We start from the raw sequence: 56,149 nt of genomic DNA, 5'->3' as shown, positions 1-56,149 counted from the left end.
TGCGTCTCGGGCGACTGCTCCGGAAACGACGGCACCTCCTGCTTTCCGTACACCGTGCCGTGCTGATAGGACACCATCGGCAGGCTGGTCTCGCCGGTCTCGGGCACCGCGAGCAGGCCGCTCGCCGTGATCGGCTTGTTGCCGCGCTCGGGGACGACGGACGCATAGGTGACGCGATAGAGTCGCACGGCGTTGCGGGCCGGGGTGTAGGTCACCGAAACGCCCGCGAATTTCGGCGTGTCGACGGTGAGGATGGTGTTCAGCCGGGCGACGTCCCAGCGGGCCAGATACTCATAGCTGACGTCGGAGGAGACGCGGACCGGACCCTTGTCCTGGGCGCGGCTTGCGGCCGGCCAAGGGGCGCAAACGAGCAGCGCGATGAGAGCGCGATAAACGAACATGGGATCTCCCCGGCCTGCCGCCGTTGGTTGCATTCGGACCCCTGCGATACAGATCGCGCGTAAACAATCGGTGCGGCGCCGGCGGTCGCGCGCCGTCGCCCACGCTTAAGCCTTCTTCAAGCGTCCCCGCCTATGTCTCGATCGGGAGGCGCCCATGCAGGCGCGGGGCGAGGTCCAGATGGCTGACAATCCTGATGCCGCCGCGATCCCATCGCAGCGTCGTGACGTTCCGCTCGGCCTGTTCGCGGCCTGCTTCGCGCTCGCCTGCATCAACGCCTCGTTCTTCCCGGCCGGGCTGTGGTCGGGCACCTGGATCTGGGACCAGGCGGGTCTCGGCATTCCCACCGATTTCGTTAATGTCTGGGCGGCCGGCAAGCTGGCGCTGCAGGGACATCCGGCGCTGGCCTGGGACTGGGACGTGCAGCGCCAGGTCGAGCTCGACCTGCTGCGGCAGGATTTCCCGGGCTACTTTGCCTGGCACTATCCGCCGCCGTTCCTGTTCGTCGCAGCGTTCCTGGCGCAGTTTCCCTACACGCTCGCCTTCGTCGGCTGGGTCTATGCCAGCTTTGTTCCCTATGCGCTCGCGATGCGCGCGATCGTCGGCCGCGGCTTCGGCCTGCTGCTCGCAGCCGGCTTTCCGGCCCTGTTCTCGAACGCGCTGGTCGGGCAGAACGGATGCCTCACCGCCGCGCTCGTCGGCGGCACGCTCTATCTGCTGCCGGTGCGGCCGGTGCTGGCGGGGATCTGTCTCGGGCTCCTGACCTACAAGCCGCAATATGGCCTGCTCTTCCCGATCGTGCTGATCGCCACCCAGCGCTGGACAGCCTTCGTCTCTGCGAGCGTCACCGGCATCGTTCTGGCGCTGCTGTCATGGCTCGCCTTCGGGCCGGAGAGCTGGCAGGCCTTCTTGCATTGGCTGCCGATGTTCTCGCAGGCGTTCCTGACCGAGGGCAAGGCGACCTGGTGGAAGCTGCAGAGCCTGTTTTCGCTCGTGCGCTATTTCGGCGGCTCGGAAGCGCTCGGCTGGACCTTCCAATGGGTGCTGACCGCAGCCGTTGCGGTCGTGCTGGTGACGCTGTGGCGCAGCCCGGTGCGCTACGCGCTGAAGGCGGCGGCGCTGGCCGTCGGGCTGCTGCTGACGACGCCCTATTTGTTCATGTACGACATGATGGTTCAGGCCATCGCGGTGGCATGGCTGGTGCGGATCGGCCTCGCCGACGGCTTTCGCCGCTACGAGCTGCCCGCGCTCGGCGGCATCGCGGCGCTTCAGATCACGTTCATGCTGTCCGGGATTCCGCTCGGGCTTGCGGCCAATCTGATCCTGGCCGGCCTGGTGCTGGCGCGCGCCGGCTCGTGGTGGCGTCGGCAGCCGGCGCCCGCCGCGGCGGCGCTCGCGAGCGCCTGACACACCGGTTGGGGCCGGGCAGGGTCATGATTTCCCTTGTCTTCCTTCGTGAACAGGTGTTCAGTTCTTCCCAGCCATTTGTGAGGTCGATCCTCCAAAAACACTGAACCAGCGTTCGCCGGGTGCCCTGGACGAGCGCGTCCGGGACGAGAAACGCCATGGTCTATCGGCGAACCCATCAGGTCGTGAAGCGGCTGGCGGCCCGCCGCAGCGCGATCCTGGCTGCCGCCCGCGAAACCGCCGCGGAAGGCGGCATGTCTGCCGTCCAGATCGCCCCGGTGGCGATCCGGGCCAATGTCGCAGCCGGCACCGTCTATCGCTACTTTCCCTCCAAGGCGGATCTGATCTCGGAGCTGATCGCGGAAGTCTCGCGCGATGAGCTCGCCGCCGTCCGGCGCGCCGCCGATGCCGCGCCCGGTCCATCCTCGGCGCTGGCTGCCGCGGTGTCCACGGTCGCGGTGCACATCCTGTCGCAGCGCAAGCTCGCCTGGGGCATCCTGGCCGAGCCCGTCGACGTCGACGTGACGGCGTCACGGATCGCGAGCCGCCGCGAGATCGTCGGCGAGATCGCCTCACGGATCGACGCGGCCGTCCGTGCCGGCCACCTTCCGGCGCAGGACACCCAGTTGGCCGCGACCGCGCTGCTCGGCGCGCTGCACGAGGCGCTGGTGGGGCCGCTGGCGACCGAGAATCCCGACGACCCTGCCAAGCTCCGCGACACCGTTCAGGCGGTCACCCTGCTGGCGCTGCGCGCGGTCGGCGTCATGGATGCGCGTGCGCGCGGTCTCGTCGTGCAGGCCGTGCTGCCGGTCAGGAGCCTGGTCGGCGCGTAGTCAGCGCCACCATGCCTTACCCTTCGGACGCAAGGCCGCGCTTAAGCAAGGATTCACCCGTCGCGGCGATGGTGAGGCTGGCGTGCCGCGAGAGCACCGCCTTGCCCCACTCCAGGTGCCTCCTCAGACGATGTCGATTGCACGCAACCCTCTGGCGACGCGCCTCGTCATCGCCGGATCGGCCGCCGCCGGCGCTGTCTATGCATATCTCGCCGGCGAGGACATCAACTGGGACTGGCAGAACTATCACGACTATGCCGGCTTCGCGCTGCTGCATGGCCGCTTCGACATCGACGTCGCGCCTGGCGGCTTTCAGAGCTTCCTCAATCCGCTGATCTACCTGCTGCCTTACGCGGTCCGCCACGGGCTCGATGCGCCGTGGTGGGGCGTCGCGCTGGGCGCGCTGCACGGCCTCAATCTCGCGCTGGTCTATTGGGTTGCGCGCGCGCTGCTCCGGCGCGCGGCTGACGCGTTCACGCTCAGCGCCGCGCTCATCATCGCCGCCCTCAGTCCGATGGCGCTGTCCGAGGTCGGCACCAGCTTCGCCGACATTCTCACGACCATTCCGATCCTCGCCGGCATCGCGCTGATCTTCGGGGAGGACGATGAGCGCGGCCGACGTTTGGTCGCCGCTGGCCTGCTGATCGGCGCGGCCACGGGACTGAAGCTCACCAATGCGACGTTTCTGGTCGGAGCCGGCGTCTCGCTGCTCCTGGTGGCGCGGCCGTGGCGCGCGATCGTCGCATTCGGCGCGGGCAGTTCGGCCGGCGTGATCGTGACCGCGGGGCCGTGGGCATTGAAGATGGCGCGCGACTACGGCAGCCCGCTGTTTCCATTCTACAACACGATCTTCCGCTCGCCCGAAGCGCCGCAGGCCTCGATCGTCGATACGCGCTTCATGCCGCAGGGACTGCTCGATGCGCTCGCCTATCCGTTCTACTGGCTGATCGGCAAGCATCCCTCGTCGGAATGGCCGTTCCGCGATCCGCGTTTCGCCGTCGTGATCGTGCTGCTCATCGCGCTGATCGTCACCGGCCTGTGGCAGCGGCGCGAGGTGCTGCCGCTGCCAGACCGGCGCCTCCTGATCTTCTTCTGGCTCAGCTACGTCCTGTGGATGCTGGCCTTCTCGATCCAGCGCTATCTGATGCCGCTCGAGCTGTTGTCGGCGCCGCTGATCGTGCTGCTGCTCATCCGCCTGGTCGGTGCTTGGCGTGCAGACGCTGGGCCGGTCGCGTCACCATCGCGGCGGATGACGCAGGCCGTCGCGGTGATGGCCGCGCTCGGCATCGCGCTGGCGTCGCAGCCGACCGACTGGATGCGGCGGCCATGGTCCGATCCCTACCGGCCGCAGCTCGCGGCGGACCTGCAACGTCCCGCGACGTTCCTGCTGCTGCAGAAGCCGCTCGGCTACGTCACGTCGTTCCTGCCACAGGGCTCGCGCGTTTATCAGTTGTCGGAGCTCGTGGTGCCGATCGTGTCCGGCGGCGTGCTGGACCGCCGGGTTCGCAACGGCCTGGCCAATCCGCTGCCGGGAGGCGTGTGGGCGCTGCATTTCTCCAAGAGCCCGGCCGACAACCCGCCGCGGCTCGAGGTGCTTGCGGACTATGATCTCCAGATTGATGCGTCGCGTGGCTGCGAGCGCATCCCCGGCGCTGCCGGCATTGCCATCGAGGCCTGTCCGGTGATCGCGCGGGCCAAGCCCCCGTCCACGGACGGACTGGGCGCGATCGATAGGACCCAATAGGTCGTCTCAGATATGGGCGTCGCTCGACGGCCCGACATAGGCGATGCGCACCATGTTCGTGGTGCCGGGTGTGCCGAGCGGCACGCCGGCGACGATGATGACGCGCTGTCCGGCGCGGACGAAGCCGTCGCGGAAGGCAATCGAGCCCGCGCGCTCGACCATGTCGTCCTGGTCGCGCGCGTCCTCGGCCACCACGCAGTGCACGCCCCACACGACCGACAGGCGGCGTCCGGTTGCCAGGTTCGGGGTGATCGCGACCACCGGCGGCTTCGGCCGCTCGCGCGCGACGCGGATCGCGGTGGAGCCGGACGAGGTCCAGCAGATGATCGTAGGAAGATCGAGATTTTCGGCGATCCGCCGTGCGGCTTCGGCGATCGCATCGCCCGCGGTCGATTCCGGCTCGGGACGCTGCGCCGCGATCACCGAGCGATAGACCACGTCGCGCTCGACCTCCTCGCCAATGCGGTTCATGGTCGAGACCGCCTCGACCGGGTATTTGCCGGCGGCCGACTCGGCCGACAGCATGATCGCGTCGGCGCCTTCATAGACCGCAGTGGCGACGTCGGAGACCTCGGCGCGCGTCGGCACCGGCGACTGGATCATCGATTCCAGCATCTGTGTCGCGACCACCACCGGCTTGCCGGCGCGGCGCGCCAGCCGCGTCATCTGCTTCTGCAGGCCGGGCACGCGTTCCAGCGGCAGCTCGACGCCAAGGTCGCCGCGCGCCACCATCAAAGCATCGGAGACGTCGACGATGTCGTTGAGCCGGTCGATCGCCTGCGGCTTCTCGATCTTCGACATCACGGCGGCGCGGCCGCGGATGATCTTCTTGGCTTCCAGCACGTCGTCGGCGCGCTGCACGAAGGACAGCGCGATCCAGTCGATGCCGATGTTCAAGGCTGCATCGAGGTCGGCGCGGTCCTTCGGCGTCATCGCCGAGACCGGCAGGTCGGTGTCCGGCAGGCTCACGCCCTTGCGGTCGGACATCTTGCCGCCGATCACGACCCGGGTGACGGCGCGGGTTGGCGAGGTCTCCTCGGCGATCAGCCGCACCTTGCCGTCATCCAGCAGCAGCGCATGTCCCGGCTGCAGGGCGGCCAGGATTTCCGGATGCGGCAGATGGACCCGCGTCGCATCGCCCGGTGTCTTGTCGGAATCGAGCACGAAGCTCTGGCCGTTGTTGAGCTGAACCGGACCGTCGGCGAAGGTGCCGAGCCTGAGCTTCGGACCCTGGAGATCGACCAGAATGCCGATCGGGCGGCCGTAGCTCGCTTCGACGCTGCGGATCGTCGTCACCAGCTCCCGCAGCTTGTCGTGCGGGGTGTGGCTCATGTTGATCCTGAATATGTCGGCCCCGGCCTCGAACAGCTTGCGAATCATCGCGCTGTCCGAGGAGGCGGGGCCGAGCGTCGCGAGGATCTTGATGCGTCGCAGCCGCCTCATGGCTTGGGTGCTTGCCCTGGCGGCAGGGCCGGTGCGGCTGCCGGCGGCGCACCTTGCGGCCCATTGGGCAGACCTGGAACGTTGCCTCCGGGTCCCAACGTACCGGGAATTCCGGGCACGCGCTGCTGCGCCGGCTGCTCATTGGCCTCGGTGAGCTGCACCGTCCAGGCGCGCTGGTCGCCGGTGTCGACCTCGAAGAAGCCGGTGCGGTCGAAGCCGCGAGCCAGGCAATTGTCGGTGCCCTTGATGGTGAATTCCTTGTCGCGCGAGCACATGAAGGCCTGTCCCGACCATTCACCGCCGCGGTCATAGTCGAGCGCGTAGATGTAATAATAGCGCGCCACCAGCGTGCCCTTGAGAAGGGTCTCGCAGCTGCGTGACGACACGTTCCACCAGCCTTCCGTGGTCCAGCCTTCAGCGTCCTTGTAGCCGAGGGCGATCCCGACCCGGCTGGAGGTGTTGTTGCAGAGCCGGAAATCGGCGGCCGCCGGAGTGGACGACAGACAGAGCGCGGCCAGCCCAAGCAGCGAAAGCAGTCCGTAGCCAGGGCGGAAGGGATTGCGATGCAGGAGAGAGGAGATTTTGGGGATCATTGCGCGACGCTATATCAACCGTTGAACGATGTCGCTGGGCTTGGCTGCGGCTGTCAACGCCATGACGATCTCGTGCGAAGCCGCTGCGATCCAGCGCCTCGCTCCTCCTGACGGCGCTGCGATATGGCCAAATCTGCGACGAAGCCTCATTATATAGCAGACATCCGTCATGGCGCGGAACAGGGAACAAAGAGATGACGATGGACAGCACCACCCGGACCGAACTCGAAGCCGCCGCCTTTCGCCGGCTCGTCGAGCATCTGCGGACCAGAACCGACGTTCAGAACATCGATCTGATGAATCTGGCGGGGTTCTGCCGCAACTGCCTCTCCAACTGGCTGAAGGACGCCGCCGACGCCCAGGGGGCGCCAATGACCAAGGACGAGAGCCGCGAGGCGGTCTATGGCATGCCTTACGAGGAATGGAAGGCGAAGTACCAGCGCGAGGCCAGCGCCGAGCAGCGCGAAGCCTTCAAGAAGGCGCATCCGGGCCACTGATTCCTAAACGAGCGCGCAGGAGACGCGCTTTACTGCCGTTCGCGCGCGAGCCCAGACTTGGCAGGGGCTTCGAAGGCGAATCGGGTCCTGCGCAGGATGGTGACGAAACACAAGTGGCGCGGCCGGCTTGCGTGGGCTTCACGCTGCGCAGGCCAACAAGATGTGGGCCGCTCTGTGGATGAGGGCGATGTCGCCTTGACGCGGGGCACGCCAGATTTGAGGGTCGCGGCGAACATGTAGCGCCCTTTGGCGCCTTCCTTGGACACACGAGTTCCACTCAGGAGTATCAGATGGCCACCTCCGCCGCCGCGAAGGACGACGACTCGCCCGCGACCCGCTTTGCCGTAGACCAGCTCAAGTCGATCATCGAGCGGATCGAGCGTCTCGAAGAGGAGAAGAAGGCGATCTCCGAAGACATCAAGGACGTCTACGCCGAGAGCAAGGGCAATGGCTTCGACGTCAAGGCGCTGCGCACGATCATCCGGCTGCGCAAGCAGGACCCGAACGAGCGCCAGGAAGAGGAAAGCATCCTCGAGACCTATATGCAGGCGCTCGGAATGATCTGAGCAGCCGGCCTCGCTCACCTGGAGCAGACCTCGGCTGCCCCTGACGGGGGATTCGCTTTCTCCCGGTTCGCGCCGGCGGCATGCGGCCATCGACGCTGCACCCCAGCTCGTCAATGCTGAGGAGAACGACGAACCGGCTGCCGCGGCGTCAGCGCAAGGCTGCCGCGCGCATGGCGAAGGATTTGGTTTCGAGCTTGACGATTGCCGGCCCTGTGAACTGATCGTAGCTTAGTCCCGGCGTCGGCTCGGCGGTGAAGCTCATCGCCAGCGCGACCTGCGGCTTGACGAAATAGCTGCGCATCACGGTGAGGTCCACGTCGCCCATTTTCGTCACGGACATCGATGACGACGCGCTCGGCGTCAGCATGATGGCCCGCATCCAGGTCGAATCGGGACCCTTGGCCGCCGAGATTCGCGTCGCCATCGTGATGGCGCCGTCCTGACCTTGGCCGTTCTTCGCGGCCGCCGGGGCGGCCTCAGGCACCGGCGCGACGCTGCGGGGCGCCGGGCGGGAGTTTCGCACCGGGATGGGGGCCGTGGAGGCGACATTGGCGCGATCGACCGGAGAGGAGGCCGGGGGTGCGAAGGCCATGGCCTGCATCAGGCTTGCGGTCTGCTGCTGATCGATCGATGACAGCGCACGGCGCGCCGTGATCGCGGCAACCTGCTCGGGGGTGGCCTGCTTCGGCGTGCCGGGATTGTCACCCCAGAAGCCGCGCGAATTGATGATGTCGGCGACGCTCTGCGGCGCGCCGTCCCTGGATTTGCTGCCGACGGCGCTTGTCGTTTCGGACTTCGTCTCGGGCTTGGTCGCCGCGGGCTGAGCGGCAGATTGCGCATCCGCGGAGGCCAACTGCAGGGCATTGGCGATCTTGCCGCGCGTGGTGGCGGCTTTGCCGTCCACCGATCGCTCGACGGTCCGGCCGTCCTTGTCGGAGCTCTTGTCAGCCGGCTTCGCGGCGAGTGCCGCAGTCTGGACCGGCTTGGCGTCGGCCTTGCTCTCGCTCTCGCCAGACTCCTCGTCATCCTCGCTCGGACGACCGCGGAACAGCCGTGCAAACAGGTTGGGGCGGCTGGACGACGCGTCATCGCCATTGCCACGTTTCTCGATCTCGGCCTTGGCCAGCTCATAGCCCTTGAGCGGAACGCCGTTGCTCGGCACGTGAACGGTCTTGCCGTCCGGGAACACGCGGGCGAGCTGGTCAGCCGTCATCCGCGGCCAGTGCCGGATGTTGCCGGTGTCGAGGTGCACGAAGGGCGAGCCGGAAGTCGGGTAGAAGCCGACGCCGCCGCGCTGCAGGCGCAGGCCGGCGAAGCGGATCTGCTCCAGCGGCACGTTCGGAATGTAGAAATCCATCGCGTGGCCCAGCATGTGCTGGCTGTGCCGCGCCACCCCGGAATGCGCCGAGCGACGGCGCAGCATCGAGTTGGTGGCGGGCGACCGGTACGACGAGATGATCTGGATCGGCTGCTTGGCGTCGACGTCGCGATAGACCTCCCAGAGGATGTCGAACAGGCGGCGGTCCATGACCGTCTCGTCCTGGGTACGCCAGTCGCGGAGGAAGTGATTGAGCTTCTTCAGCGCGTCTTCGTCATAGCGGCCCTCGCGCTTGAAGGTGACCGTCAGGTCCTCGCCGGAATGGGTGTGGTGAAAGGAGAGGGTGTGGGTTTCATTCAGCGCCGCCGCGTCATGCACCGAGCCGGCGCCGATGAGCAGCAGCAGCGCCGCCAGCCCGCATTGGCATCCAGCCTTCCAACCCGCCCTCGTGAGCGAAACAGATTGGCGCGCGAAAACAGACAGCAAGATGCAGCCACCCCGTCGACGAGCGTTTACTCGATGACCCTCTTGCGGCCCGTCCGGCGGAAGAGAGAGGAAACGCTTACCTAAGGCGGGATGGTTAAGGGATACTGACCGACCCGCCCCCCAATTACCCTTAACATATACTCTTGAGTGTGGCGAAAAAGAGCCATCGAATCTTGGTTGATCATTGTGGTTAACCTAAAGCAAAGGCCCCGCCGATCGGCGAGGCCTTTGATCTCAAAATGGAAATTTTGACCGTGATCGGCGGCCTGATCAGCGGGTGAAGACCCGCCGGGCAGGGCGGCCGACCGGCGCCGGCGGCGTCGGCAGGCCACCGCCGCCGAACAGGCGCTCGAAGAAGTTCGGGCCGGAGGAGAAGCTGTTGTCGCTGATGTTGACCGAGTTCGGCAGCGGCCCCTTCGGACGCGCGTAGCTCGGTTGGGCGTGGGCGACGACGTTCTCGAGATCCTTGCCGCGGTTGTTCTTCAGGATCGAGATCATGGTCGCGTCGCGGCCGTAGATGTCCTTGCGGAATTGCAGCTTGCCGGCTTCGTCGACGAAGGCGGTCTGGTAGGTGATGTTGACCGGGATCGGCGTCGGGAATTTCAGGTCGATCTCGCTGCGGCCGTACATGCTGCGGATGCGCTCGGGCGTGTAGCGCTCGTTCGGCATGGTGATGTTGAGCAGGACCGACGCGTACTGATCCGGATACTGCACGCGCATGCAGCCATGGCTGAAGGCGCGCTCGTCACGGGCGAACAGGTTCTTGTCCGGCGTGTCGTGCTGATAGACCAGGAACTTGTTCGGGAAGTTGAAGCGGATGCGGCCGAGCGCGTTGGCCTCGCCCGGCGGCTGCGAGATGTGGATCGAGCCGTCGCGCGCGCGCTCCAGCCGCAGGCCCATGCGGTCGAGCACGGTCGGATCCTGCTGCAACGCCGGCAGATACTCGTTGTAGATGATCGACGGCGGCACGTTCCAGGTCGGATTGACCGTGATGAACTTCATCGTCTCGCTGAGCAACGGCGTCGCATGCTGCCCCGGCTTGCCGGTCACCACGCGGGTGGTCCACACCTGCGCGCCGTGCTGCATCACCTTCAGCGTGTAGTCGGGAATGTTGAGGATCACATAAGCGTCGCCGATCGCGGGCGCTCCGAGGTCGCGCGGCAGCCAGCGCCAGCGCTCCATGTTGACGAGGACCGTATCGATCTGCTTGTCGCGCTTGGGCGTGTTCAGCGCCTTCACGGTGCGGTCGTCGAGCACCCCGGTCGGCTTGAGGTCGACGCTTTCCTGGAACTTGCGGACGGCGGCGGCGACCTTGGCGTCATAGCGGATGTCGTCGGCGTTCTCGGTGATGCCGAGCTTGGCGCGCAGCTTGGGCACGCGCGGGTCGGACATCTGCGCCTCGGCCTCCGGCGCATTCTTGCCGCGGGCAGGGGCGTATTTCAGCGGCTGGCCGTCGTCGATGATAACGGGCGCGCCGTCGCTGACGCCGCGCAGCTCGGCGAGCTTGGCCTTCAGCAGCTTGTAGAGCTTGTGCGGCGGGTTGTAGCTCTCCAGCGCCGCGGAGGCATCCTTTGCGCCGGTGACGTTGGCCAGCACCTCGTTCGGATCGACCGGATGCTCGGGATATTGGATATCCGCTGAGACCTGCGACCAGTGCATGCGGCCGCTCTGCGCCTGGCGCGCGTAGTCCATCATGCTCTCGGTGAGTCTGAGATCCGCCTCCGCCAGCGCGTCCGGTGCGGAGGCTGCGGCTGCGAAATCCGGCACCGGATAGTCGCCGGGATTGAGGCCATCGGCTGCTGCATCCCTGAGACGGGCGATGACGCCCTTCGCGGCGGCTGTCAGATTGCCGCCCTGGGTCCAGATCGGCGCGTAGTCGCGGCCGGTGTAGAATTTCTCGACGGCGGCGCGTTCGGCCTTGCGGTCGAAATACCTTGTCGCCTTGCTCGCCATCAGGTCGCGCAGACGGTCGGCAACGGGCTGGTCGGCGGCGGGAACGGTGCTGGCGGCCTTGACCGGGTCTGGGACCGTCGCGGTCGCAGGGGCCGCTGCCGGCGGCGTGGCGACGGTTTTGGCGGGATCGGCCGCAGGCGCCGCGGCAGAGTCGAGCGGCTTGGTCGTCGTCTCGGGCGACTTGGCCTGGTCGGGCGACACGGTGGCGGTGGTGTCGAGTTTGAAGTCACTGGCGGTCGGCGGCGGCACGTTGGCCGGCTCGGGGAACGGGATCGCCGCATCGATGGCGAGCTCGGCCGCGCTGTTGCGGGGCGGACCGCTCTGGGCGAAAGCAGAGGTCGAGGACACCGCGAGGAAGGTCGCCGCGACAGCCATGAGCACGCGGTCATATCCGCCACGGGTGGTCACACAATCTCGCATCATCAATCCCTCGGATGATCTGTCCCGGCTGGAACAGGGGTAACAAGGTCGATCCGCCAGCTTCGGCGCGGGTACCGCCTGTGAGGATGGTTCACATCTGCACGCAATGATTCACGCCCAAACGATACTCAAGCCCCATTTCTGCGGCCAGCGCCACACGGGACAACTCACGACAAACTGACTCTTGGGAAACCCCGGCCAAACCGATCGTGCGTTTGTGCCACGCGTTATTTCCTTTGTCTGTCACCGCAAGGCAACGGTTCAGATGTTCCAGTGTTGCCAAGACTTGCGGCCTTTTTCGGACGACAGCCAAGCGCAACCATGGTGCGGATCCGAGCGGCTCAGCCGAGCGGCGGGCTTTCCGTCGTGGGGGTCTCGTCATTGGCTTCGTCGAGCTTGCGGTAGAGCGTCGAGCGTCCGATTTTGAGGCGGCGCGCCACCTCCGACATCTGGCCGCGGTAATGGGCGATGGCGAAGCGGATGATCTCATGCTCCATCTCCTCGAGCGGCCGCACCTCGCCGCTTGCGGTGAGCAGCGGCAGGAACCCGTGCGAGGGCAGGGGGGCAATGGGGACTTCACTTCCCGGCACCATCGCAGGCAGCGCCGGAACAGGCCGCTCCACGGTGAGGGCCGGCGCAGGCTCCACCGGCGGTGCGTGGGTGGGAATCAGTGGAAAATCGGCCACGCCGAGCTGGTCACTCTCGCCCATGACGACGGCGCGGTAGACCGCGTTTTCCAACTGGCGGATGTTGCCGGGCCAGTCGAGCTTGGTCAGATAGGCGACGGCCTCACCGGTGATGCCCGAAATGGCGCGGTTCTCCTCGGCCGCGAACCGCGCGAGGAAATGCCGCAACAAATGCGGGATGTCCTCGCGGCGGGTGCGCAGCGGCGGAACGGTGAGCGGCAGCACATGCAGCCGGTAGAACAGATCCTCGCGGAAGTGGCCTTCCTTGACGCGGTCGAGCAGCCTGCGATTGGTCGCCGAGATGATGCGGACGTCGACCTTGACCGGCTTGCGGCCGCCGACGGCTTCCACGGCGCCCTCCTGCAGGGCGCGCAGCAGCTTGACCTGGGCGGTAAGCGGCAGCTCCGAGACCTCATCGAGGAACAGCGTGCCGCCATGGGCTTCGACGAACTTGCCCATGTGACGCTCGGTCGCGCCGGTGAATGCGCCCTTCTCGTGACCGAACAGGATCGATTCCACCAGATTGTCCGGGATCGCGCCGCAATTGACGGCAACGAACGGTTTCGTCTTGCGCTCGCTGGTGCCGTGGATGGCGCGGGCGAACAGCTCCTTGCCGACGCCTGATTCGCCTTCGATCAGCACCGGGATCGACGAGGCCGCGGCCTTCTCGGCGATGCGCAGGATCGGCGCCATCGCCTCCGCGCGGGTGATGATGTCGGCGAAGGTCAGGCGCCCTTCGCGACTGTGCCGGATGCGCTGCAACTCGCCCTTCAAGGCCGAGGTATTGAGCGCATTACGCAACGAGACCTGGAGCCGCTCGATGCCGACCGGCTTGACGACGAAGTCCTGCGCGCCGGCGCGCATTGCGGAGACGACGTTGTCGATGCCGCCATGCGCGGTCTGCACGATCACGGGTATCGAGATCCCCATCTCGCGCATCTTGGAGAGGACACCCATGCCGTCGAGGCCGGGCATCACGAGATCGAGCACGATGGCGTCGATGGGGCCGGCATCAGGATTCGTCAGCTTCTCGACGACGGCATCGCCGGTCTCGACGACGACCGCCTCGTAGCCGCATTTCTGCACCATGTTCTCCACCAGCCGGCGCTGGACCGGATCATCATCGGCAATCAAAATGCTGGCAGCCATGGCTTTCCTTGCACGCTACGACTATCTGTCTCGAATCGGGGCACTCTCGCCGACGCCGATTAACGCAACCTTAAACCTCGCTGATCGGGATACACGTTCGAACAACAGGTTACCCATCCGATGACCTCGCGCGCTTCTTCTGCCCTTCGCAAGCCGACCAAAGCTGCTCCTCCGCCCAAAACCGCGTCAAAGACTGCCAAGGCCAAACCGGCCAAGAAGTCCGTCGTCAAGACTCCGTCGAAGCAGGCAGTCGCCAAGGCCAAGCGTGGCGCGACGGCCAAATCGTCTGCAAAGCCGGCGAAGAAGGTGGTCGCGGCCAAGACGGGGATCGGGACGCTGCCCGAATGGAATCTCGGCGATCTTTATATGGGCATCGACGCGCCGGAGATCGCTCACGATCTCGCGAAGATGGATTCCGAATGCGTCGCGTTTGAGACCGACTACAAGGGCAAGCTCGCCGAGCATGTCGCGCGCGAGGATGGCGGCGAATGGCTCGCAGAAGCCGTGCGGCGCTACGAGGCGATCGACGATCTCGCCGGGCGGCTCGGTTCGTTCGCCGGTCTTGCGCATGCCGGCGACAGCGTCGATCCGGCGATCTCCAAATTCTACGGCGACATCTCGGAGCGGCTGACGGCGGCGTCGACGCATCTGCTGTTCTTCCCGCTCGAGCTCAACCGCATCGACGACGCCGTGATCGAGCGCGCGATGGAGACGCCCGCGCTCGGCCATTACCGGCCGTGGATCGAGGACCTGCGCAAGGACAAGCCGTATCAGCTCGAGGACCGCGTCGAGCAGCTGTTCCACGAAAAGTCGCAGACCGGATACTCGGCCTGGAACAGGTTGTTCGACCAGACCATCGCTGGCCTGCGGTTTCAGGTCGGAGGTAAGGAGCTCGCGATCGAGCCGACGCTGAATTTCCTGCAGGACCGTGACGGCGCCAAGCGCAAGGCGGCCGCCGAGGCGCTGGCAAAAACCTTCAAGGCCAATGAGCGCACCTTCGCGCTGATCACCAACACGCTCGCCAAGGACAAGGACATCTCGGACCGCTGGCGCGGTTTCCAGGATGTCGCCGACTCCCGCCACTTGAACAATCGCGTCGAGCGCGAGGTGGTCGATGCACTGGTGGCCTCGGTGCGCGCGGCCTATCCGAAGCTGTCGCATCGCTACTACCAGCTCAAGGCGCGCTGGTTCAAAAAGAAGAAGCTGGCGCATTGGGACCGCAATGCGCCGCTGCCCTTCGCCGCCAATGCCACCATTGCGTGGCCGGAGGCCAAGAGCATGGTGCTGACGGCCTATCGCGGCTTCTCGCCGGAGATGGCCGACATCGCGCAGCGCTTCTTCGACCAGAGCTGGATCGATGCGCCGGTGCGGCCCGGCAAGGCGCCGGGAGCGTTCTCGCATCCGACCACGCCGTCGGCGCATCCCTATGTGCTGATGAACTATCAGGGCAAGCCGCGTGACGTCATGACGCTCGCGCATGAGCTCGGCCACGGCGTGCACCAGGTGCTGGCGGCGAGGCAAGGCGCGCTGATGGCGCCGACGCCGCTGACCTTGGCGGAGACCGCGAGCGTGTTCGGCGAGATGCTGACGTTCAAGCGGCTGCTATCCGAGACCAAGGACGCCAGGCAGCGTCAGGCGCTGCTCGCCGGCAAGGTCGAGGACATGATCAACACCGTGGTGCGGCAGATCGCGTTCTATTCGTTCGAGCGCGCGGTGCATACCGAGCGCAAGAACGGCGAGCTGACCGCCGAGCGGCTCGGGCAGCTCTGGCTCTCGGTGCAGACCGAGAGTCTCGGCGAGGCGATCGAGATCAAGCCGGGCTACGAAAACTTCTGGATGTACATCCCGCACTTCATCCATTCGCCGTTCTACGTCTACGCCTATGCGTTCGGCGACTGCCTCGTGAACTCGCTCTATGCGGTCTACGAGCACGCCGCCGAGGGGTTTGCCGAGCGCTATCTGGCGATGCTCGCGGCCGGCGGCACCAAACATTATTCCGAACTGCTCAAGCCGTTCGGCCTGGACGCCAAGGACCCCAAATTCTGGGACGGCGGTCTCTCAGTCATCGCCGGCATGATCGACGAGCTGGAGGCGATGGGGTAGGGGCGTAAAACATTTGTTGAACGGATTGAAGAGGCGCGTTATACATTTGTATAACGCGCCTCTTTTTCGGAGCGGCCTGCTATGAAGATCGAAATCAAGAAGATCGGCAATTCCGACGGCCTGCTGTTGCCGCGCGAACTGATGCAGCGGCTCGATCTCAAACGCGGTCAGCAACTGCACATCGTCGAATTGCCCGGCGGCGGCTTCCAGGCGTTGCCCTATGATCCGGATTTCGAGCGGACGATGGAGATCGCGGACGAGATCATGGATGAGTATCGCGACACCCTGGCCGCGCTCGCCAAATGAGCGAGCAGCAGGGGCCGTTTTGGATCACCTACGAGCAGGCCGTCGCGATCCACGCCCGACAGTTGCGCCGCTTCGGCGGCGCGCCCGGGCCGCGCGACGAGGGCATGCTCCGCTCGGCCCTGGAGCGGCCCATTAACAAATGGAGCTATGAGCAGGCGACGCTTCCCGAGCTTGCCGCAGCCTATGCATTCGGACTGGCCAAGAACCACGCTTTCGTAGACGGCAATAGGCGGATCGCCTTCATGGCGATGATGACGTTTCTGCGGAGAAACGAAATCGCGTTCGCGCCCGAGCCGGCTCAGGCCACCGCCATGATCCTCGCCCTCGCTGCCGGCGAGGTCAGCGAGGCCAGCCTGACGCGCTGGATCCGTGACAATTGGCCTCGCCAATAGGGCGATCGGAAAACGCGATAAAACTGCCTTGCATGCCAGCCGTTGCCCTTGCATCGGCTTTGGGGTATGCGACCTTAACAAAGCATATTTCTCTGGGGGACCCCGATGGCAAACCATGGCGAGATCGCCTACTCGACGGCTGACGGCAACGACTATGTGGCGCATGAGGCCACCTACGAGGGCTTCATCAAGCTGGTGAAGTACGGCACGATCAGCGTCGCTCTCATCGTCATCTTGATGGCTATTTTCCTCGCTTAATGTCGCTCTCGGCCCGCCGGCATCCCCGCCGGCGGGCCTTCAGCTGACTGCCGAAGCCAAGTGCTAACTTGGCGTCATGCTGTAGCCCATGGACGTCCCGCCCTCTTAAAGCTCGCGCGCGCATTCGCGCCGGAGGCCTCATGAAGATTGCCGTCGCCAAGGAAATCGACCCGTTGGAGCCGCGGGTTGCCGCCTCTCCCGACACGGTGAAGAAGTTCAAGGCGTTGGGTGCCGAGATCGCGGTCGAGCCCGGCGCCGGCATCAAATCCGGCCTGCCGGACTCGGAATTCACGGCGGCGGGCGCAACCGTGAGCGCGGACGCGCTCAAGGATGCCGACATCATCATCAAGGTGAAGCGGCCGGAAGCCTCCGAACTCGCCAACTACCGGCGCGGCGCCTTGGTGTTCGCGATCATGGATCCTTACGGCAATGACGCGGCGCTCAAGGCCATGGCCGATGCCGGCATTGCCTCCTTCGCGATGGAGCTGATGCCGCGCATCACCCGCGCCCAGGTGATGGACGTGCTGTCGAGCCAGGCCAACCTTGCCGGCTACCGCGCCGTGATCGAGGGCGCCGGGGCCTTCGGCCGCGCCTTCCCGATGATGATGACCGCGGCCGGCACCGTGCCGGCGACCAAGGTGTTCGTGATGGGCGTCGGCGTCGCCGGCCTGCAGGCGATCGCGACCGCGCGCCGGCTCGGCGCCATGGTCTCTGCGACCGACGTGCGGCCGGCCACCAAGGAGCAGGTGGAGAGCCTCGGCGCCAAGTTCCTGGCGGTCGAGGACGAGGAGTTCAAGAACGCCCAGACGGCCGGCGGCTACGCCAAGGAGATGTCCAAGGAGTACCAGGCCAAGCAGGCGGCGCTGACGGCGGAACACATCAAGAAGCAGGACGTCATCATCACCACGGCGCTGATTCCCGGCCGTCCGGCGCCGCGCCTCGTCACCATGGAGATGGTGAAGTCGATGCGCCCGGGCTCGGTGCTGGTCGACCTCGCGGTCGAGCGCGGCGGCAATGTCGAGGGCGTCAAGCTGGGCGAGACCGTCGAGATCGACGGCGTCAAGATCATCGGCTACCCCAATCTCGCCGGCCGGGTCGCAGCTTCCGCCTCCGGTCTGTACGCCCGCAACCTGTTTTCCTTCATCGAGACGATGATCGACAAGAAGGAAAAGACACTGGCGGTCAACTGGGACGACGAACTGGTCAAGGCCACGGCGTTGACAAAGGATGGCGCCATCGTCCACCCGAACTTCCAGCCGAAGCCCTAAGGAGCAGAGCCATGGAACATGTCGTCCAAGCCGTCGACCCCTTCGTCTTCCGGCTGTCGATCTTCGTGCTGGCGGTGTTCGTCGGCTACTTCGTGGTGTGGTCGGTGACGCCGGCCCTGCACACGCCGCTGATGTCGGTGACCAATGCGATCTCCTCGGTGATCGTGGTCGGCGCGCTGCTGGCGGTCGGCGTTCCCATGCTGTCGAGCGGCAGCGGTCTGGCGCGGGCGTTCGGCTTCATCGCGCTGATCTTCGCCTGCGTGAACATCTTCGGCGGCTTCCTCGTCACCCAGCGCATGCTGGCGATGTACAAGAAGAAGTCCAAGTAACAACGCCGCACGACGCGGGATGACAGGCACAACGGGGCATCTGCAATGAACGCCAATCTGTCGGCACTCCTTTATCTCGTGGCAGGTGTGCTGTTCATCCTGTCTCTTCGCGGGCTGTCGAGTCCGGCCTCCAGCCGGCAAGGCAATTTCTTCGGCATGGCCGGCATGGCGATTGCGGTCGCCACCACGCTGGCCGGGCATCCCCCGGCAGATGCGATCGCCTGGATCCTCGTGGTCCTCGGCGTTGCGATCGGCGGCGGCATCGGCGCGGTGATCGCGCGCCGGGTGCCGATGACGTCGATGCCCGAGCTCGTGGCGGCGTTCCACTCGCTGGTCGGCATGGCCGCGGTGCTGGTCGCCGCCGGCGCGTTCTTCGCGCCGGAAGCCTTCGACATCGGCACGCCCGGCAACATCCATCCGCAGAGCCTGGTCGAAATGTCGCTCGGCGTCGCCATCGGCGCGCTGACCTTCACCGGCTCGGTCATCGCCTTCCTGAAGCTCTCGGCACGGATGAGCGGCGCGCCCATCATCCTGCCGGCGCGCCACATCATCAACATTGCGCTCGCCGTTGCGCTCGTCTTCTTCGTGGTCCGTCTGGTGATGACGGGCGGCGGGTTCGACTTCCTGATGGTGACGCTGCTGGCGCTGGCGCTCGGCGTGCTCATGATCATCCCGATCGGCGGCGCCGACATGCCGGTCGTGATCTCGATGCTGAACTCCTATTCGGGCTGGGCCGCGGCGGGTATCGGCTTCACGCTCGGCAATTCGGCCTTGATCATCACCGGCGCGCTGGTCGGCTCGTCCGGTGCGATCCTGTCCTACATCATGTGCCACGCGATGAACCGGTCCTTCATCTCGGTCATCCTCGGCGGCTTCGGCGGCGAGACCGCAGCGGCCGGCGGTGGTACCGGTGAGCAGAAGCCGGCCAAGCTCGGCTCGGCTGACGACGCGGCCTTCATCATGAAGAACGCCTCGAAGGTGATCATCGTGCCCGGCTACGGCATGGCGGTGGCCCAGGCCCAGCACGCGCTGCGCGAGATGGCCGACACGCTGAAGAAGGAAGGCGTCGAGGTGAAGTACGCCATTCATCCGGTCGCGGGCCGGATGCCCGGCCACATGAACGTGCTGCTCGCCGAAGCCAACGTCCCCTATGACGAGGTGTTCGAGCTCGAGGACATCAACTCGGAATTCGCCCAGGCCGACGTCGCCTTCGTGATCGGCGCCAACGACGTCACCAACCCGGCGGCTGAGGAGGACAAGTCCTCGCCGATCTACGGCATGCCGGTGCTGCAGGTCTGGAAGGCCGGCACCGTGATGTTCATCAAGCGCTCGCTCGCCTCGGGCTATGCCGGCATCGACAATCCGCTGTTCTACCGCGACAACACGATGATGCTGCTCGGCGACGCCAAGAAGATGACCGAGAACATCGTCAAGGGCATGTAGCTGGCATTATTGGGAGCCATGGCGGTCCTGAAATGGCTCCTGATTGTCGTGGTGGCGATCTACGCCACCGTGCTTGCTGTGCTGTTCATGCGCCAGCGCGCGATGCTATTTCCGATCCCGCCGGTCGGTCGCACCGCGCCGGACGCGGCCGGATTTCCGCAGGCTGAAGAGCACGTGCTGACCTCGGCCGACGGCGAGAAGGTCATCGCCTGGCATGTGCCGGCGCAGCCCGGCCGCAAGGTCGTGCTGTATTTCCCAGGCAATGGCGACTTCCTCGCCGGCGTGGTCTCGCGCTTCAAGGCGCTGACCTCCGACGGGACCGGCCTCGTCGCGCTGTCCTATCGCGGTTATGCAGGCTCGAGCGGCAACCCCAGTGAGCAGGGGCTGCTTCAGGATGCCGCAGCCGCCTATGCCTTCACGCGCGAGCGCTACGCGGCGGAGCGCATCGTGGCTTGGGGCTTTTCACTGGGCAGCGGCGTGGCCGCCGCGATCGCCGCTGAGCGTCCCATCGCCAGGCTGATCCTGGAGGCGCCCTATACGTCCACGGTCGACGTCGCCTCCGACATGCTCAAAGTGGTTCCCGTCAGCCTGCTGATGCGCGACCGCTTCCAATCCGATCAGCGCATCGCCAAGGTGCATGTGCCGCTGCTGATCATGCATGGCGCCAAAGATCCGGGGATTCCGATCCGCTTCGGGGAACGATTGTTCGCGCTTGCGCATGACCCCAAGCGCTTCGTACGGTTTCCCGACGGCGGACATAATGATCTGGATTTCTATGGTGCGACAGGTACGGCCAAGAGTTTCATCGACAGCCCGTAATGTCCTCGGTCGGTGGCCAGCTCTGCTTGTAGTCGCGATCGTCGCAGGTCTGCCGATCCCCGCGTATGCCGCCGCCGGCCTCGATGGCGCTGCGATGACCTGGCCGTTCGCGCTGCCGTTTGCGGGATTGCTGCTATCGATCGCGCTCGGCCCGCTGCTGTTTGCCCGCCTCTGGCATCACCATTACGGCAAGATCGCCTTGGCATGGGCCGTGGTGACGCTGGCGGCGCTGACCTGGCAGGCGGGACTGGCGGTCTCGCTCGCGTCCTTCATCCACGCGCTGCTCGCGGAGTATCTCAGCTTCATCGTGCTGCTGTTTGCGCTCTACACCGTCGCCGGCGGCATCCTGGTGACCGGCGACATCAGAGGTACGCCGGCGACCAATACGGCCATCCTGGCTCTCGGCACGATCATCGCGAGCGTGGTCGGCACGACGGGCGCCGCGATGATCCTGGTGCGTCCGCTGATCCGCGCCAATCTGACGCGGCCGCACAACGTGCACGTGCTGGTCTTCTTCATCATCCTGGCTGCCAATGTCGGTGGCGCGCTCAGCCCTCTGGGCGATCCGCCGCTGTTCGTCGGCTTTCTGCGCGGCGTCGATTTCTTCTGGACGACGCAACACCTCTGGCTGCAGACCGCGATCGTCGCCGGATTGCTGCTCATCGTCTTTGCCGCTATCGACTGGTGGCGCTTCCGAGCGGAGAAGCTTGCGTCGCAAGCGTTCGTAGCGAAGGAGCCGGTGCGCATTCGCGGCCTCATCAATATCGTTCTGATCGCCGCGATCGTTGCCAATACGCTGCTCTCGGCGACCTGGAAGCCAGGCATCTCCTTCGACGTCTTCGGCACGCATGTCGAGCTTCAGAACCTCGTGCGCGATGCCATCCTCGTGGCGATCGCCGGCCTGTCGCTCTGGCTCACGCCGGACGAGCACCGCGAGGCGAACGGGTTCAACTGGGAGCCGATCCGAGAGGTCGCCAAGCTGTTCGCGGCGATCTTCACCGCGATCGTCCCGGTCATCGCCATGCTGAACGCGGGGCGCAGTGGCTCGTTCGGCTGGCTCTTGGATGCCGTGACGACACCCGCCGGCGCGCCGAGAGAGGTCGCCTATTTCTGGTTCACGGGGCTGATGTCGGCCTTCCTCGACAATGCCCCGACCTATCTCTTGTTCTTCGAATTGGCGGGCGGCGATCCCAAGGTGCTGATGGGCGAACTCTCGGGCACGCTGGCGGCGATCTCGATGGGCGCCGTCTACATGGGTGCGCTGACCTACATTGGAAACGCGCCGAACTTCATGGTCGCAGCGATCGCCAATGAGCGCGGCATCAAGATGCCGAGTTTCTTCGGCTACATGCTGCGGGCAGGTGCCGTCCTCATTCCGCTGTTCGTGCTGCTGACCGTGCTTCCGATCCATCCGCTGCTCAGCCCGCATTGACCTGATCGACGGCACTTTCAGAGACCGCCCTGGTTGACCCTGTCACGGCCGGACCGCGTGACGATCGCCTCGCTGTCGCGCATAGTCGGACAGAACGGATCGAAGGACGCGAATCATGAGCGTGAAGGGCGCAACGCCCGCATCATCGGTGATCTTTCCCGGCCTGGCGGTCGCGCTCGTCGCGATCGTCACGGCGACGCATTATGACTTCACGCCTTCGGCCGCCGGCGTGGTCTTCGCCGCGGTGCTGCTGGTGATCCTGTTCGGCACGGTGTTCGCGGCCGTGCACCATGCCGAGGTGATCGCGCATGAGATCGGCGAGCCGTTCGGCACGCTGCTCCTGACCCTGGCGGTGACGGTGATCGAGGTGGCGCTGATCGCCACCATCATGCTCGGCGACAAGGCTGCGCCCGCGCTGGCCCGCGACACCGTGTTCGCGGTCGTCATGATCGTGTGCAACGGCCTGGCCGGCATCTGCATCTTCATCGGCGGCCTGCGCTATCGCGAGCAGGACGTGCTGGTCTCCGGTGCCAATCTGTATCTCAGCGTACTGTTCACGATGGCAACCATCACACTGGTGCTGCCGAATTATACCTTGACGTCGCCTGGTCCGGTGTATTCTGCCGTGCAGATCGCCTTCGTCAGCGTCGTGACGATCCTGCTCTACGCGGTGTTCCTGTATACGCAGACCACCCGCCATCGGGATTATTTCGTCGGCGGCTCGGCTGGGTTCGCCGATGACGATGTCCGGCTGCCGCGTGCGAAGCTGTTGCTCAGTGTCGGGCTGCTGCTGGTCGCACTGCTCGCTGTGGTCCTGCTTGCCAAGAAGTTCTCGCTGGTGGTCGACGCCGGCGTTGCCGCAACGGGTGCGCCGCAGGCGGTCGCAGGCGTGCTCGTGGCGCTGTTGATCCTGCTGCCGGAGAGTATCGCCGCCCTCTCGGCCGCCCGCGCCAACGACCTTCAGAAGAGCATCAATCTCGCGCTTGGCTCCTCGCTCGCCACCATAGGGCTGACCATCCCGGCAGTGGCGGTCGCCGCCCATGTGCTCGACAAGCAGCTCGTCCTCGGGCTGGACCCGCAGGGAATAGTGCTGCTGGTCCTGACCTTCGTCCTAAGCATGCTGACCTTCGGCACGGGACGGACGAACATCCTGTTCGGGCTGGTGCACATGGTGGTGTTCGCGATATTCCTGTTCCTGCTCTTCGTCCCCTGATTCAAGAGATCTCCCATGCTCAGCGCCCAGTCCGACCTCCAGGTCGATACGCCCGAAGTCCGCGTCACGGAGTGGCGGCTATTGCCCGGCAGTGCGACGGGGCGCCATATCCATGAGATGGATTATGTCATCGTGCCGGTCACCGCGGGCGAGATGACGATCGTGGCGCCGTCCGGCGAGCGCTCGAAGGCGCAGCTCGCGGTCGGCAAATCCTATTTCCGCAAAGCCGGTGTCGAACACGATGTGCTGAACGAGACCGGTTCCGAGATCGTTTTCCTCGAGGTTGAATTGAAGCCGTAACCATTTGTTTACCGGGATGCCGCTGATTGTGGTATCTTGAGCCGGCGATCCGGAAGCAGTTGGCAGCGCCCATACGATCTTGGATTGCAGCACGGCTTCGGTCTCAAAGGGCTTCAGGAGAACGACTTTTCGGCGGTTGCGCCTGCAGGGATCGCAGGTTGCGGGCTCCGGAAGGTACTGGGATGGTCCCTTAATTGTGCCTCAAAGTTCCCGCAAATACCGCGCGGGAGTGGTCAGCATGCTGAAATATCTCACAAAGTTCGCCATGGAGATCGTCCCGTCGGTGGTTGCCACCATCATCGGGGCCTACATCGTCAACCACTACATCAATACCAAGCCCGACTCGCCGCCATCGACCGTGGCGGCGGTGGCGTCGGCTGCCTACGCCAAGCTCACCGGCTCAAAGAGCGACGCTCCGAAATCCACGGGCAAGGGGACCGACCCCGCCAAGCTGGAAGCGAAGGCCGATCCCAAGTCCGACGCCAAGCCGGCGGAAACGTCGACGGAGGTCTCCAGCATTCCCGCTCCTGGCATCAAGGCCAAGGGGGTCTCGGAGAAGTCGCTCGCCGACAAGGCTGCGGAGAAGGCCGTCGAAGTGAAGCCGACCGAAACAGCGAGCCTCCCGACCGATGTGCAGGCCGCGCGCCATCCCGGGTCGCCGCGGGAAAAGCTGATTGCGCGCGGTACTCCGGCCGAGGCCCCGGCGGCCCAGCAGGACGATCGCCGGGATGCTGCTGATCTCGCCCGCGCGGCGATCGAGCGGTTGCGCGCGAGCGAAGGTGCCGGCAAGACGGCTGCCGAGAAGCCGTCGAGCGATGCAGCCCGGGGCGCTGGCGAGACCCCGCGCATCGCGACCGTCGCGCCACAGGTGTCGCCGGTCCGTCCGCTGCCGCCTCCCGTGACGGTCTCTGCGCCACCGGCCGAGCAGGGCTTTGCCTTGCCGTCGGCCTCGAGCCCGACCTACACGGGATCATTGCAGCCGGACGGGCGCCCGACCCCGCCGGCGGAGATCCCTGTCCAGCAGTTGCGTCCGCTCGACCTGCGCGCCGACAAGACTGATCCATCGATCAAGGACCAGATGTCCAGCGTGGCGCAGGACATGATGTCGGCGGCGAAATCGGTGTTCCACTCAGTGCTGCCGAAATAGCCGGTCGAATCGTTCGCGGACGTGATCGAGGCGGTGGGCTTGGCCGGTCTGCCGCTTTTTCTTTGGAGTGGCGAGCTCTGCAGCGATGCGAGGGGCGGGCGCAGCAACCCGGATTCAATCCGGTCGCCGGATGGCCAGAGGCGCAAAATCAAAAAGGAGCGCCCAAAACAAAAACGCGAGCCAAAGGCCCGCGCTTCAGACGACGTCAGATTGAAGTGGCCAGATCAGCGCGGCGCGCCGGGACGGGCACCTGCGCCCGGACCACGACCAGCACCACGGTCACCGCCGGGGCCAGCGCCGAACACCGGCTTCGGCTTCATCGGCAGCAGGCCTTCACGCTGCAACTTCTTGCGGGCCAGCTTGCGCGCACGGCGCACGGCTTCGGCCTTCTCGCGGGCTTTCTTCTCGGACGGCTTCTCGTAATGGCCGCGAAGCTTCATCTCGCGGAAAATGCCCTCACGCTGCATCTTCTTCTTGAGCGCCTTGAGGGCTTGATCGACATTGTTATCGCGAACGAGAACCTGCACGCGGCATCCTCTTTCTCAGTCTATCGGTTTGAAATCTGGTGAAGCCAGGGCTGGCAAATGCCCGCGCCCTTAACCTTGAGCGCGCCCGTGTATCAGAGGACACCGTCGCTGTCCACCCGCTGACGGGCTCTTGACCGCAAGTTTAACCTCGCCGGAGAGGTTTATTTCAGCCCTGCCTCGGCGGCAGTGGCGAGACCTGGGTCACATGCCCCATTTTGCGGCCCGGACGAGCGGCGCCCTTGCCGTAGAGGTGCACGGTCGCGCCGGGAACCGTGAGCCACTGCTCGTAGCTGTCGATCTCGTTCCCGATCAGGTTCGTCATCGTGACGTGGCCGTGGCGCAGCGGCTTGCCGAGCGGCCAACCGGCGATCGCCCGAATGTGCTGTTCGAACTGGGAAATCGAGGCGCCATCGAGGGTCCAGTGGCCGGAATTATGCACCCGCGGGGCAATCTCGTTGACCAGGACGCTTGGAGTGGGACCATCCGATACCACGAACATCTCCACGGCCAGCACCCCGACGTAATCGAGGGCGGTGGCGATCCGGCTCGCAATGTCCCTGGCCTCGTCGGCGAGCGCATCCGGGATGCGCGCCGGCGCCCGCGACACCTTCAGGATGTGATCGCGATGCTCGTTCTCGGTGACGTCGAAGCACTCGACCTGTCCATCGGCCGCTCGGGCCGCCACGACCGAGATCTCGCGCTCGAACGGAACGAACGCCTCAAGGATCGCCGACTTGGTGCCGAGTTCGGCCCAGATCCGCTCGAGATCGTCACCCGGCCGGATCTTGATCTGGCCCTTGCCGTCATAGCCGAACCGACGCGTCTTCAGCACGGCCGGCAAGCCGATCCGGAACGCGGCTTCGCGCAAGGTGGCGACCGAGGACACGTCGGCATAGGTCGCGGTGCTGATGCCCAGCGAGGTGACGAAATCCTTCTCGGTGAGGCGATCCTGGGTCGTCTCGAGCGCCGAGCGGCGCGGCAGCACCGGGCGCCTCGCCGCCAGCACCATGGCCGCGGCCGAGGGGACGTTTTCGAACTCGTAGGTGACGACGTCGACGTCATTGGCGAACAGTTCGAGCGCCTCGACGTCGGCATATTCGGCGCAGGTTGCGTTCAGCACCACGTCGAAGGCGGGGGAGTCCGGGTCCGGCGAGAACACCTGGCAGCGCAGCCCGAGCCGCGCCGCAGCAAGCGCCAGCATGCGGCCGAGCTGGCCGCCGCCGAGAATACCGATGGTGTCGCCGGGCTTGAGCTTCACCCGATTGGAGTCGGTCACGCCGTGCCCTCCGGACGTTCGGCGATCGCATTGGTCTGCGCCTGGCGCCAGGCCGACAGACGGCCGGCGAGTGCGGGATCGGAGAGAGCGAGCACGCTCGCCGCCAGCAGCGCTGCGTTAATGGCGCCGGATTTGCCGATGGCGAGCGTTCCCACCGGAATTCCGGCCGGCATCTGGACGATGGAATACAGCGAATCGACCCCCGACAGCGCCTTCGACTCGACGGGAACGCCGAACACGGGCAGCTCTGTCAGCGAGGCCGTCATGCCCGGCAGATGGGCGGCGCCGCCTGCGCCGGCGATGACGACCTTGTAGCCGGCCGCCTTGGCGCCCTTGGCAAAGGCATACAGTCGGTCCGGGGTGCGGTGCGCCGAGATGATACGGGCGTCGTAGCTCACGCCCAACGCTCCGAGTGTGTCGGCGGCATGGCGCATGGTATCCCAGTCCGTCTGGCTTCCCATGATAATGGCGATCGGGGCGGTCATAACCTCAAATCTTCTCGGGAATCCATCAGCATGGGCCGGAGTATAGGATCGGTCCCGACAGCGGCAAGCCATGGCATGGAGGCCCGAATGGACTATCCTGTCTTGGTTAAGCCCGGCAAGCCCAAACGACGGCGCGGCAGGTGTCCGATGAAAAAGAAGCGCATGGCGGCCGCGTGGCGGGCCGGGAAGCGAAGAACCCGGTACCGTCATAGGGTTCTTCGGGGCGCGCGCTCACCTGAACCTGGTTCCGCATCGGCGGGCACGCGGCAGACGATCCGACGCCTGAAGGCCGAGCTGAGGGCAGCGCAGGCGCGGATCGCCGAGCTCACGGCCTCCGCCGAGCGCGATTTCCTGCTCGACATCTTCAATCGTCGCGGCTTCGCCCGCGAGCTCCATCGCTCCATCGCGTTCATCAAGCGCTACGATGCGACCGGTGCCCTGGTCGTGCTCGACGTCGATCGGTTGAAACCCATCAATGACACCTTCGGCCATGCGGCCGGTGACGAGGTCCTGAAGGCGGTTGCGCGTGTCCTCGGCGAGCGGGTCCGATCCTCCGACGTGATCGGTCGGCTCGGCGGCGACGAGTTCGGCGTGCTGCTCTGGCACCTCAGCGCGACGGAGGCGCATGCCAAGGCGGCGGAGCTGGAGCAGGCCATCGACAGCCTGACCTTCACCTTCGGCGATCAGACCGTGCGTGCCGGCGCGTCGGCCGGGGTTGCCCTTCTCGACAAGCGCGTCAACCCAGTACGTGCGCTAGAGGAAGCCGACCGCGCGATGTACATGCGCAAGGCCCAGCGAAGGTACGAGAGCCCCGCGTAACGAACGACCCTGCCGGGCGACAAGCGGTGACGCTCACCGGCCATCCGCGCCGATGACCGAGCTGGCGGAACACGGCGCTCACAGCTCGCCGAGATCGTCAGGCAACTCGCCGAACTTGTGCAGCAGCCGGGCGTCGCTGAATTCCCCCTTCAATGGATCGCCGCTGCGGCTGAAGGCAATGGCGCCGATATTGTCTGATAAGCGCGACATGGCCTCCGCGCGACGCAGCGCGGCCGACGAGCTCTGGCATTCCTCAGCCGTTCCCGCGACCAGCATGCCACCCTCGTCCCGCCTGAACGGCATCGCGACGTAGTAGGTGATATCGGGCATTGCACGCTCCTCCTGACCTCTCGCCGAAGCTCCGAGCGAGTGCATGGGTCATCGCCTGGAGAGCCTCAAAGGCCGTCGGGCTCAGGCCGCATCGCTCTGCGCGGCGTCCGAGGCGGTGTTGGGCATGCAGCCGCAGGAGATCGCGGCCCGCAGCTCCTGCAGCTCCAGCTCGAGATACTCGTTCGCCATGATCAGCGCCTTGATCGTGGAGCGCAGATTGCCGTCGCACATCGCGATGGCTTGGTCACATGCCTGTTCGTAGAGGCGATCCTGTGGGGAGAAGGAGGCGGGCATCACAACCATCCTTGTTGTTGTCCGGGGACTACGAGGGATGGCCTAATTGTTCCCTTTTTGTTCCTTTTGTCAAGGCGCTTCGGCAAATCCTGCATCGCTGTCTTGCCTGGGTGCATACGGTCAGCCGTGCTGACGCTTCGCCTCAGGCGATGATGTCGGGCGTGATCTGGTCTTCGATGAAGGCGATCCGATCGCGTAGCAGAAGCTTCCGCTTCTTCAGTCGTTGCAGCCGCAACAAATCGGGGGCGGGCGATTGATGCAAAGCGTCGATCGCCGCGTCGAGGTCGCGGTGCTCCTGCTGCAGGCGCGCGAGTTCGGCCTGCAGTTCGCGCTCGTCTTGGTCAGCCATGATCTATGATAGCAAAAAAGCGGAAGGAAGTGGAAAGCCTTGCGAAGGCGGGCGCAAATATTGCGCCTGCGAAGCTGATAAGCAAGTCGCACCCCTCAAGATCCGTGCAGCTGTCCCGTGAATTTCAGGTTGGCGCCGGCGTTAGATTCGCCCGGATCAGCTCACGCTTCGTTACACACGGCGCTCAAATTTGCATGTGCGGTCTTTTGGCCCCATCGACAGGTCAAGCGACTAGTGTACACTCATTAGCCCTGGTCGAATCTCAGGTTCACCTACCGAGGAGGTTTCGAATGGCTATTCAGGCGCATCTCGTTGAACTGGAGCGTAAGCATAAAGTTCTTGAAAACGAATTGCATCAAGCTCTCCTGCATCCATCGACGGACGACCTGCGAATTGCCGAACTGAAGCGACGCAAACTGATGGTGAAGGATGAGATCGAGCGCTTGAGACAGGTAACCAGCGAAACACTTCACTGACATGTGACCATCATCCGCCGTATCATCTGATCGCAAGACCGTGCGCCTGGGATGGCGACGAGTCCATCCCAGACGCAACTTCAATCGAATTAGTTGCGATACACGACTTAGTTTCGATACGCGACGACGCAGAACGCATCTGCCTGCGTTGTCTCCCAGCGTGTCTATCGCGACAGGCTGTTCATCGCGATATCGAGGGTCTTCAGCTCGAGGCGAGATCGCCGACGTGAGCCGCGATCGCGAGCGATGACGTCAATCCAGGCGATTCGATTCCGAACAGATTGATGAGTCCGGGCACGCCGTGATCGCGCGGGCCCTGAATGACGAAATCCTGCGACGCCACGGCCGGCGGTACGATCTTCGGCCTGATGCCGGAATAGCTCGGCATCAGCGCCCCATCCGGCAGCGACGGCCAGTATTTGCGGATCGCCGGGTAGAAGCGCTCGGCGCGCGCCGGATCGACCGTGTAGTCGATGCGGTCGATCCACTCGACGTCGGGGCCGAATCTGGCCTGGCCTGCCATGTCGAGCGTGAGGTGAACGCCGAGCCCGCCCGGTTCCGGCACCGGGTAGATGAGCCGGCTGAACGGTGCCCGGGCGCTGCAGCTGAAATAGTTGCCCTTGGCGAGATAGGTCGTCGGCACCAGCGGCGACGGCATGCCGTCGATCCGCCGGGCCACCGCGGGCGCGTCGAGGCCGGCAGCGTTCACCAGCAGCCGGCAGGTCAGCGTCATCGGCTGCGCGCCGCCCGCGTCGACCTCGATCGATTCTCCGGCTGCCTTGGCCCGCAGCAGCGGCGTGTGGAAGGCGAAGGCGCCGCCGGCGTCCTCGATCTCGCCGCGCAGCGACAGCATGAAGGCATGACTGTCGAGGATGCCGGTCGACGGCGACAGCAGGGCCGCCTCGCAGGCCAGGGCCGGCTCCAGCGCCAGCGCTTCGGATCCAGACAGCAGCCGCATTCCTTCGACGCCGTTGGCTTCGGCGTGCGCGCGGATGCCCTGCAGCTTCTCGGTCTCGGCCGGATTGGTTGCAACGATCAGTTTGCCGCAATTGCGGTAGGGCACGCCATGCTCGTCGCAATAGCGGTAAAGCATGCGCTTGCCGGCCACGCAGAAGCGGGCCATCAGGCTCCCGGCCTTGTAGTAGATGCCGGCGTGGATCACTTCGCTGTTGCGAGACGAAGTGACGGTGCCGATGCCCTCGGCCGCCTCGAGAACGATGACCTCGCGTCCGGCGCGGGCCAGCTGTTGTGCGACGGCAAGTCCGACGACGCCGGCGCCCACGACGACGCAATCCACTCTATCCATGCACGGTCCTGAGACGATTCGGGGAAGTCATGGTTTGCTGCAACCCCTGATGGGTGGAGCCTCGGTCCCGAGTGCGCACGCCGTTAGCAAACCGTTCATCATAGGGAGGCCATTGACCAAATTTGCTTCGTCTTTTTCGAAGTTTGCCGAACCCGTTTACCCGATCCCAATAGGTGAAGCCAGATACTGTCGCCGAATACCGCGGGTGATTGATGGCTGGCAAGAATTGGCAGGCGAGCGACCGAAACGCGTTTTCTGCGTGCGTCGTTGCGGCCTCGATGGCCGCCATGGCAGCGTGGGCGGCTGCGCCGACGCGCGCCTGGGCTGCGTCGTCCGATTTCTCGCCCTCCGGCTACCTGGGCACCATCGAGCCGGACGTGCTCTGGGAAGTGTTGATCGCCGGGGTCGTCGTCTGCGCCTTCCTCGCCTCGGTCGTGATCTGGATCCATTCGGCCTTGCGGCGCGCCAAGCGGGCACAACTGCGGCGTAATGTTTTCATCAGCTCCGCGCTCAACAATCTGAGCCAGGGATTGATGCTGACGGACGCCGCCAACCGCGTCGTCTTCTACAACCATCGCTTCCTCGAAATCTACGGCATGAGCCGGGCCGACATTCCGCCCGGTTGCACCGGCCGGGATCTGGTCGAGTTGCGGCGGCAGCGCGGCCTGCTCAATCTGACGGTCGAAGACTATGCGCGCCAGGCGCGGGAGCCGGACGGGTGCCTGACCGAGCTGCCCGGCGGACGTGTGGTGCGAGCCCAGATATTCCGTCTTCCGACCGGCGGATCGATCGGCATCCACGAAGACTGCACGGTGCAGCGCCGGCTGGAGCGCGAGCTCGCCTCGACCAAGCAGTTCCTGGAATCGGTGGTCGATCAGGTTCCCGTCTGCGTCGCCGCCAAGAACATCGACGACGGCCGCTACATCTTCGCCAACCGAGCATTCGAGCAGTTCTCTCGGATGCCGCGGGATCAGATCATCGGACGGCGCCCGAGCGATCTCTTCGGCGACGCGACCGCGGCCGACATCGCGGCTGCCGACCGCGAAGCGATGCTGGCGCCCGGCACCACCTATTGCAGCGAGCTGGTCGTTCAACGCGGCAACGACAAGCGCATCCTCGAAGCCCATCGGGTCGTTGCACGCAACGACAAGAACGAGCCGCAGTTCCTCATCGCGCTGTTCGACGATGCCACGGAGCGGCGATCGCTGAGCCGCGAGCTGGAGAACAGCAAGAAGTTCCTGGAGCTGGTCGTCGACAACATTCCGGTCTCGCTCATCGTCGAGAGCGTCAGCGACGGCCGCTATCTGCTCGCCAACCGCAGCGCCGAGATCATCCTCAACCGCAAGCGCGAGGATGCCACGGGCCTGACCGCCGCCGACATTTTCAATCCGCGCGAGGCCAGACTGATCATGGCGCGCGACGAAGCCGCTATCAAGAAGCGCAGCCTTCTGACCGAGGAACATCCGATCTCGACCAAAGACGGTCTGCGGCTGTTCCTGACCCGACGGGCAACCGTGCTGGGCGAGACCGGCGAGCCGCAATATCTGATCAAGACCTATGAGGACGTCACCGACCGGCGCCAGACCGAATCGCGGATGGCGCACATGGCCTATCACGACGGCCTGACCGATCTGCCTAACCGCGCCGCGTTCCTGCAGGCCTTGAGCCAGATGATCGAGGCCTGCGCGGACACGGATGAGGAGTTCGCGGTCCTGAACGTCGATCTCAAGGGCCTGAAGGACGTCAACGACGTCTTCGGCCACGCCATCGGCGACAAGCTGTTGATCGAGGTCGCCCGCCGCGTCCATGCCGTTGCCCGGGGCGGGGTGGTCGCGCGTCTCTCCGGCGATGAGTTCGGGCTGATCATCGACGGCAAGCAACCGGAGATGGGCAGGGCGCTGGCCGAGCAGTTGGCGGCGGCGATCGCGGTGGACTTCCAGATCGACGGCAAGTCGATTCGCACAGCGCTGACCACGGGCATCTCGGTGTTCCCGCACAATGGTTCGGATCCGGCGTCGCTGCTCGCCAATGCGGGTGCCGCTCTGTTCCGCGCCAAGGCCAAATCGCGCGGCAGCATCACCTTCTACGAGCCTGAAATGGATCAGCAGATCCGCGACCGCCGCGTTCTGCATCAGGAGCTGTCTGTCGCGATCAAGCATGGCGAACTTTCGCTGTACTTCCAGCCGCAGGCCGCCTCCGGCCGCACGGTCGACGCCAGCGAGATCATCGGCTTCGAGGCGCTGGCGCGCTGGCAGCACCCGGTCCGCGGCTTCGTGCCGCCGAGCGACTTTATTCCGCTCGCGGAAGAGAGCGGCCTCATCGTCGAGATGGGCGAGTGGATCCTGCGCGAGGCCTGCCGCGAGGCGGCGTCGTGGCCGAAGCCGCTGCAGGTCGCGGTCAACCTGTCTCCGGCCCAGTTCGTTCATGGCGACCTTGTCGCACTGGTCCATTCGATCCTGCTCGAGACGGGGCTCGCGCCCGGCAGGCTCGAGCTCGAAATCACCGAGGGTGTGCTGATCGAGGATTTCGATCGTGGTGTCGCGCTGCTGCGCCGGCTGAAGGCGCTCGGCGTTCGCGTCTCGATGGACGATTTCGGCAGCGGCTACTCGTCGCTGAGCTACCTGCAGGCCTTCCCGTTCGACAAGATCAAGATCGACCGCGCCTTCGTCATGAATATCGGCCGCAACCCGCAATCGGCGGCGATCATTCGTGCGGTCATCGGTCTGGGTCACGGCATGAACATGTCGATCGTGGCGGAAGGCGTCGAGACGCCCGAGCAGCTCGGCTTCCTCGCCGAGCAGGGCTGCGACTCGGTTCAGGGCTATCTGCTCGGCAAGCCCCTGCCGATCGACAAATACGACGGCATCGTCGGTCGCGCTCACGACGACGACGACGCGTCCGTTCGCAAGACCGGCTGACCGGGCACTCGTGGTCAGAGGCCGTTGCGCAACAGCGCGAATTTATCCGCGCGCATGACAGCTAAGCCGCTACGAGAATCATCTCCGCCGGTCTACGATCGTTCGTCCTGGCACGCTCGAAGACCTTGCGTATGGCGGACTACGATCTTGCGATCATCGGCGGAGGTCTGAACGGCGTCAGCCTGGCGCGTGATGCGGCTGGCCGCGGTCTGCGCGTGCTCCTTGTCGAGCAGGGCGATCTCGGCGGCGGCGCCTCGTCGGCCACGTCGCGGCTGGTGCATGGGGATCTCGCAGCGCTGGAGCGCCGCAGCTTTCTGCGCGTGCGCCGCGCGCTCGCCGAGCGCGACGTCTGGCTCACGGTCGCGCCGCATCTGGTCCGACCGATCCGCTTTGCTATTCCAGCTCACGCCAATGAGCGGCCGCCATGGCAACTGCGCGCAGGACTCTGGCTCTACGACCGCCTCGCTGCGCGCAACCGGCTGCCGGCAGCGTCGGCGCTCGACGTCACGCATCATCCGATCGGAGATGCCCTGAAGCGTCCGATCGGGACGGCATTCGACTATTCCGATTGCGTGGTCGACGATTCCCGCCTGGTGGTCCTGACCGCGATGGATGCTGCCGAGCGCGGCGCGTCGATCCGCACCGGCGCCCGCTGCGTGCGGGCCGACCGCGACCATATATGGCGTCTCGCCATCATCGACCGCGGCCATCGCCGCATCGTCACCTCCCGCGCGCTCGCCAACGCCACCGGCGCGTGGAGCGTCTCGACGGCGGAGACCGTGCTGCGTCAGCCGCCGCCGCGGGTCACCGCGCGGCAGGTCAGCCAGATCATCGTGCCGCGGCTGTTCGATGTCGAAGCGGTCTACGTGTTTCAGAATTCGGATGGACGGCTGATCTTTGCCCAGCCCTACGAGCAGGATTTCACCCTGATCGGCACGGTGGTCCACGGCTTCAAGGGCGACCCAGCCGTGGTGGCGGTGCCGGCGGCAGACGTGGCCTATCTCTGCAAGGCGGCGAATCGCTATTTCCGCTCGGACATCCAGCCTGCGGACGTGGTCCGGAGCGTGGCCGGCGCCAACATGATGGTGCTGCGCGCCGCCGACAGCGGGCGGCTGGAAACGGTCGTGAGCCTCGATGCTGGCCGCGCCAAGGCGCCGCTCCTGACCATGTGCGGCGGCGACGTCACGACAGCCCGGCACCGGGCCGAGCAGGCGGTCTCCCGCCTCGCGCGCTTTTATCCAATGTCGCCACGCTGGACTGCGAGAGCGCCGCTTCCGGGTGGCGATTTCGCGTGGGACCGTTTCGAGGATCTCGTCGATGACGCACGGGAGCGCTGGCGCTTTCTCAGCGAAGCCGAGGCCCGGCGGCTGCTCGGCGCCTACGGCACCCGGCTGGCGGACATTCTTGGCGAGGCGAGATGCCGGGCCGATCTCGGGCAGGCGTTCGGGCCGCAGCTGACCGAGGCGGAGGTCCGCTACCTCATGGCGCGCGAATGGGCGCGGTTTCCCGACGACGTGCTGTGGCGGCGGACCAAGCTGGGTCTGACGCTTCCCGCTGCCGAACGCGATGCGCTCGCTGCGTTCATGACCACTGCGGCCTGTGGCCGGGGCACGCCGCTGGCCGTTGACGCGAGCGGGGATAGTCCGGCCCGCGCGGTTGAGCTGCAATCCGTGGGCGGCTAGCTTGCCGACCGGTCGGCCGTTGTGGCCGGGCAGGGTGATTTGATCGGGACATGGCTGACGACATCGCAAACCCAGCGCCTGCCGGAGAGCCGGCAGCATCACCAGCGCCGGAACCGCGTCCCGATGCTCAGCCGCCGATCCTGCGGATCGAGAACCTCGTCAAGACCTTCGGCAGCTTCCGCGCCGTCGACGGCGTCTCGCTCGACATCCGCGCCGGCGAGTTCTTCGCGCTGCTCGGCCCCAGCGGCTGCGGCAAGACGACCTTGCTGCGCATGCTGGCCGGCTTCGAGACGCCGGATGAAGGGCGCATCCTGCTTTCGGGCGAGGACATCGCGCAGGTGCTGCCGCATCAGCGGCCCGTCAACATGATGTTCCAGAACTACGCGCTGTTCCCGCATTTGAACGTGCGCGACAACATCGCCTTCGGCCTGAAGCGCGCCGGCATGCCGCGCGCCGAGATCGCCACGCGCGTTGCCGAGATGGTGGCGCTGGTGCGGCTCGAAGGGCTGGAGAAGCGCAAGCCGGATCAGCTCTCGGGCGGGCAGAAGCAGCGCGTCGCCCTGGCGCGCTCACTGGCGCGCCGGCCGCAGGTGCTGCTGCTCGACGAGCCGATGGCTGCGCTCGACAAGAAGCTGCGCGAGAGCACGCAGGTCGAGCTGATGGAGCTGCAGCGCAAGCTCGGCATGACCTTCATCATCGTCACCCACGACCAGGAGGAGGCGATGACGGTGGCGAGCCGGATCGGGGTGATGAACGCGGGAAGGCTCGAGCAGGTCGCGGTCCCCCGACGTCTGTATGAGGAGCCCGCGTCGCGGTGGGTCGCGGAGTTCGTCGGCGACATCAATCTGTTCGAGGGCGAGGTGACCGCGCGGGAGCCGCTCCGGCTCAGGGTCGTGACCCACACTGCGGGTGAGCTGGTCGTGGCGCAGCCGATGGCTCCGATCAGCCAGAGCAAGGTCGCGGTCGCGATCCGTCCGGAGAAGATCCGCCTCGCGCTCCGTCGACCGGCCGGCGATGCTGCTGCGATCAATTGTGTCGAGGGCGCCATCACCGATGCGAGCTATCTCGGTGGCAGGACCGTCTACAAGATCAAGCTCGACGGCGGCGCCGTGCTTCACGCTGCGCAGGCCAACACCGCCCGGCTCGATGCCGACGGCTATGGCCTGAACCAGCGCGTGGTCGCCTGGTTCACGCCCGACGATTGCCTGGTGCTGGAGCGATGAGCGCGCGCCGCATCTTCTCGCGCCCGGCCCGCTTTGCGGCGATCGCGCCTTACATCTGGATGGTGCTGTTCTTCCTGGTGCCGTTCGCCTTCGTCGCCAAGATCAGCCTGTCGCAGACTGCGATCGCGCAGCCCCCCTATACGCCGGTGTTCTCGCTGGCTGATGGTTTGTCGTCGCTCCGCGACGCCTTTGCGGCGTTGTCGCTCGACAATTTCCGTCTGCTGCTGTCTGACGATCTGTATCTTTCATCCTATCTGCGCAGCGTCGTCGTCGCGGCGACGTCGACGGCGATCCTGCTCTTGATCGGCTACCCCATCGCCTATGGCATGGCGCGGCTCCCCAGGCGCTGGCAGGGCATCGCGATGATGCTGGTGATCGTGCCGTTCTGGACCTCGTTCCTGATCCGCATCTACGCCTGGGTCAACATCCTGCAGCATGACGGCCTCCTGAACCAGATCCTGCTCGCGCTGCATCTGGTGTCCACGCCGGTGGTGTGGCTGTCGACCGACAGCGCGATGTATGTCGGCATCGTCTATTCCTATCTGCCGTTCATGATCCTGCCGCTGTTCGCGACGCTGACCAAGCTGGAGCCGGCCTTGGAAGAAGCCGCCGCCGATCTCGGCGCCTCGCCGCGCGAGATCTTCTGGCTGGTGACGTTTCCGCTGTCGCTGCCCGGCGTCGGCGCGGGCGCGCTGCTGTGCTTCATCCCGGTGGTCGGCGAGTTCGTCATTCCCGATCTGCTCGCCGGGTCGAAATCGCTGATGATCGGCCAGACGCTCTGGCTCGAATTCTTCACCAACAAGGATTGGCCGGTGGCCTCCAGCATCGCCGTGGTCCTCTTGGTCGTGCTGCTGCTGCCGCTTCTGCTCTACGACCGGCTGCAGCGCCGGCAGTTGGAGGAGAGCAGGTGATGGATGGCGCACAGCAAGGCACGCTCTCTCGCTCCCCTCCCCCTTGCGGAGAGGGGTTGGGGGTGGGGGTCCGCATTGGCGGTCTTTGCTGGGTGCCCCCCTCCCTGACCCTCCCCCACAAGGGGGGAGGGAACGGAGAGGGTTTCACTGGGATTGAGGGAGGAGGAGATCGTGCCTAATCCCTCCCGCCTGTCGCGCTTCAACGTCGCGTCGCTGACGCTTGGGCTCGCCTTTCTTTACCTCCCGATCCTGATCCTGGTGATCTACTCGTTCAACGCCTCGCGCCTGGTCACTGTGTGGGGCGGCTGGTCGCTGCGCTGGTATCACGAGTTCTTCAGCGATCGCGCCATGATCGATGCGGCCTGGATGAGCCTGCGCGTCGGCGCCACCGCGGCCACCGCGGCGACGGTGCTCGGCACGCTGGCCGCGGTGGCGCTGTCGCGTGGCCAGGGATTTCGCGGCCGCATGCTGTTCTCCGGCATGTTGTATGCGCCGCTGGTGATGCCCGAGGTGATCACCGGCCTGTCGCTGCTGCTGCTGTTCGTGGCGCTGGACGCCGAGCGCGGCTTCTGGACGGTGACGGTCGCCCACACCACCCTCACGATGTGCTTCGTCGCGGTGGTCGTGCAGTCGCGGCTGGTCTCGCTCGACCGCAGCCTGGAGGAAGCCGCGATGGATCTCGGCTGCGATCCGCTGCACGCGTTCGTGATGGTGACATTGCCGCTGATCGCGCCGGCGGTGGTCGCGGGCTGGATGTTGGCCTTCACGCTGTCGCTCGACGATCTCGTGATCGCGAGCTTTACCACCGGCCCCGGTTCGGCGACGCTGCCGATTCGGATCTATTCCGAGGTTCGGCTCGGGGTGAAGCCGGAGATCAATGCGATCTGCACGCTGGTGATCGGGCTGATTGCCGTGGTGATCATCATCGCGTCGCTGGCCTCGAAGCTGTCGAGTGATCGCGGCGAGAGCGCAGCTCCGCTATAATGACGGAGAATGCTGAGACAGCATTGATCAACGCGAGAACAGACGCAAGGCGGCGGTGACGACCGCGCGATGGATCGTGCCGCGGTCGACCGATGCCGGGTCGACGCAGCAAGCCGGATCGCTCTGTCTGCCGAGCTCGGTACTCTCCGGCAGGAAGACGTAGTGCCCGGCGTCGTCGGCGACGATCTCGAATGCGCTGCCGCTCAGTCGCTCATGCAGCCAGCGTGAGGCCGGCAGCAGCGCATCGGCGCCGCCGACCATGATGCGCGTCGGGACGTTGATCGCGGCGATGCTGTCCTCGGAGAAGCCCTGCACCGAGCGCCCCGGCGCCAGTAGCAGCGCCGCCTTGATGCGGGGATCGCGATGGGATGTGGACATGCGCGCCCAGGAGTCGCGGAAGATTGGGCTCTTCTCCATCAGCCGCGGCAGATGATCGACGAGATCGGGAAACTCGCGAGGGCCGCGGCCGTGATTGGCGCCTGGCTCGAACGGCGAGCGGATCATGATTGCGCCGATCAGGGCGGTGGCCGTGACGCCGCCGAGCGAATAGCCGACGGCGTAGATGCGGTCGAGGTTGATGCGGCCTTCGAAATCGGGATGAGCCACGATGTGGTCGATCAGCAAGGACACGTCGCGTGGGCGTTCCCATGAGCAGAGGAAGCCCGCTGCTCGGTACGGCTCGGCATTGCTGTTGCCATGATGATTGACGGCGACCGCGACAAAGCCGCGGCTTGCCAGCTCGCGCGCCAGCCATTCGGACTGCAGGCCGTTGCAGCCGGTGCCGTGAGAGTACACGACGAGAGGACAGGCGCCCGCGCTTGCAGCGAGCGGCGCATTCAAAGCCGCTGGTCCCGCTTTGAACCAGCCCTGCGGCCATGGTGCGATAGCGAGCGCCGTTTCCACGGCGCCGTTGGCGGCTGGATACCAAGCGAACCAGTCGATCGGGCGCGGCCCGTCGCCATCCCAGTTCGGCCGCGAAGCGTCCTCGAACCGTCCCTGACGAAATCCGACCCTCATCGCTCCGTCACGACTTCACGGCGCCGGCGGTGAGGCCGCCCACCATGTAGCGCTTGAAGGCGTAATAGACCGCCGCGGGCGGCAACGCGTAGATGAAGCCGGTGGTCATCAGGAGCTCCCACGGCGAATCGTCGGCGGCCAGGAAGTTGCCGAGCGCCACGGGCAGCGTGATATCCTTGTCGTTCGAAAGCAGCAGGAACGCGTAGAGGTATTCGTTCCAGGCCAGCAGCACCGCATACGTTCCGATCGCGACCAGCGACGGCATCATCAGCGGTACATAGACGAGGCGGAAGATCTGCAGCGGGCTGGCGCCGTCCATGACGGCAGCCTCGTCCAGCTCGACCGGCAGCTTGTCGGAGGCCTGCTTCAGCACCCAGATCGCGTAGGGCGAGGCAATCGTCACCATCGCCAGGATCAGCGACCAGTCGTTGTTGAGCAGGCCGTATTTGCCCATGGTGCGATACATCGGTACCGCGAGGAACGCAGCGGGGATGAAATAGGTGAACAGCGCGAGGTTCATCACCACCCGGCTGCCAGGCACGCGCAGGCGCGAGATGGCATAGGCCGCACAGGTCGCAATGATCAGTGTCAGCGCGCCCACGGCCATGGCGATCACGACCGAGTTGCCGAACTGGACCCAGAAATCGCGCAGGAAGTAATGCTGCTGGTGGAACACGATCGAGAAATTGTGCAGCGTCGGATGGTCCGGCCACAGCTTGCCCGAGAACGCGTCCTCCTTCGGCGAGATCGCGAACAGGAACATGTGGTAGATCGGGATCATCGTCCAGATGAAGACGGGAATGCCGATCAGCAGCAGCCGGGCCTCGGTGCCGACTTCGCGGAGGGTGGGGAGCTTCATCGCGACAACCGCTTCATCATGAAATAGACCAGGGGCAGCACCAGCGGCATCGCGCAGACGATCGAGGCCATGGCGAGGCTGAGCTGATCGAGCCGGAGATAGCGGATGCCGAGCGTCGCCAGCACGTGGGTGAGATCGGCCGGACCGCCGCCGGTCAGGAGATAGACGCTGTTGAAGTCTCCGAGCGTCCAGATCATCGAGAGCAGCGTGCAGGTGATGTAGAGCGTCTGCATCGACGGCCAGGTGATGTAGCGGAACTTCTGCCACCAGGTGGCGCCGTCGACCTCGGCCGCCTCGAACAAATCGTGCGAAATCGCCAGCCGCCCGGTCATCAGGATCAAGGTCCAGAACGGCAGCGACTTCCAGATGTGCATGCCGATCGCCATCGACAGCGCGACCGTCGGGTCGTTCAGCCAGTTCGGGCCATCTTCGCCGGTGAACTTGAAGATCAGCTGGTTCACCACGCCCCATTCGGGATTGAGCATGAAGCGCACCGACAGGATGGTCGGGATCGAAGGCACCGCCCAGGGCAGGATGAAGATGACCGACAGCCATTTGATCCAGCCGCGCTGCTGCACGAAGAAGCCGGACAGGAACAGCGCGATCACCATCTTCAGATTGATGCCGACCAGGAGGAAGATCAGCGTGTTGACGGCGGCCCGCGCGAAGATGGGGTCGTTGTACAGCGCGACGTAGCTGGCCGGCTCGCGGGCGAGCCACAGGCCGTAGCCGACGGGATAGACGACGAAGGCAAGGAAGACGAGCAAGTAGGGGGCAAGCATGACGATGCCCCATACCTGTGACGGTGTCAGCAGCACCGGGCGCGGCGCTTCCGCGAGCGCGGAATCGGAAGCTGAGAGCGTGATCGCCATGGTCGTCTGTTCCAAGCCTATTGCCGAACCGGCCGCAGACACTGCGGCCGGCACTTGTTGTCGTTTTCAGGATCTCAAGCTAGTGTCTCGCGAGGCGAGAGACTAGCCGGCGACCTCCTTCAGCCGCGCGATCAGCTCGTCGACGGCCTTTTCGACCGGCACCTTCTCGCTGACCACGCGGTTCATCGCCTTGGCCCAGACGTTCTCATTGTTGAGGATCGTGAACTTGTAGTTCTTGGTGAAGTCGAACGGCGTGGTGCCGCCGGTGAACTGGGTGTACACGGCCTTGCGATGGCGGTCGGCCTGCCAGAACGGGCTCTTCTGGCCTGCGGTCGTCACCGGGAACCAGCGGCCCAGCGCGCCCTCGATGTAGGGGCCGAGGTTCTCCTCCTGCATCAGGAACTTGATGAATTCCTTGGCCTGCGCCTTGTGAGGAGCATTGGCGAAGATCAGGCCGGTCTTGACGTCGGAGCGATACTTGATCGGCGTGCCATCGGGCTTGTTGGGGAAGGACGCGGTGATGATGTCCTCCTCATAGGCCTTCTTGCCCGCGGCGCGCTGCTCGGGCGTCAGCGCGGGGTTGGTTGAGTCCTCGAACCACTTCGCCGCGATCGAGATCGTGAAATTGTGGGTCATCACGATCGTCTTGTTGTGGAACGCGACGTTGTTGTCCGGATCCTTCCAGGTCGTGGACGAGGGCGGCGTGCAGCCCTTGATGTAGGTGTCGGTATAATCCTTCATCGCCTTGACGAGGCCGTCGCGCACCTTGGGGTCGTCGACCAGCAGCTTGCCGTCGTCGTCGACCAGCTTGACGTTGTAGGCGTCCATGAAGGTGTAGAACGACTGGAACGAGTCGGTGGATTCCACGCCCATCGGCTGACCGACGCCATACATGCGCTGGCCGGTGGCCTTGCGGACCGCCGGCTGCACCTTGTCGCACCAGAACGTCCAGTAGTCTTCCCACTTGGTGGGGATGTCGCTCTGCTTGAAGCCGGCCTTGCTCAGCAGGTCGCCCCAGATCTGGACGTGCATGCTCTGCTGCTTCAGCGGGAAGCCGTAATAGGCCTTCTTCTTGGTGACGTTGTTGTAGAGGTAGGCGGTCTCGAGCGTGTTCGGAGCGAACGCCGACTTCATCGGCTCCAGGATGTCGGTGAGATCCTCGAGCTTGCCTTCGTAGGCCCACTTGCCCTGGGCCTGAACGTCGTAGGTGTCGGCGTAGGCCACGTCGGGCACGGTGCCCGAATCGAGCGCGGCGACCGTCTTCGGAATCATGTCCTGGATCGCGTATTGCGACAGCTCGACCTTGATGCCGGTCTTGGCCTCGAACTTCTTGACGACGTTGAGCAGCGCATCGTCCTCGGACTTGTAGAAGCCCTTGCTCCACCAGATCGTGATGGTGTCCTGAGCGATGGCTGGTGCTGCAGCGCAAAAAAGCCCGGCGGCTGCGACTGCGATTGAAAGCGCACCCATTCCCCTGGATTTCACGTGTCTCTCCCTGATCCGCCGATCTTGCTTGATCGGTTGTGGCGGGACACTAGCCCAGGGACCCGACGTGATCCAGAAGTAATATATCAGACATAGGTCGTGGCGGCGGCCGTGTATCGGCACGCGAAGCAAGCCGCGTTGGTCAGTTCTGCTTGGTGGGAGTGTCGCCTGTCGGAGCGTCAGCCTGCGGCACGTTGTCCGGCTGGGCCGGGCGCAATCCGCCGCCGGTGAATCGTTCCAGCACCGAGCGCACCGCATCCCTCGTCTTGCGGTCCTTGACCGCATCGAGTAGCGGGGCGGCGGCCGGGGCGCGGCGGATCAGGCTTTCCGGATCGGGAAAGATCAGCGGATCTTCCCAGGGGCCCTGGACGACGAAAGGCAGCTCGAAGCCGTTGCTGCCATTGCCTGACGACAGCAGGCTCGCGACGCCCTTGAAATCGTATTCCCGCGTCGGCACCGAGGCCGTGCCGGTCATGGTGATGCGCGCGGTCGGGCTCTCGACGCGGATGTCCTCGGCGGTCGCGATGCCCTCGGAGAATTTGACCGCGATCGTCAGCGAGTCGTAAGGCGTCGAACCGGAGCGGAAATTGCCGCCGCGCGACAGCGGGCTGCGCTCGAGGCGCCTCAGGAGCTGCTCGACGTTGAAGCCGGAGATCGCGCCATCGCGGCCCTGCAGGTTGGCGCTGCCATCGAGCGACTGGGCGAGCCCAAACGGGCTCGAGCCCGAAGCCGTCAGCGAGACGTTGAGATTGCCGCGTCCCGACAGCGACGACACGCCGAACATCTCGTTGGCGCAGGCCTGCAGATCGACGTCGTTGAATTGCAGCTCGGCCTTCACGTCGGCCACGGTGTCGGCACGGGCGATCCCAAACGAGCCGCGCACGATGCCGCCATACATCTGCGCCTCGCCGACCGAGAGGGCGAGCACGCCGTTGCGCAGGTTGGCGCCGAACGCCGTGCGTCCGATTTTCGAGGAGCCGACCGTGACCTTTGCGGCCGATAGCCGCATGTCGAGGTCGGTGGTGGACAAGGCCTTGAGGTCGAAGAGCTGCCGATTCCAGTCGCGGGCCCCATTGGCCAGCAGCCGGATCGTCGAAATGTAGGGGGTGAAGTCGAGCGCGTCGGCCGCCAGCGTCGCCTGCAGCGTCTGCCGGCCGTTATTGGCGTAGGTCATGACGCCCTCGGCGGTGTTGCCGTCGAGCTCGACATTGACATTGGTGAGTGCGATCGAGGCGCCGACCACGTTGGCGCGCGCACGCAAGGCGAAGCGCCCGAAGCCGCCGCCGCCGAGCGGCGTCTGCCCCGTCCAGCGCAGCGCGTCGCGGAGCGACGGGCTGTCCACCGTCAGCGTACCTTCCATCAGCGCGCTGGTGCGATTCGCGACCGTGCCGTCAAAGGCGACCTTCAGCGGCGGGCTGGCGAGCCGCATCTTCAAGCCGGACCGGTCTCCCGACAGCGCAGCCAGGAAGTCGCTGACGCTGATGGATCCCTCGATGCGCTGACCGCGCCAATCGAACTGTCCGGTCGCCGCGAACGAGCGCGAGATCGACGGCCAGGCGAGCGACAGGTCGATATCGTCGAGCCGCTCGGAAGCATGATGGCCGGTGTCCTCGTAGACCAGGATGCCGTCCTGGATGCGGATCTCGGAGAACGACATCTGGCTGTCGGGCCCCGGGCGCATCGTGCGCGCGATGGTCTCGATGAAGGGTGTCCAGTTGCTGTTGCCATCGGCCTCGCGGGTGACGTTGATCTGCGGCCGCAGCATCATGACGTCGGCGATTTCGAACCGCTGCAACAGCAGCGGCAGCAATTGCAGATTGGCGGTCAGCACGTCGACGCGCAGGGCCGGATCCTCGGTACCGCTGCCCTTCAGACCGACATCGTGGAACGAGACATAGCTGCCCGGAAACAAGGAGACGTCGATATGTCCCTTGACAACGAGCTCGAGCCCGGTCACGGCGCGGATCTGGCTCTCCACCGCCTGCCGCAATGCCTCGCGATTGACCAGCCAGGAGCTCGCCAGCAGGCCCACGAACGCGATGCCCAGCAGCACCGCGATCGGTGTGCCGAGGCGCCTCATTCCTTGGGCCATGGTCACGGACATGTCCTGGGATCGTCGGATCGCTGGTTACTCGGGATGGGCAGGGTGCGCCGAAAACCCCTGCCAACATCAACAACTTGATGCGCTTTCTTGACGCTTTCAAGGCCATGCCGCCGGTGTGGCCGGATTGCGGCGGAGCCCTGATATCCCGGACTCCGGATCGCCTCGGAGGCGCAGGCTGGTGCGACAGCTAAAGCAGGATGTGCGCGTTGGGAAGGCATCATTGACGCATTGCGAAGATTTCGCCTAATAATCCGGTCGATATCCGCGCGATCGCCGCTCTGCAGCAGGTCATTCCCGTATGAACAAGGTCTATCCGGACGCCAAATCCGCCCTTGCTGGCCTCCTCAAGGACGGTATGACCATCATGTCGGGTGGGTTTGGTCTTTGTGGCATCGCAGAAACCCTGTCCGACGCCATTCGCGAGTCCGGGGTGAAGGACCTCACCGTCATCTCCAACAATGCCGGGGTCGACGGCATCGGCCTCAGCCGGCTGCTGGAGACGCGGCAGATCAAGAAGATGATCTCGTCCTATGTCGGCGAGAATAAGCTGTTTGCCCAGCAATATCTGGCCGGCGAGCTGGAGCTCGAATTCTGCCCGCAGGGCACCCTGGCCGAGCGCATCCGCGCCGGCGGCGCCGGCATCCCGGCCTTCTTCACCAAGACCGGCGTCGGCACGCTGGTCGCGGAGGGCAAGGAGGTGCGGGAGTTCGACGGCGAGAAATATCTGATGGAGCGCGGCCTGTTTGCCGATCTGGCGATCGTGCACGCCTGGAAGGGCGACACCGCCGGCAACCTCGTCTACCGCAAGACTGCGCGCAACTTCAATCCGATGATGGCAACTGCGGCCAAGGTGACGGTCGCGGAGGTCGAGCACCTGCTGCCGGCCGGCCAGATCGATCCCGACCACATCCATACGCCCGGCATCTTCGTCAAACGCATCATCCAGGTCGGAACCGAACTGAAGCGCATCGAGCAGCGCACCGTGCGCAAACGTGAAGCCGCCGCTGCAGCCGGGGAGGAAGTCTGATGGCCTGGACGCGAGAGCAGATGGCGGCGCGCGCCGCCAAGGAGCTGCGGGACGGCTACTACGTCAATCTCGGCATCGGCATTCCGACGCTCGTCTCGAACTACATCCCGCCGGGCGTCGACGTGGCGCTGCAGAGCGAGAACGGCATGCTCGGCATGGGTCCGTTCCCCTATGAGGGCGAGGAGGATCCCGACCTCATCAATGCCGGCAAGCAGACCGTCACCGAGCTGCCGATCACCAGCTATTTCTCGTCAGCCGATTCCTTCGCCATGGTCCGCGGCGGCCACATCGACCTGTCGATCCTCGGCGCCATGCAAGTCGCCCAGAACGGTGACCTCGCCAACTGGATGATCCCTGGCAAGATGGTCAAGGGCATGGGCGGCGCGATGGATCTCGTCGCCGGCGTCAAGCGCGTCGTCGTGGTCATGGAGCATAGCGCCAAGGACGGTCCGAAGCTGCTCAAGCAGTGCACGCTGCCGCTGACCGGCGAGCGCGTCGTGGACATGGTGGTGACCGATCTGGCGGTGTTCACGATCGACAAGCACGGCAATGACGGCATGGCCCTGATCGAGCTCGCCGATGGCGTGACGCTCGACGAGGTCAAGGCCAAGACCGAAGCCGAGTTCCGGGTCGCGCTGAAGAATGCCTGAGGGCGCGACTACCAGCGCCGGCAGAGCATCTCCGCGACCTTGACGGCGAGCCGGCATGCCGCATGCTGCGCCCGGCTCGCAGCAGCGGGCGGCGCCGTCTCCGCCAACCCCTGAATGATCAGGCACGGCACACTGCGGCTGAGGCAGATCAGTCCCATCGCATAGGCCGTGTCATCCGTCGCAAGCGCGCCTGGAAACGCCGCCGAGATTTCGGCGTCGGTGCCGTCGCCATCGCAAGTCACTGTCATTCCTTCGAAGAACACGTCGATGTCGTCCAGCATGCCATTTGCGGCCTCGTGCGCGAGGCGGCAAAGCTCGGGATCGGCCGGAATGATCATTCCGCTGTCATCGATCGAGGGCGGCTCGGCCATGCTGAGCGCGTCGCGCAGCTTGATCTGAATCCGGAATGGCGCGACCGAGGTGGCGATGACGAGATCGCCGGGGCCGGCGCTGACGAATCGCGGGCCGCGGGCCACTTGCGGGAGATTCGCTCCCAGGGCGTCGGCCCGTCCCGGCATGATCAGCCACTGCGCCCCATGCTCTTCGATCGCCACTGCGGTCGCGCTCGCCACCTCGGCGATCGATCGCCCGAGGCACACGACTGCATGGAAGCAGGAATGCCTGATGATGGCGCGCGCCGCGTTGCGCTGTTCGATCAGCGTGCCCGGGCCCATCGCCTGGACCAGGGCTTCGATATCCTCCGGCGTTTCGACCACGAAACCGATCGTGTTGGCTTTGGCATGGAGAAATCGCAGCGCGTCGAGCATCGCGTTGATGCTGGCCTTCTCACGACCGTCGAGCTGCTGCCACAGCGCTTCGAGCACGTCCAGGGAGGCCTCGATGTCGGCGCCGATCACGCCCTGGCCGAGCGGGCGGCCGGGTGTCTCGCAGCGATAGAGCTCTTCGAAGGCCTGCAGGACCGTCCTGCGGTCCTTCACCGCGCAGGCGCCTTGCAGGATGCGCGCGAGAACCTGGGCGCGCTTGCTGAGTTCGAGGGGAACGGCGAGCCAGGCAAAATCAGCCAGCTCGGCCGCCTGCTCGCTTGCGGCGCGCTGGAATTCGCCGACGACCTGACCGTAGTGCCAGCTCAATTGCCACGGCGTCACCTGCCGTCCGCGATACCTGCCGCGCTCGATGCGTTCGAGCGATTGCGCCTGCAACTCGTTGCGCAGGTCGGGATCTATTCCCGATGCGCGGGAATCCAGCAGACGATAGGCGCGTGTTGCGATCGCCGGTCCGAACCATTCGTGCTCGAGGTCGCCGACCGAGAGACCGCTCGGTATGCGGATGTGGACGGTCCTGCGAAACTGGTCGAGCTCGCGTCTTGCGACCTGGGCCGCGGTCACCGAAACCTGCTGTACCTCGCACAGACCGTCGACCACACTAGCCCAGTCCCAGAAGTCGTCGCCATAGAACGGAATGCGATATTGGCGGCTCGCGACGATCCGTGCGCAAACCCGTTCGATGGCGGGAGCCACGCGATCGAGAATATCGTTGCGCGCTAGCGCGCCGTCCGTGAGACATTGATGCACGAGACGCGCCGCGCCCGCATTCACCACGTGCCAGTCCTTGGCAGCGAATTTAGGCGACGTCCGCAGATATTCGAGCGCGTCGATGAGGCAGCGTCCAGCCAGTGCGCTCGGCGAATCGTCGTCGAACCAGCTGGTGTTGCCGATCCCGTAACCATGCAGGTCGGACGTGAAGAAGACCGGCGGATGTCGAGAAATCACACTCGCCTCCTGGTCCGCTCATCGCGTCGCTCAACGGCAATTGTCTAACGTTTGCAACTCAGATGTCGCAACCGAAAGTTGTTTTGCGTGACTGTCATTTGTGCCAGTGTCAGGGCACCGTCGATCCAGCGCCGGCGTAGGTTGCAGGCAAGCGTGCTTCGAGCGCACTTTTCGAGCGGACTTATGGAGGCCGAGCATGTCAGGCGCGGATGGCGCCGAGTAGCCGGCCGAGGCGCCGCGTCATGCTGCGGCTCCATGAGGGTTGATCGCGGACAAGCCGGAAACCGAGATTGGCAGGTGGCGTGCCGGAGGCGCAGCCGCCGGCGCGCGCATCGCGGATGAAGTCGGTCACGTAGGCTCGATGCGCGCCTTCGGCCAGACGGACGCCGCAATTGCTGACGGTCTTGATGACGCGACCGGCACTATCCTGCAGCTTGCGTGTGAAGCAGGTCGAGGTCCATTCCCAGACATTGCCCGCGAGGTCGGCAATGCCGTGCTCGTTGATGCCGAAGCCGCCAAAGCCGCGCGTCTTGGGATCGTCTTGCAGGGCGGCTTCCCGTTCGTAGCGGGCGATCCAGCGCCGCGAGGGATCGGCGTCGTCGATCGAGATGCCATCGTCCTTGAATCGGCTCCCGGCCGCATAGGCCCACTCGGTATCGGTCGGCAGCCGATAGCTATCGCCGGTCTTGTGCGAGAGCCACTCGGCGTAGGCAACGGCGTCGTGCCAGCTCACCTGCACCGCCGGACGATCGATGGCGATGGGGACGTCGCGATCGAGCGCGCGGCATGCATGGGCTTCGACGCAGGCGTGGTAGTCGGCGGCACTGACCTGGTTCGTCATCATGGTCAGCGGATGATCAAAGCGGACCGTCGTGATGGGAGCTTCGGCTTGGCGGCCGTTGCGGAGATGGTCGCCGGAGTCGCGGTAGCTGATCGTCCCAGGTGCGATCTCGGTGAGGGCGGGGCCGTCGAGACCGGCGGCGCGGTCTGGCAGCCCTGCAAGAATCGGGGCCATTGTGGTCGGACCAGCCAATCCGACGACGCAGGCGAGGGTGAGCTTGATCTTGAAAGCGAGCAGCATGGCAGCACACTGAGAAGAGTGGGGGGCCGGACATGCCGGCCCCCTGGGCCGATCAGTTCGTCGTGCCGGTCGGAATGTCGGCCGGGGCCTTCACCTGCATCATCAGGTCGTCATTCCACTTGCCTTCGACCTTGAAATGGGCCGTTGCGCCGAGATTGGCCGCCTCGATCAGGTTGTGGGTGACGTAGGCGTAGATGCCGGGCTGCAGGAATTTGTAGAGCGCGGCACCGGCGGAGCCGCCGCGGATGAACCAGGTCTCGAGCCCGGTCTCCGGCGCGTTGGAGAACTTGCCGGTCTCCCAGACATAATCGCCGTGGCCGCCGATCAGATGCGGACGACTGTCGCGGTTCGCCTGCGAGTGCACGATCAGCACGTTCTCGCCGACATTGGCCGTGAGCGCATTCTTTCCGGTGAGCGCGCCGGCCTTGCCGTTGAACACCACATGGGTCGGCGTGAGCTTGCGCATGACCTCCTCGGTGTCGCTATAGGCCTCGCCGGGCGAGTCATAGGATTTGAAGTTGCCCTTGTCGTCGCGCGGGACGTAGAGGTCCTGCTCGCCGATGTAGTAGACGCGATCGTAGCGCAACGCGTGTCCGCGGCCGTCATTGAGACCGTCGCGCGGCAGCACCATCACGGCGCCGTTCATGCCCGAGACGACATGCCAGGGGATCATCGGTCCGCCTGGGGCGCAATGATAGACGAACACGCCGGTCCGCGTCGCCTTCCAGCGCAGCACGACCTGCTCGCCGGGATTGACCAGGGTCAGCGCGCCGCCACCCAGCGCTCCGGTAGCGGAGTGGAAATCGATGTTATGCGGCATGCTGTTGGTCGCGGGATTGACGAGGGTCACCTCGACATAGTCACCCTCATGGACCACCATCAGCGGGCCCGGCATCGAGCCGTTGAACGTCATGGCCTGGAAGGTGGTGCCCTTCTCGTCGATCACCATCTTCTTCTCCTGGACCACGAGCTTGAACTCCATGATCTTGGGCCCCTGCTTCGTCGCCTGCTCGTGCGCATGCACGAACGGCGGAGCCACCAGATCGACCTTCTGGCGCGGCAGCTTGAGGTCCTCGGCCATCGCGGGAGCCGCAAGCAACATCGCGGCGATGGCTGCACTGAACATGGCGGTGCGGCGGGTCAACATGGATCGCTCCTTCATTGGATCTGTTGTAGTGCCGCAATCATCATGCTCCCGTTGGAACCCGGCTTGTTTGTGCTGCAACAAGCAACTTCGCATTTGCGGAATGCGGTGGCGGGTTCGGAGCGAAATTGGCGCGGCTGCGCCAGCGCAGCGCGCGAATGAGTTGCATCGGCGAGTAGTTCTTGGGGAGTCCGGACGGGGCGCGGAGCAAAAGGGGGCTGGACTGTCCTCGCGCAACTACGCGCCGAGAAATGATCCATCCGTTTGCCGAGACCGCAGGACAGTCACGAGCACCAGGATGCGAGGTTCAAGGCATTGCACCGATCGACGATGGGCTACCGAACTCGTCAGCTCAGCCAGCGCACCGCCAGCAACGCGGCGAAGGCCCCTGCCGCCGCGAGGCAAAACATCGTGGTCATGAACATGGCGATATTGCCGAGCAGGCCTGTCGGCCCCGACTCGTCGCGGAACGATTCGAATCCGTCGGACTGGGGGATATGGCCGCGGATGCCGGCGAGGAGAGCAAATGAACGGATCAGCAGTTGCAGAGCTTCCATTGCGGTTTTCCTCGAATCGTCAATAAATCAATGATGATGTGAAATGAGCCGGCCACTTTGAGGAAGCGCAAAGTCCGAGGCGATAACCGGCGTTCTACTCGTTATCTAACGGGGCATCTGCCGGCCGCGCCTTGAGAAAGCTCAAGGCCGCCCCTCTTGCCTTATGTCAAGGACCTCCGAACCCCAGGTCGACACGCTCAGGTGACAGGCAGGACATGAGACCAGATCTTGCGGCATGCTACGGACAGGAGCGCCTTCCGCGCTACACCAGCTATCCCACGGCGCCTCATTTCTCCGCCGCGGTCGGCCCGTCCACCTACGCAGAATGGCTGCGCGCGATACCGGCGAGCGCGACGGCATCACTTTACCTGCATGTGCCCTTCTGCCGCTCGATGTGCTGGTATTGCGGCTGCAACACCATGGTCGCCAAGCGCGACGAGCCGATTGCGGTCTACGAATCGGCACTGCGCTGCGAGATCGACATGGTGGCGCGCCAGATTGGCCGGCGGCTGCAGGTCGGGCACATTCATTTCGGCGGCGGCACGCCCACCATCATGGCGCCGGAGTCCTTTGTGGATCTCGTCGGATCGCTGCGTCATTCATTTTTCGTGCTGCCATCGGCGGAGATCGCCATCGAGATAGATCCCCGCACGCTGACGCCGGAGATGATCGCCGCGCTGGGGGTGAGCGGGGTCAATCGCGCCAGCCTGGGCGTGCAGAGCTTCGATCCGCGGGTGCAGCAGGCCATCAACCGGGTACAGAGCTTCGAGCAGACCGCGGCGGCCACGAATGGATTGCGCCAGGCCGGCGTTGCCGGCATCAATTTCGACCTGATCTACGGGCTGCCGCATCAGAGCGTGGCGTCCTGTCTCGACACCGTCCGGCGCGCCATCGACCTGCGCCCCGACCGGCTCTCCGTGTTCGGCTACGCTCATGTGCCATCGTTCAAGACGCACCAACGCAAGATTCAGGACTCGGCGCTGCCGGACAGTCTGGAACGCTACGATCAGGCCTGTGCGATCGCTGATGCGCTGAAGAACGCAGGCTACGTCCAGATCGGGCTCGATCATTTCGCCTTGCCCACCGACCCGATGACCATCGCGTTCCGCGAAGGCCGGCTGCATCGCAATTTCCAGGGCTACACGACCGATGCCAACGATCTGCTGCTCGGGTTCGGCGCCTCGGCGATCGGGCAACTGCCGCAAGGTTATGTCCAGAACGCGCCGCAGGTCCGGGCCTATGAGCAGAAGATCGCGTCCGGCAGCCTCGCGACCGTGAAAGGCTATGGACTGACGGATGACGACCGCCTACGGGCCGACATCATCGAGCGCATCATGTGCGACTACGGCGTGGACCTCGACGTCATCTGCACCCGCCATGGCACGGACACCGACGACATGCTGAGATCGGCGCCGCGGCTGCAATCGCTGATCTCCGACGGTGTGGTCGAGCTCAACGGCGGTGCGCTCGCGGTGACCGAGCATTCCCGGTTCCTGGTGCGCAGCGTCGCTGCGGCGTTCGATGCGCATCTCGACGCGTCGAAGCAGCTGCACAGCCGGGCGGTCTGACCGGCCAGCTGCCGCGGTGCTTGTGCCGCGACAAAGACTGCCAAGGGTATGCCCGCTACCATTCGCGCTGGAATGGAGGCGCGCATGCCAATCTCCTTCGATGAACTGGTCGACGACGTCATGCGGCGAAGGCCGGAGACGATCCGCGTCTTTCTTGCTTTCCAGATGCGTTGCGTCGGTTGCCCGATCGCCTGTTTTCACAACGTCGCGGATGCCTGCCACGAGCATGGCGTCGATCCCGACGCGTTCCTCGCGGCCCTGTGTGCCTGCGCGTGATCAGGTCCGCGACGCGGCCGCGTCACCGGCGTTCTGCTGCGCCAGGAGGACGATCTTGTGCGGCTCGCGCAGCACGATCTTCTGACGTCCGCTTTCGACGAGGCCGAGCTGCTCCCAGCCCGAGAGGATGCGGCTTACCGTATGCAGGGTCGTTCCGGTCATCTGGGCGATATCCTGCCGGCTGATCGGGAAGTCGATCTGAACGCCGTGATCGAGCTTGCGGCCGGCCTGGTTGGCGAGCCGGAGTAGGGCATGCGCGATGCGCTGCTCCACCTGCTGCGTCGACATTTCGATCACGCGCGCATGGGTTTCCTGCAGCCGCTGGCCGACCGTCTGCAGCGTGTTCGCCGCCAGCGACGGGAACTTCGCGACCAGCCGCGGCCATGAGGCGGACGGCCAGGCCAGCACGATGCTGTCGTCGACGGCGGTCGCTGTCGCCGGATAATGTTGGAGACCGATGGCCGGGGCGACGCCGAACGTGTCCCCTGGCACCACATAGCGCACCACGATCTGGTCGCCGGTGGGCGTCGTCTTGCTGGCGCGGACATGACCGTGGAGCAGCAGGAAGAACGAGGTCGCATCGGCGCCCTGCTCGAACACTGCGCCGTTGCGGGGGACGCGAAGGGAGCGGGCTTCCCGCAGCACGTCCGTGAGATCCTCCGCGGACAGCCCCGCAAACAGCGGCAGATGCGCGACCAGCGAACGGTCGATGGAAGCCATGGTGTTCTCCGGGGCCGGCTCGGCTCAATTTTGCGGCGCTCAATAGCACGTTTTTGCGATCCGTCGGAAGTTTGTGCTGGCGCAAGTCATAGTGGGCGACGCGCAACTACATGTTAAGCACAACGCCGCGATCGGTGCGGTTCCCGTCCTTCATCGAGCGAGCATGCACATGGCCATTCCACGCAACTATCAGGGCTGGACCGTTCTCGCCAACGGTTTCAGGCCGTTCTTTCTGCTGGGCGCGCTCCAGGCCGCGCTGGCGATCCTGATCTGGGTCCCGGCTTTCTACGGCGAGCTGAAGCTGAGCTCCGGCTTCGCTCCCCGCGACTGGCATGTGCACGAAATGCTCTACGGCTATTTGCCGGCCGTCGTCACTGGCTTCCTGTTCACGGCGATCCCCAACTGGACCGGACGTCTGCCGATCCGGGGCCTGCCGCTGCTCACCCTCGTGATCGTGTGGACGGCCGGACGACTGGCCGTCACGATGTCCGCGCTGGGCCCCTGGTGGGCCGCGCTGCTGATCGATGCGAGCTTCCTTGTGCTCGTCGTTCTGGCCGCCGCGCGCGAGATCGTCGCCGGGCGCAATTGGCGGAATTTGCCGGTGGTCGCAATCGTCGCGGTGCTGTGCGCCGGCAACATCGCGTTCCATGTCGAGGCTCATCTGCGCGGCTCGGCCGACTACGCCATTCGCGTCGGTGTTGCCGTGATCGTGCTGCTGCTCGCACTGATCGGCGGCCGCATCACGCCGAGCTTCACCCGCAACTGGCTGGTCAAGCACAATCCCGGCCGGCTGCCGGCGCCGTTCGGCCGCTTCGACATCGCCGTCGTGCTGTTCAGTGCGCTGAGCCTGCTCGGCTGGATTCTGGTTCCTGAGAGCGCGCCGACCGCGCTTGCGCTCACGGCGGCCGGATTGTTGCATGTGGTGAGGCTTGCGCGCTGGGCCGGCGATCGCACCTTGCGCGAACGGCTGCTGGTCATCCTGCATGTCGGCTACGTGTTCGTCCCGCTCGGCTTCCTGCTCACGGCGGCCGCTAGCCTCGGATGGATTCTGCCAAGCGCCGGGCTGCACGCCTGGATGGTCGGGGCCGCCGGCATCACGACGCTTGCAGTGATGACGCGGGCCACGCTCGGCCACACCGGCCAGGCGCTGACGGCCGCGCCCGCGACCCAGGTGATCTATCTGGCGATCATCGTCGCAGCGGTCACGCGGGTCTGCGCCGTGTTGGCGCCGGCGCATACCGAGGTGCTGCTACACGTCGCGGCGCTTGCCTGGGTGGTCGCATTCGCCGGCTTCGTTCTGGCGTTCGGTCCGCTGCTGCTCGGTCTCAAGCGGCGTGCGCTGGCCGTACGCCGGGCAGGATCGGTTCAGCCGGTGCTCTGATTGCGCGCCATGGCGCGCGAGAACACCACCTCGATCAGCGTGCCGGATTTCGGCGCGGCCTTGATATGGAACTGCGCCCGGTTGGCTTCGACAAGCGCCTTGGTGAGCGACAGGCTGAGACCGGCGCCATCGGAGCCTTGCTCGGAAGCCGAGGGCGCACGGAACGGTTCGAGCGCCGCAGCCACCTCCTGATCGTTCAGGCCATGACCGGTGTCGCGGACGCGCAGCGCGACCTCGCCGAAATCGGTCTGCGCGGTCGAGACGATGACCTGGCCGCCGGGATTGGCCAGCGAGATCGAGGCCGAGATCACGTTCATCGCGATCTGGCGCAGCGCCCTGGCGTCGGCGATGACCGGCGGCAGCAGTTGCGACAGCGAGGTGCGGATGATGATGCGGGCGCGGTTGGCCTGCGGCTGCATCGCTGCGACGCAGCTCTCCACCAGTTCGTTGAGATTCTGGCTGGTGAAAGCGAGCTCGAGCTTGCCGGTCTCGATGCGCGACAGCTCCAGCAGATCGTCGATCAGGGAGACGACGCGCTCGCCCGAGGCGCGGATGTCCTTCATGTATTCGGCGTAGCGGGTGTTGCCGATCGTGCCGAACCGTTCGCCGATCATCACCTCGGCAAAGCCGATGATCGCGTTCAGCGGCGCGCGTACTTCGTGGCTGATCCGGGCCAGCATGTCGGCCTTGGCGTTGGCGGCCCGATCGGCCACGCGACGAGCCTGCAGCAACTCGCTTTCGCCGCGGTGGAGCTGCGACAGATCGCGGAACACGGCAAAGAAGTTCGGACCGTCGGGCCTGGTCCGGCCAATTGCCATCGACAACGGAATGAGGCCGCCCTGAGCGATCTTCCCGAGCACCTCGCGGCCCTGATCGAACCCGCTCGACGCGCCGGCCTGCTGCACGCTGTCGAGGTAATCGAGCACCAGGCGGGCGCTTTCCGGCGCGAACAGCTCGATCAGGTTACGGCGCACCAGCGCCGCGCCATCGTGACCGAACAGCACCTCGGCGCTGCGGTTGCAGGCGTGGATGTTGCCGCCGGCGTCGAACATCAGGATGCCCTCGGCTGTGACGTCGAGGATCGCCGCAAGGTCTTCGGCTTCGGCGTGGCCGGCGGCCGGAGGCGGGGCCACGACCAGGGGGGCTGGTGCAGCCGAGGCCGGCACCGGCATCGGTGTAGCGTCGGTCGCCGTCGGAACCGCGGCCGCGGTTCCGGGCACCGGAGCGAAGATCAGGGCATGGGCGGTATCGCCGTCCCAGGTGATCGTGAACAGGCGGGCTTCCGCCTTCACCTCCTCGCTGGAGGAGCCGTCGGCGGCCGAGATCGTGACGGGGGTGCCGGCCTCGGATTTGTTCGACGCTGACGACACGCCCGGCTCGACATAGAGCGCATCGAGCCCGCCCGCCTGCTCCAGGGCCGCAAGGTCGGCGTAGCCCATCTGCCTGAAGAAGGCCGGATTGCCATAGAGCAGGCGATCGAGCCGGTAGATCAGCATGCCCGTTGGCAGCAGGTCGAGCAGGATGCGGTCGCGCTGGCTGTCGCCCTGGGCCGGCGGCTCCTCGGGGATGAGCCATTCGGTCTGCAGCCCCGCGC

At 65.3% G+C, this 56,149-nt stretch carries 53 protein-coding genes (2 of these 53 only partly in view); 29 read left to right on the top strand and 24 right to left on the bottom strand.

Going from position 1 to position 56,149, the window contains the following annotated elements; translation table 11 throughout:
* Nucleotides 1–401: the beginning of an alpha/beta hydrolase family protein gene (locus QX132_RS08375; RefSeq protein ID WP_316160715.1), read on the bottom strand. The gene continues 805 nt to the left of window position 1, outside the view; 401 of the gene's 1,206 nt are visible here — the first part of the coding sequence; the start codon lies at nt 399–401; the stop codon falls past the left edge of the window.
* A gap of 178 nt (nt 402–579) precedes the next feature.
* Here QX132_RS08375 and QX132_RS08370 point away from each other — a divergent pair, with 178 nt between their 5' ends.
* The 3 genes from QX132_RS08370 to QX132_RS08360 all read left to right on the top strand — a co-directional run bounded on the left by QX132_RS08370 (nt 580) and on the right by QX132_RS08360 (nt 4,383).
* Nucleotides 580–1,806 (top strand): glycosyltransferase family 87 protein, encoded by a 1,227-nt coding sequence (locus QX132_RS08370; protein ID WP_315777756.1) that lies wholly within the window; start codon nt 580–582, stop codon nt 1,804–1,806.
* Between the two features lie 158 nt (nt 1,807–1,964).
* Nucleotides 1,965–2,639: a helix-turn-helix domain-containing protein gene (locus QX132_RS08365; RefSeq protein WP_315717573.1), complete on the top strand. Its 675-nt coding sequence runs from the start codon at nt 1,965–1,967 to the stop codon at nt 2,637–2,639.
* Nucleotides 2,640–2,769: 130 nt separating this feature from the next.
* Nucleotides 2,770–4,383: a glycosyltransferase family 87 protein gene (locus tag QX132_RS08360; protein ID WP_316160714.1), complete on the top strand. Its 1,614-nt coding sequence runs from the start codon at nt 2,770–2,772 to the stop codon at nt 4,381–4,383.
* Between the two features lie 6 nt (nt 4,384–4,389).
* Here the strand turns inward: QX132_RS08360 and pyk are convergent, their stop codons facing one another.
* Together pyk and QX132_RS08350 are read right to left on the bottom strand one after the other, a co-directional pair.
* Nucleotides 4,390–5,826, bottom strand: coding sequence for a pyruvate kinase (gene pyk, locus QX132_RS08355; protein ID WP_315736327.1), 1,437 nt, complete (start codon nt 5,824–5,826; stop codon nt 4,390–4,392).
* Nucleotides 5,823–6,419: a DUF1036 domain-containing protein gene (locus QX132_RS08350; protein WP_315736328.1), complete on the bottom strand. Its 597-nt coding sequence runs from the start codon at nt 6,417–6,419 to the stop codon at nt 5,823–5,825. Before QX132_RS08350 ends, pyk begins: the two co-directional genes overlap by 4 nt.
* A 200-nt stretch (nt 6,420–6,619) precedes the next feature.
* Between QX132_RS08350 and QX132_RS08345 the strand changes: the two genes are divergently transcribed.
* Complete coding sequence (locus QX132_RS08345) at nt 6,620–6,916, top strand: DUF1244 domain-containing protein (RefSeq protein WP_315736329.1); 297 nt, start codon at nt 6,620–6,622, stop codon at nt 6,914–6,916.
* Nucleotides 6,917–7,206: 290 nt separating this feature from the next.
* The gene (locus QX132_RS08340) at nt 7,207–7,482 is read left to right on the top strand and encodes a DUF2312 domain-containing protein (protein ID WP_008961835.1); all 276 of its coding nucleotides are present in this window, start codon (nt 7,207–7,209) and stop codon (nt 7,480–7,482) included.
* Between the two features lie 148 nt (nt 7,483–7,630).
* Here the strand turns inward: QX132_RS08340 and QX132_RS08335 are convergent, their stop codons facing one another.
* From QX132_RS08335 to QX132_RS08325, 3 genes are all read right to left on the bottom strand, one after another.
* Nucleotides 7,631–9,286 carry a DUF882 domain-containing protein gene (locus QX132_RS08335; protein ID WP_316160713.1) on the bottom strand — a complete coding sequence of 552 codons (1,656 nt, stop codon included), beginning with the start codon at nt 9,284–9,286 and terminating at the stop codon, nt 7,631–7,633.
* A gap of 270 nt (nt 9,287–9,556) precedes the next feature.
* Nucleotides 9,557–11,614: a murein L,D-transpeptidase gene (locus QX132_RS08330; protein WP_316160789.1), complete on the bottom strand. Its 2,058-nt coding sequence runs from the start codon at nt 11,612–11,614 to the stop codon at nt 9,557–9,559.
* A gap of 386 nt (nt 11,615–12,000) precedes the next feature.
* The gene (locus QX132_RS08325; RefSeq protein WP_316160711.1) at nt 12,001–13,494 is read right to left on the bottom strand and encodes a sigma-54 dependent transcriptional regulator; all 1,494 of its coding nucleotides are present in this window, start codon (nt 13,492–13,494) and stop codon (nt 12,001–12,003) included.
* Between the two features lie 120 nt (nt 13,495–13,614).
* Here QX132_RS08325 and QX132_RS08320 point away from each other — a divergent pair, with 120 nt between their 5' ends.
* The 12 genes from QX132_RS08320 (at nt 13,615) to QX132_RS08265 (ending at nt 24,504) form a co-directional block, all read left to right on the top strand.
* Nucleotides 13,615–15,597 (top strand): M3 family oligoendopeptidase, encoded by a 1,983-nt coding sequence (locus QX132_RS08320; protein WP_316160710.1) that lies wholly within the window; start codon nt 13,615–13,617, stop codon nt 15,595–15,597.
* Between the two features lie 81 nt (nt 15,598–15,678).
* Complete coding sequence (locus QX132_RS08315; RefSeq protein WP_015664446.1) at nt 15,679–15,903, top strand: MazE family transcriptional regulator; 225 nt, start codon at nt 15,679–15,681, stop codon at nt 15,901–15,903.
* Nucleotides 15,900–16,295, top strand: a complete 396-nt coding sequence (locus QX132_RS08310; RefSeq protein ID WP_316160707.1) for a type II toxin-antitoxin system death-on-curing family toxin — start codon at nt 15,900–15,902, stop codon at nt 16,293–16,295. The genes QX132_RS08315 and QX132_RS08310 overlap by 4 nt, the downstream gene beginning before the upstream one ends.
* A 105-nt stretch (nt 16,296–16,400) precedes the next feature.
* Nucleotides 16,401–16,553, top strand: a complete 153-nt coding sequence (locus QX132_RS08305; RefSeq protein WP_315736334.1) for an aa3-type cytochrome c oxidase subunit IV — start codon at nt 16,401–16,403, stop codon at nt 16,551–16,553.
* A gap of 140 nt (nt 16,554–16,693) precedes the next feature.
* On the top strand, nt 16,694–17,821 hold the full coding sequence (locus tag QX132_RS08300; RefSeq protein WP_315795778.1) for a Re/Si-specific NAD(P)(+) transhydrogenase subunit alpha: 1,128 nt from the start codon (nt 16,694–16,696) through the stop codon (nt 17,819–17,821).
* A gap of 11 nt (nt 17,822–17,832) precedes the next feature.
* Nucleotides 17,833–18,150, top strand: coding sequence for a proton-translocating transhydrogenase family protein (locus QX132_RS08295; protein WP_284420324.1), 318 nt, complete (start codon nt 17,833–17,835; stop codon nt 18,148–18,150).
* Between the two features lie 45 nt (nt 18,151–18,195).
* Nucleotides 18,196–19,593, top strand: coding sequence for an NAD(P)(+) transhydrogenase (Re/Si-specific) subunit beta (locus QX132_RS08290; protein WP_315777751.1), 1,398 nt, complete (start codon nt 18,196–18,198; stop codon nt 19,591–19,593).
* Nucleotides 19,594–19,611: 18 nt separating this feature from the next.
* Nucleotides 19,612–20,412, top strand: coding sequence for an alpha/beta hydrolase (locus tag QX132_RS08285; RefSeq protein WP_315736337.1), 801 nt, complete (start codon nt 19,612–19,614; stop codon nt 20,410–20,412).
* Nucleotides 20,413–20,506: 94 nt separating this feature from the next.
* Nucleotides 20,507–21,844 (top strand): sodium:proton antiporter, encoded by a 1,338-nt coding sequence (locus QX132_RS08280; RefSeq protein ID WP_316160704.1) that lies wholly within the window; start codon nt 20,507–20,509, stop codon nt 21,842–21,844.
* 115 nt (nt 21,845–21,959) lie between these two features.
* Complete coding sequence (locus QX132_RS08275) at nt 21,960–23,057, top strand: ionic transporter y4hA (protein WP_315756068.1); 1,098 nt, start codon at nt 21,960–21,962, stop codon at nt 23,055–23,057.
* A 15-nt stretch (nt 23,058–23,072) separates the two neighbouring features.
* Complete coding sequence (locus QX132_RS08270) at nt 23,073–23,357, top strand: cupin domain-containing protein (RefSeq protein ID WP_316160702.1); 285 nt, start codon at nt 23,073–23,075, stop codon at nt 23,355–23,357.
* 238 nt (nt 23,358–23,595) lie between these two features.
* Entirely contained in the window at nt 23,596–24,504 is a 909-nt protein-coding gene (locus QX132_RS08265) for a hypothetical protein (RefSeq protein WP_315736340.1), read from the top strand.
* Nucleotides 24,505–24,728: 224 nt separating this feature from the next.
* Here QX132_RS08265 and rpsU read toward each other — a convergent pair whose 3' ends face one another.
* The 3 genes from rpsU to purE all read right to left on the bottom strand — a co-directional run bounded on the left by rpsU (nt 24,729) and on the right by purE (nt 26,792).
* The gene (rpsU, locus tag QX132_RS08260) at nt 24,729–25,031 is read right to left on the bottom strand and encodes a 30S ribosomal protein S21 (protein ID WP_011924350.1); all 303 of its coding nucleotides are present in this window, start codon (nt 25,029–25,031) and stop codon (nt 24,729–24,731) included.
* 166 nt (nt 25,032–25,197) lie between these two features.
* Nucleotides 25,198–26,307 carry a 5-(carboxyamino)imidazole ribonucleotide synthase gene (locus QX132_RS08255; protein ID WP_316160700.1) on the bottom strand — a complete coding sequence of 370 codons (1,110 nt, stop codon included), beginning with the start codon at nt 26,305–26,307 and terminating at the stop codon, nt 25,198–25,200.
* On the bottom strand, nt 26,304–26,792 hold the full coding sequence (purE, locus tag QX132_RS08250; RefSeq protein ID WP_316160698.1) for a 5-(carboxyamino)imidazole ribonucleotide mutase: 489 nt from the start codon (nt 26,790–26,792) through the stop codon (nt 26,304–26,306). The genes QX132_RS08255 and purE overlap by 4 nt, the downstream gene beginning before the upstream one ends.
* Before the next feature lie 87 nt (nt 26,793–26,879).
* Between purE and QX132_RS08245 the strand changes: the two genes are divergently transcribed.
* Nucleotides 26,880–27,611: a GGDEF domain-containing protein gene (locus tag QX132_RS08245; protein WP_315756072.1), complete on the top strand. Its 732-nt coding sequence runs from the start codon at nt 26,880–26,882 to the stop codon at nt 27,609–27,611.
* A gap of 78 nt (nt 27,612–27,689) precedes the next feature.
* On the opposite strand, the gene QX132_RS08240 is transcribed toward QX132_RS08245, so the two are convergent.
* The 3 genes from QX132_RS08240 to QX132_RS08230 form a co-directional block, all read right to left on the bottom strand.
* Entirely contained in the window at nt 27,690–27,941 is a 252-nt protein-coding gene (locus tag QX132_RS08240) for a hypothetical protein (RefSeq protein WP_315736344.1), read from the bottom strand.
* 81 nt (nt 27,942–28,022) lie between these two features.
* On the bottom strand, nt 28,023–28,235 hold the full coding sequence (locus QX132_RS08235; protein WP_315736345.1) for a hypothetical protein: 213 nt from the start codon (nt 28,233–28,235) through the stop codon (nt 28,023–28,025).
* Nucleotides 28,236–28,377: 142 nt separating this feature from the next.
* Nucleotides 28,378–28,584, bottom strand: coding sequence for a YdcH family protein (locus QX132_RS08230; protein ID WP_009028242.1), 207 nt, complete (start codon nt 28,582–28,584; stop codon nt 28,378–28,380).
* 290 nt (nt 28,585–28,874) lie between these two features.
* Between QX132_RS08230 and QX132_RS08225 the strand changes: the two genes are divergently transcribed.
* A complete protein-coding gene (locus tag QX132_RS08225; RefSeq protein WP_315736346.1) occupies nt 28,875–29,060 on the top strand; it encodes a YdcH family protein in 186 nt (61 codons plus the stop codon).
* A gap of 202 nt (nt 29,061–29,262) precedes the next feature.
* On the opposite strand, the gene QX132_RS08220 is transcribed toward QX132_RS08225, so the two are convergent.
* Entirely contained in the window at nt 29,263–30,366 is a 1,104-nt protein-coding gene (locus tag QX132_RS08220; protein ID WP_316160696.1) for an NAD(P)/FAD-dependent oxidoreductase, read from the bottom strand.
* Nucleotides 30,367–30,578: 212 nt separating this feature from the next.
* Between QX132_RS08220 and QX132_RS08215 the strand changes: the two genes are divergently transcribed.
* The 5 genes from QX132_RS08215 to QX132_RS08195 all read left to right on the top strand — a co-directional run bounded on the left by QX132_RS08215 (nt 30,579) and on the right by QX132_RS08195 (nt 38,084).
* Nucleotides 30,579–33,284: an EAL domain-containing protein gene (locus tag QX132_RS08215; protein ID WP_315779289.1), complete on the top strand. Its 2,706-nt coding sequence runs from the start codon at nt 30,579–30,581 to the stop codon at nt 33,282–33,284.
* A gap of 131 nt (nt 33,285–33,415) precedes the next feature.
* Complete coding sequence (locus tag QX132_RS08210; protein ID WP_316160694.1) at nt 33,416–34,966, top strand: glycerol-3-phosphate dehydrogenase; 1,551 nt, start codon at nt 33,416–33,418, stop codon at nt 34,964–34,966.
* A 50-nt stretch (nt 34,967–35,016) separates the two neighbouring features.
* On the top strand, nt 35,017–36,189 hold the full coding sequence (locus QX132_RS08205; protein ID WP_316160692.1) for an ABC transporter ATP-binding protein: 1,173 nt from the start codon (nt 35,017–35,019) through the stop codon (nt 36,187–36,189).
* Nucleotides 36,186–37,100, top strand: a complete 915-nt coding sequence (locus QX132_RS08200) for an ABC transporter permease (RefSeq protein ID WP_315736351.1) — start codon at nt 36,186–36,188, stop codon at nt 37,098–37,100. The genes QX132_RS08205 and QX132_RS08200 overlap by 4 nt, the downstream gene beginning before the upstream one ends.
* A 171-nt stretch (nt 37,101–37,271) precedes the next feature.
* Nucleotides 37,272–38,084, top strand: a complete 813-nt coding sequence (locus QX132_RS08195; protein WP_316160689.1) for an ABC transporter permease — start codon at nt 37,272–37,274, stop codon at nt 38,082–38,084.
* A 27-nt stretch (nt 38,085–38,111) separates the two neighbouring features.
* On the opposite strand, the gene QX132_RS08190 is transcribed toward QX132_RS08195, so the two are convergent.
* The 5 genes from QX132_RS08190 to QX132_RS08170 all read right to left on the bottom strand — a co-directional run bounded on the left by QX132_RS08190 (nt 38,112) and on the right by QX132_RS08170 (nt 44,409).
* The gene (locus QX132_RS08190; RefSeq protein WP_315795798.1) at nt 38,112–39,101 is read right to left on the bottom strand and encodes an alpha/beta hydrolase family protein; all 990 of its coding nucleotides are present in this window, start codon (nt 39,099–39,101) and stop codon (nt 38,112–38,114) included.
* Nucleotides 39,102–39,108: 7 nt separating this feature from the next.
* Nucleotides 39,109–39,960, bottom strand: a complete 852-nt coding sequence (locus tag QX132_RS08185; RefSeq protein WP_172109925.1) for a carbohydrate ABC transporter permease — start codon at nt 39,958–39,960, stop codon at nt 39,109–39,111.
* The gene (locus QX132_RS08180) at nt 39,957–40,832 is read right to left on the bottom strand and encodes a sugar ABC transporter permease (protein WP_315736354.1); all 876 of its coding nucleotides are present in this window, start codon (nt 40,830–40,832) and stop codon (nt 39,957–39,959) included. Before QX132_RS08180 ends, QX132_RS08185 begins: the two co-directional genes overlap by 4 nt.
* A gap of 102 nt (nt 40,833–40,934) precedes the next feature.
* A complete protein-coding gene (locus tag QX132_RS08175; RefSeq protein WP_315717541.1) occupies nt 40,935–42,317 on the bottom strand; it encodes an ABC transporter substrate-binding protein in 1,383 nt (460 codons plus the stop codon).
* A gap of 142 nt (nt 42,318–42,459) precedes the next feature.
* Nucleotides 42,460–44,409, bottom strand: coding sequence for an AsmA family protein (locus tag QX132_RS08170; RefSeq protein WP_316160787.1), 1,950 nt, complete (start codon nt 44,407–44,409; stop codon nt 42,460–42,462).
* 310 nt (nt 44,410–44,719) lie between these two features.
* On the opposite strand from QX132_RS08170, the gene QX132_RS08165 reads away from it, so the two are divergent.
* Together QX132_RS08165 and QX132_RS08160 are read left to right on the top strand one after the other, a co-directional pair.
* Nucleotides 44,720–45,448, top strand: a complete 729-nt coding sequence (locus tag QX132_RS08165) for a CoA transferase subunit A (protein ID WP_315736355.1) — start codon at nt 44,720–44,722, stop codon at nt 45,446–45,448.
* Nucleotides 45,448–46,098 carry a CoA transferase subunit B gene (locus QX132_RS08160; protein WP_315736356.1) on the top strand — a complete coding sequence of 217 codons (651 nt, stop codon included), beginning with the start codon at nt 45,448–45,450 and terminating at the stop codon, nt 46,096–46,098. The genes QX132_RS08165 and QX132_RS08160 overlap by 1 nt, the downstream gene beginning before the upstream one ends.
* An 8-nt stretch (nt 46,099–46,106) precedes the next feature.
* Here QX132_RS08160 and QX132_RS08155 read toward each other — a convergent pair whose 3' ends face one another.
* The 4 genes from QX132_RS08155 to QX132_RS08140 form a co-directional block, all read right to left on the bottom strand.
* Entirely contained in the window at nt 46,107–47,828 is a 1,722-nt protein-coding gene (locus QX132_RS08155) for a hypothetical protein (RefSeq protein WP_316160688.1), read from the bottom strand.
* Nucleotides 47,829–48,027: 199 nt separating this feature from the next.
* The gene (locus QX132_RS08150; RefSeq protein WP_316160686.1) at nt 48,028–48,909 is read right to left on the bottom strand and encodes a formylglycine-generating enzyme family protein; all 882 of its coding nucleotides are present in this window, start codon (nt 48,907–48,909) and stop codon (nt 48,028–48,030) included.
* A 52-nt stretch (nt 48,910–48,961) separates the two neighbouring features.
* Nucleotides 48,962–50,056: a copper-containing nitrite reductase gene (nirK, locus tag QX132_RS08145; RefSeq protein WP_316160684.1), complete on the bottom strand. Its 1,095-nt coding sequence runs from the start codon at nt 50,054–50,056 to the stop codon at nt 48,962–48,964.
* A gap of 344 nt (nt 50,057–50,400) precedes the next feature.
* A complete protein-coding gene (locus tag QX132_RS08140) occupies nt 50,401–50,610 on the bottom strand; it encodes a hypothetical protein (protein ID WP_315777734.1) in 210 nt (69 codons plus the stop codon).
* 215 nt (nt 50,611–50,825) lie between these two features.
* Here QX132_RS08140 and hemN point away from each other — a divergent pair, with 215 nt between their 5' ends.
* Entirely contained in the window at nt 50,826–52,178 is a 1,353-nt protein-coding gene (hemN, locus tag QX132_RS08135; RefSeq protein WP_315736361.1) for an oxygen-independent coproporphyrinogen III oxidase, read from the top strand.
* Between the two features lie 72 nt (nt 52,179–52,250).
* Nucleotides 52,251–52,454: a DUF1858 domain-containing protein gene (locus QX132_RS08130; RefSeq protein WP_409997646.1), complete on the top strand. Its 204-nt coding sequence runs from the start codon at nt 52,251–52,253 to the stop codon at nt 52,452–52,454.
* Here the strand turns inward: QX132_RS08130 and QX132_RS08125 are convergent, their stop codons facing one another.
* Nucleotides 52,455–53,174 carry a Crp/Fnr family transcriptional regulator gene (locus QX132_RS08125; protein WP_315756082.1) on the bottom strand — a complete coding sequence of 240 codons (720 nt, stop codon included), beginning with the start codon at nt 53,172–53,174 and terminating at the stop codon, nt 52,455–52,457.
* Between the two features lie 169 nt (nt 53,175–53,343).
* On the opposite strand from QX132_RS08125, the gene QX132_RS08120 reads away from it, so the two are divergent.
* Nucleotides 53,344–54,555 carry an NnrS family protein gene (locus tag QX132_RS08120; RefSeq protein ID WP_315779272.1) on the top strand — a complete coding sequence of 404 codons (1,212 nt, stop codon included), beginning with the start codon at nt 53,344–53,346 and terminating at the stop codon, nt 54,553–54,555.
* On the opposite strand, the gene QX132_RS08115 is transcribed toward QX132_RS08120, so the two are convergent.
* On the bottom strand, nt 54,540–56,149 hold the 3' portion of the coding sequence (locus QX132_RS08115; protein ID WP_316160681.1) for a PAS domain-containing sensor histidine kinase. The gene runs 1,738 nt beyond the window's last position; the window shows 1,610 of its 3,348 coding nt (coding positions 1,739–3,348); its start codon lies off the right edge, out of view; the stop codon is at nt 54,540–54,542. The two genes, QX132_RS08120 and QX132_RS08115, sit on opposite strands and share 16 nt — an antisense overlap.

Source organism: Bradyrhizobium sp. SZCCHNRI20481, from assembly GCF_032485055.1.
Taxonomy (GTDB): Bacteria; Pseudomonadota; Alphaproteobacteria; order Rhizobiales; family Xanthobacteraceae; genus Bradyrhizobium.
The sequence above is the reverse complement of the archived record's forward strand: the minus strand, read 5'-3'. Positions and strand labels throughout refer to the sequence as shown.

Excerpts from the sequence above, each read along its gene's own strand:
- QX132_RS08265 (WP_315736340.1), top strand. The coding sequence starts at position 23,596 with ATGCTGAAATATCTCACAAAGTTCGCCATGGAGATCGTCCCGTCGGTG.
- QX132_RS08150 (WP_316160686.1), bottom strand. The coding sequence starts at position 48,909 with ATGCTGCTCGCTTTCAAGATCAAGCTCACCCTCGCCTGCGTCGTCGGA.
- QX132_RS08350 (WP_315736328.1), bottom strand. The coding sequence starts at position 6,419 with ATGATCCCCAAAATCTCCTCTCTCCTGCATCGCAATCCCTTCCGCCCT.
- QX132_RS08130 (WP_409997646.1), top strand. The coding sequence starts at position 52,251 with ATGGAGGCGCGCATGCCAATCTCCTTCGATGAACTGGTCGACGACGTC.
- QX132_RS08310 (WP_316160707.1), top strand. The coding sequence starts at position 15,900 with ATGAGCGAGCAGCAGGGGCCGTTTTGGATCACCTACGAGCAGGCCGTC.
- hemN (WP_315736361.1), top strand. The coding sequence starts at position 50,826 with ATGAGACCAGATCTTGCGGCATGCTACGGACAGGAGCGCCTTCCGCGC.
- QX132_RS08125 (WP_315756082.1), bottom strand. The coding sequence starts at position 53,174 with ATGGCTTCCATCGACCGTTCGCTGGTCGCGCATCTGCCGCTGTTTGCG.
- QX132_RS08190 (WP_315795798.1), bottom strand. The coding sequence starts at position 39,101 with ATGAGGGTCGGATTTCGTCAGGGACGGTTCGAGGACGCTTCGCGGCCG.
- QX132_RS08325 (WP_316160711.1), bottom strand. The coding sequence starts at position 13,494 with ATGGCTGCCAGCATTTTGATTGCCGATGATGATCCGGTCCAGCGCCGG.
- QX132_RS08245 (WP_315756072.1), top strand. The coding sequence starts at position 26,880 with ATGGACTATCCTGTCTTGGTTAAGCCCGGCAAGCCCAAACGACGGCGC.
- QX132_RS08330 (WP_316160789.1), bottom strand. The coding sequence starts at position 11,614 with ATGGCTGTCGCGGCGACCTTCCTCGCGGTGTCCTCGACCTCTGCTTTC.
- QX132_RS08205 (WP_316160692.1), top strand. The coding sequence starts at position 35,017 with ATGGCTGACGACATCGCAAACCCAGCGCCTGCCGGAGAGCCGGCAGCA.
- QX132_RS08340 (WP_008961835.1), top strand. The coding sequence starts at position 7,207 with ATGGCCACCTCCGCCGCCGCGAAGGACGACGACTCGCCCGCGACCCGC.
- QX132_RS08180 (WP_315736354.1), bottom strand. The coding sequence starts at position 40,832 with ATGGCGATCACGCTCTCAGCTTCCGATTCCGCGCTCGCGGAAGCGCCG.
- QX132_RS08285 (WP_315736337.1), top strand. The coding sequence starts at position 19,612 with ATGGCGGTCCTGAAATGGCTCCTGATTGTCGTGGTGGCGATCTACGCC.
- QX132_RS08315 (WP_015664446.1), top strand. The coding sequence starts at position 15,679 with ATGAAGATCGAAATCAAGAAGATCGGCAATTCCGACGGCCTGCTGTTG.
- QX132_RS08210 (WP_316160694.1), top strand. The coding sequence starts at position 33,416 with ATGGCGGACTACGATCTTGCGATCATCGGCGGAGGTCTGAACGGCGTC.
- QX132_RS08280 (WP_316160704.1), top strand. The coding sequence starts at position 20,507 with ATGACCTGGCCGTTCGCGCTGCCGTTTGCGGGATTGCTGCTATCGATC.
- QX132_RS08120 (WP_315779272.1), top strand. The coding sequence starts at position 53,344 with ATGGCCATTCCACGCAACTATCAGGGCTGGACCGTTCTCGCCAACGGT.
- QX132_RS08300 (WP_315795778.1), top strand. The coding sequence starts at position 16,694 with ATGAAGATTGCCGTCGCCAAGGAAATCGACCCGTTGGAGCCGCGGGTT.
- QX132_RS08270 (WP_316160702.1), top strand. The coding sequence starts at position 23,073 with ATGCTCAGCGCCCAGTCCGACCTCCAGGTCGATACGCCCGAAGTCCGC.
- QX132_RS08320 (WP_316160710.1), top strand. The coding sequence starts at position 13,615 with ATGACCTCGCGCGCTTCTTCTGCCCTTCGCAAGCCGACCAAAGCTGCT.
- QX132_RS08295 (WP_284420324.1), top strand. The coding sequence starts at position 17,833 with ATGGAACATGTCGTCCAAGCCGTCGACCCCTTCGTCTTCCGGCTGTCG.
- QX132_RS08345 (WP_315736329.1), top strand. The coding sequence starts at position 6,620 with ATGGACAGCACCACCCGGACCGAACTCGAAGCCGCCGCCTTTCGCCGG.
- QX132_RS08140 (WP_315777734.1), bottom strand. The coding sequence starts at position 50,610 with ATGGAAGCTCTGCAACTGCTGATCCGTTCATTTGCTCTCCTCGCCGGC.
- QX132_RS08305 (WP_315736334.1), top strand. The coding sequence starts at position 16,401 with ATGGCAAACCATGGCGAGATCGCCTACTCGACGGCTGACGGCAACGAC.
- QX132_RS08185 (WP_172109925.1), bottom strand. The coding sequence starts at position 39,960 with ATGAAGCTCCCCACCCTCCGCGAAGTCGGCACCGAGGCCCGGCTGCTG.
- QX132_RS08165 (WP_315736355.1), top strand. The coding sequence starts at position 44,720 with ATGAACAAGGTCTATCCGGACGCCAAATCCGCCCTTGCTGGCCTCCTC.
- QX132_RS08360 (WP_316160714.1), top strand. The coding sequence starts at position 2,770 with ATGTCGATTGCACGCAACCCTCTGGCGACGCGCCTCGTCATCGCCGGA.
- pyk (WP_315736327.1), bottom strand. The coding sequence starts at position 5,826 with ATGAGGCGGCTGCGACGCATCAAGATCCTCGCGACGCTCGGCCCCGCC.
- QX132_RS08275 (WP_315756068.1), top strand. The coding sequence starts at position 21,960 with ATGAGCGTGAAGGGCGCAACGCCCGCATCATCGGTGATCTTTCCCGGC.
- QX132_RS08225 (WP_315736346.1), top strand. The coding sequence starts at position 28,875 with ATGGCTATTCAGGCGCATCTCGTTGAACTGGAGCGTAAGCATAAAGTT.
- QX132_RS08235 (WP_315736345.1), bottom strand. The coding sequence starts at position 28,235 with ATGCCCGCCTCCTTCTCCCCACAGGATCGCCTCTACGAACAGGCATGT.
- QX132_RS08290 (WP_315777751.1), top strand. The coding sequence starts at position 18,196 with ATGAACGCCAATCTGTCGGCACTCCTTTATCTCGTGGCAGGTGTGCTG.
- QX132_RS08200 (WP_315736351.1), top strand. The coding sequence starts at position 36,186 with ATGAGCGCGCGCCGCATCTTCTCGCGCCCGGCCCGCTTTGCGGCGATC.
- nirK (WP_316160684.1), bottom strand. The coding sequence starts at position 50,056 with ATGTTGACCCGCCGCACCGCCATGTTCAGTGCAGCCATCGCCGCGATG.
- QX132_RS08230 (WP_009028242.1), bottom strand. The coding sequence starts at position 28,584 with ATGGCTGACCAAGACGAGCGCGAACTGCAGGCCGAACTCGCGCGCCTG.
- QX132_RS08215 (WP_315779289.1), top strand. The coding sequence starts at position 30,579 with ATGGCTGGCAAGAATTGGCAGGCGAGCGACCGAAACGCGTTTTCTGCG.
- QX132_RS08370 (WP_315777756.1), top strand. The coding sequence starts at position 580 with ATGGCTGACAATCCTGATGCCGCCGCGATCCCATCGCAGCGTCGTGAC.
- purE (WP_316160698.1), bottom strand. The coding sequence starts at position 26,792 with ATGACCGCCCCGATCGCCATTATCATGGGAAGCCAGACGGACTGGGAT.
- QX132_RS08170 (WP_316160787.1), bottom strand. The coding sequence starts at position 44,409 with ATGGCCCAAGGAATGAGGCGCCTCGGCACACCGATCGCGGTGCTGCTG.
- QX132_RS08160 (WP_315736356.1), top strand. The coding sequence starts at position 45,448 with ATGGCCTGGACGCGAGAGCAGATGGCGGCGCGCGCCGCCAAGGAGCTG.
- QX132_RS08365 (WP_315717573.1), top strand. The coding sequence starts at position 1,965 with ATGGTCTATCGGCGAACCCATCAGGTCGTGAAGCGGCTGGCGGCCCGC.
- QX132_RS08240 (WP_315736344.1), bottom strand. The coding sequence starts at position 27,941 with ATGCCCGATATCACCTACTACGTCGCGATGCCGTTCAGGCGGGACGAG.
- QX132_RS08220 (WP_316160696.1), bottom strand. The coding sequence starts at position 30,366 with ATGGATAGAGTGGATTGCGTCGTCGTGGGCGCCGGCGTCGTCGGACTT.